Consider the following 54,783-nt stretch of genomic DNA (forward strand, 5'->3'; position numbering starts at 1 on the left):
AGGTACAGCCGATCAGGCATCCCCGCACGGCGGAAACCCATTGATGGATCTGGAGCAACAAGCCCCTCTGTTGAGGGGCTGCCCCGACAGGGGCGGGGAGAGGCCGGCAAGGGGAGGGGCCCGAACGTTGCGCAGCAACGTCTGGGGTGAAGCGCGCGCAGCGCACTTCGCATCTCCCGCCAGCGGCTTCTGCGAGGTACAACCGATCAGGCATCCCCCGCCAGATAACTGAAAAAGGCTGCCCGAAGGCAGCCTTTTTCAGTTATCTGGCGGAGAGAGGGGGATTGTCGGGTGCATCCATGCACCCGATCCCGGTGCGCGCTGCGCCCCGGGACCCGCCTTCGGCGGTCCGGTTCTGCTCCTGCAGAACCGTCGAACCCCGGCAGGGCTTCTCTCGCCCGATGCTCTCCGCCAGCCAAATAAAAAAGCCGCCCAGAGGGCGGCTTCTTCATTTGTCTGGCGGAGAGAGGGGGATTCGAACCCCCGAAGCGCGGTTTAGACGCTTACACACTTTCCAGGCGTGCTCCTTCAACCACTCGGACACCTCTCCGGATCCCTGCCATCGGCAAACGCCTCAGCAGGGGCGCAGATTCTAGCGGGCGGCGCGGCCGGACACAAGCACCCTGATCAGGGGCGCATCCAGCGGCATTGTTGGCGAGGGGGCTGGACAGGCATGGCACAATGGAACATCCGATGGAAAACGGTGGCCTGATGTCCTATCTCGTCCTTGCCCGCAAGTGGCGTCCGAAGCGTTTCGCCGAGCTGGTGGGCCAGGAACACGTGGTCCGTGCGCTCAGCAACGCGCTGGACAGCGGCCGGGTCCACCACGCGTTCCTGTTCACCGGCACCCGCGGCGTGGGCAAGACCACCATCGCGCGCATCTTCGCCAAGTCGCTGAACTGCGAGCAGGGCACCAGCGCCGACCCGTGCGGCCAGTGCGCGGCCTGCCTGGACATCGACGCCGGCCGCTACATCGACCTGCTGGAAATCGACGCCGCGTCCAACACCGGCGTGGACGATGTGCGCGAGGTGATCGAGAACGCGCAGTACATGCCCTCGCGCGGCAAGTACAAGGTCTACCTGATCGACGAAGTGCACATGCTGTCCAAGGCGGCGTTCAACGCGCTGCTGAAGACGCTGGAAGAACCGCCGGAGCACGTGAAGTTCCTGCTGGCCACCACCGATCCGCAGAAGCTGCCGGTCACCGTGCTCAGCCGCTGCCTGCAGTTCAACCTCAAGCGCCTGGATGAAGACCAGATCCAGGGCCAGATGACCCGCATCCTGGCGGCGGAAGCGATCGAGGCCGATGGAAGCGCCATCGTGCAGCTGGCCAAGGCCGCTGACGGCAGCCTGCGCGATGGCCTGTCACTGCTGGACCAGGCGATCGCCTATGCCGGCGGCGCGCTGCGTGAGGACGTGGTGCGCACCATGCTGGGTACCGTGGACCGCACCCAGGTGGCGGCGATGCTCGATGCGCTGGCCGACGGCGATGGCCCGCGCCTGCTGCAGGTGGTAGCCGCGCTGGCAGAGTTCTCGCCGGACTGGAGTGGTGTGCTGGAAGCGCTGGCCGAAGGGCTGCACCGCATCCAGGTGCAGCAGCTGGTGCCGGGCGCTGCCGCGGCGGAAGGCCTGGATGTCGCCGCATTCGCCGAGCGCCTGCGCCCGGAAGTGGTGCAGCTCTGGTACCAGATGGCCTTGAATGGCCGCCGCGACCTGCCGCTGGCACCCAGCCCGCGCGCGGGCTTTGAAATGGCCGTGCTGCGCATGCTGGCGTTCCGTCCGGCCGCAGCGGTACCGCCGGTGCCGAAGGCCGTCGACGGTGCGTTGGGCGGCACGCCGGGTGGCAACGCTGCCGGTGGTGGCGCCGGTACCGGTAGCCACGATGCGACGCCGGCCGCTGCTGCCGCTTCGGGCAGCCCGGCGGTAGCGGCGCAGGCCGCCGCGCCGGTGCAGGCCGCGCCGCGCGAACCTGAACCCGAGCCCGAACCCGAACCGGCCCCGCAACCGGAACCAGATCCGACGCCGGAGCCCGAGCCGGTTCCGGTGGAAGAGCCCGTGTCGCCGCCGCCGGTGAAGGCTGAGCCACAGGTGCCGGCGCCTGCCGTCACTGCAGAGGCAGGCGACGACCTGCCGCCGTGGGCCACTGACGAAGCCGAGGCGCGTGACGAGGCATTGGCGGCCGAGATGTCCGGCCCGGACGCCGCCATGGCTGCGCCCTGGCACGAACCGCCGGCTCCCGTCGCGGCTCCCAGCGAGCCTGCGCCGCCCGAGCGCCCGTTCCGCGCCGAAGGCATTGCCATTGCGCCGGCCGAACATGCCAAGCCGGCCCCGGCGCATGCCGCCGCGCCGCAGGAAGGTGTCAGCGAGCTGGCCACGGCCGAAGACTGGCTGGACCTGGTCGCCAACAGCGGCCTGAGCGGCCCCTCGCGGCAGCTGGCTGCCAACGCCGCCTTCATCAGCTGCCAGCACGGGACCTTGAAACTGGGCCTTTCGCCCGGATTTGAATACCTGCGCTCGGAGCGCGCGCTGGCTGCCCTGGGCGAGATGCTGCAGAAGGCCCTCGGCCAGGCGCCGAAGATCGTGGTCGAGACCGTGGAAACCGAACACGTTCCGGCCGAGACCCTGCATCAGCGGGCCGACCGCCAGCGTGGCGAGCGGCAGCAGGTGGCAGAGGCCGTTTTCATGGACGACCCGGAAGTGCAGGTGCTGATCCAGCAGCACGGTGCCCGGGTTGTTTCCGATTCCATCCGTTCTTTTGACGAGTAAGACACCATGCGCGGAAACATCGCCCAACTGATGCAGCAGGCCCAGAAGATGCAGGAAAACCTGCAGAAGGCCCAGGAAGAAATCGCCAAGATCGAAGTGACCGGCAGTGCCGGTGGCGGCATGGTCAGCGTGACCCTGACCGGCGCCAAGGAATGCCGCAAGGTGCGCATCGATCCGTCGCTGACCAGCGACCCGGAGATGCTGGAAGACCTGATCGCCGCCGCCTTCAACGACGCTTCGAACAAGATCGACGCCGAGTCGAAGTCGAAGATGGGTTCGGCCACCGCCGGCATGCAGCTGCCGCCGGGCATGAAGCTGCCGTTCTGATTGCCAGCGTGGCACCCGTGCAAGCGGGTGCCACAGAATCTGTAGCTGTCGAGCCTGCTCGACGCCATGAAAGCATGCCGCCGTGTCCGCACCCCTGCTTGAACAATTGATCGACGCACTGCGGGTGCTGCCTGGCGTGGGCCAGAAGACCGCACAGCGCATGGCGTACCACCTGCTCGAGCGCGAGCGCGAAGGTGGCCAGCGACTGGCCGAAGCCCTGGCGCTGGCGGTGGAGCGCATCGGCCACTGCGCGCAGTGCCGCGACTTCAGCGAAACCGAGCTGTGCCCGACCTGTGCCAACAGCAGCCGCGAGCGCAGCCAGCTGTGCGTGGTCGAATCGCCGGCCGACCGCCTGGCCATCGAAAACGCCACCGGCTTCCGCGGTGTCTACTTCGTGCTGCAGGGCCGGCTGTCGCCGCTCGATGGCATCGGCCCGCGCGAGCTGGGCCTGGAGCAGCTGGAGCAGCGTCTGGCCGAAGGTGAGGTGCAGGAGCTGATCATCGCCACCAGTGCCACCGTCGAAGGCGAAGCCACCGCGCACTACCTGGCGCAGCTGGCGCGCGCGCGCAAGGTGCAGCCCAGCCGGCTGGCACAGGGCCTGCCGCTCGGTGGCGAGCTTGAATACGTTGACCGTGGCACGCTGTCGCACGCGTTCGGAACGCGCAGCGAATTCCGCGATTGAGCGCCACCCGGGCATCGCCCGGCGCGGCCGGCCTACAATGCGGAAGACACTCCCGCCGAGGCCGACCATGAGCAACGAAACCCTCTTCAGCAAGATCATCCGTCGCGAGATCCCGGCCACCATCGTCTACGAGGACGACGAGGTGCTGGGCTTCAAGGACATCGCACCGCAGGCGCCGGTGCACGTACTGTTCATTCCGAAGAACGAGATCATCCCGACCCTGGACGACCTGCAGCCGTCGCAGGCGCACCTGATCGGGAAGCTTGCCCTGGCTGCCGCCGAATATGCGCGCCGCGAAGGGTTCGCGCAGGACGGCTACCGCATCGTGATGAACTGCCGCGAGGATGCCGGGCAGACCGTGTTCCACATCCACATGCACCTGCTGGCCGGTGCGCCGCTGGGGCATTTCGGTACGCCGGGGCGCTGAGCGCCCGGCATCCACCATTGCCCGCAGTGGATCCATGCGATGCGTGGATGAAAAAAGGCCGCCCGAAGGCGGCCTTTTTCGATCACGCATGGCCGGTGGCGATCACCACCAGCCCCAACGGCCGTAACCACCCCAGTACGGGCCATACGGGCCCGGGCCCCACGGGCCATAGGGGTAGGGCACCACATCGACCTGGCGCTGTTCCGGCCACAGGTAGATCACATCGGCCGACAGCTTCGGCAGGCGATAGTCGTACTCCCCGATGCGGGTGTTCTGGTAGCCGTCGATCTTGCCGATGAAGGTCACGTCGCGGCCGGCTTCAAACACGGCCGGGTCGTAGAAGCCGGCGCGGCAGGCAATGAAGCGGCCGTCGCTGGCGTCGGACGAGGTGGTGTTCGGGCGGCCACTGGCGTTGAGGGGGCGCGAGATCATCTGGAAGCAGGTCTCGCCCTGGCCGGGCTTGGTCTCGATGATGCGACCACCCCATCGGACCGGCGTGCCGACCTGCTGGGTGGCGACCGAGTCGCGCGGGGAGACCAGGCTGAACTGTCCCTGCAGCGGCTTGGGGGCCGTGGCGCAGGCCGACAGGGCCAGCGTGGCCACAGCGGTGAGGAGGAACTTGGTGTTCATGGGGAGGCTCCGGAAGTCGGGCGATGCCTGCGCAGGTCCCGCAATAATGAAGCGAGGTCAGTGCAAGTTCCAGCGTAACGCGCGTCGGCGAAACGCTGGCTGAGTGCCAGCAGGGCGGGGTCGGGGCGCACGGCGTGTACCCGTCGTGACCAGTCGCATGCCGTCTCGTGGGGTACGCGGGCCAGGCCAAGGCGCGCATAGCGCCGCCCCAGCCGGTGCCAGGCGCGCAGCAGCGGGTCGCGCTCGCGCTCGCCGCGGGCCAGCAGCCAGGCCATCCATGCCAATGCCAGCAGTGCGGCGACCACGAAGCCGGCCACCAGCTGCGCCGGCCCGAGATCATCCAGCCCGAACGGCCTGAGCAGCTGCTGCTGACGGCGTGCGTCGAAGGAAAGCACCAGGTCGTTCCAGCCACGGCGCAGCCAGTCACCCATCTGCCCCAGCTGCAGCCAGCGCTGCTGCAGCGGGGTGTCCGTGCCGGCCTGCAAGCGGTCGTCCAGCGTGTCCAGGATGCGTTCCGGTGCCACGGCCGCAGTCGGGTCCACCCGGACCCAGCCGCGCTGGGGCAGCCAGACTTCGGCCCAGGCGTGGGCGTCCATGCGCCGCACTACCCAGTAGTCCCCGATGCGGTTGCGGGTGCCACCTGCGAAGCCGGTCACCACCCGGGCCGGAATGCCGGCGTTGCGCATCAGCACCACGAAGGCCGAGCTGAAGTGCTGGCAGAAGCCGGCCTTGTAGTTGAACAGGAAATCGTCGACCGGATCGCGCCCGGCCACCGGGGTATCGAGCGTGTAGGAGAAGTCGCGGGTGATCCACTGCAGCGCTCGGCGGACGATGGCTTCGTCATCGTTGCCGGCCTCCTGCCGCCATTGCCGTGCCAGCTGGGCGGTGCGCGGATTGAAGCCGGGGGGAAGCTGCAGCGCGGCACGGCGCAGGTAGGGCGACAGATCGGTGTCGAACCGTTGCGGAGGCGCCGAATGCAACCGCCAGCGGCTGAGCGCGGACAGCGTGCGGTCGCTGCGCAGGCTCATGTCCGCATCGAAACTGCTGCCTTCCGGTGCGCGGCTGGGCAGGTCCAGGGCCACCAGCAGGCGACGGTCGGTGGGTTCGTAGTCGATCTGGTAGTCCCATCCCTGTGCGGCGGCTTTGACCACGGGGGCGGGGCGCCGGGCCGTCGCGCGATCGCGGCTCCAGCGGTGGCCATCGAAGGAAGTCAGCACCGGGCCGCGCCAATAGCGCTGCGCGGGCTCGGGCACCGCGCCGAAGAACTGCACGCGCAGCGCCGGGGTGTCGTCGGCCATCAGGTCCAGCCATTGGTCCGGCGCCATGCTGTCAGCCAGGCCGGGTGTACCCACCGCTCGTTCGGGTACGCCCCACAACGGCGTGGACAAGCGCGGGAACAGCCAGAAGCAGGCCAGTGCCAGCGGCAGGCCGATGCCAAGCAGGCGGCCGACGCCGCGCAGTTGACCGTGCAGTGGCAGGCGTGGGCTGCGGCCCTCGTCCTGGGCCAGGCGTTGCAGGGCCAGCAGTGCGGCAACCGCGGCCAGCGCAGCCAGTCCCGTGGTCAGCGGGCCCTGGTCGAGCAGGAAGGCCGCGAACGGCGAGAACAGCGCGAAACCGAGCAGGCTGCGCGCATCACGCAGGTTGCGCAGTTCGCTGGATTTGATGGCCAGCATCGCCGCCAGCAGCGCACAGCCGGTATCACGCCCCGGCCGCACCATGCCCATCTGCCAGACAATGGTGGCGAGCATGGCCAGCACCAGCAGCAGGCGCACCGGTATCGGCAGCACCCGCCGCCAGGAAAGCGCAGCGGTCAGCACGGCGGTGATCGCGATCACGACGGCCAGCACCGGCGGCAGCTGCAGCAGCAGTGGCAGCAGCGCCAGCGCTGCGCTGGCCAGGGTCCAGCTGCGGGCGTTGCGATCGAGCAGGACGGCAGGCTCAGTCATGGGGCATCAGCGCCAGTGCGCGCAGGCACAGGTGGTGGTGGCTGGCGCCCTGGCCGGGCCCGAACGGGGGATGGGCTGGAAGCAGCAGCGTGTAGCGCCGGCCTTCGCGCTCGGCCATGTCGACCCAGCGTGCCAACCGCGCGATGCGTGCTTCATGGCCCAGCGGCGCCAGCGTGCGCCAGTCCAGCACCACTTCGATGCCGATCGGCTTCTCGTATTCGCGTACCAGCAGGCTGTCGCGGCGTGCCGAGTGTTTCCAGGCAATGCTGCGCGGGGCGTCGCCGGCACGATAGGGGCGCAGCTGGTGCAGCTCTTCGCCACTGGCATGGGCGCGGGTGTGCAGTGGATCGCTGCCACTTTCCGGAAGGGGTGGTGCCAGTGCCTCGGCCAGTGGATAGACCAGCAGCGGCTGCTCCGGCCACACCCACGACCATGCCCGCACCAGCCCCAGCGGCTGCGTGCTGGACAGGCGGATGCGCGGCAGTTCCAGCCAGCCGCGGCGCTCGCTGGGGACATCCAGCTCCACTTCGCCGCGACCGTGTGCAGGCAGTGCGACCCACGCCTCGCTTGCGCCCAGCTGCAGGTGCAGCCCGTGGCGCGCGCGCGGGTCGCGCAACGACAGGTCCACGCGCAGGCGCAGGGGGTGCCCGGCCGGAACCGGCTCGGCGGAGATTGCATCGATCTGTATGCCGGACAGCTGCAGGTGCGCGGCAATGGCGCTGGCGATCGCTGCTGCGGCCAGCAATAGTGCCAGCAGCAGGGCCGGGTTGTTGTTGTAGTTCAATGCGCCCAGCAGCATCGCCGACAGCAGGGTGGCGACGAACAGGCCGAAGCGCGTCGGCAGTACATAGATGCGATGGCGATCCAGTCGCTGCGGCAGGGCTTCGGGCCTGCGTGGGCGTGCCAGCAGCTGCATGCGTGCCCAGCGTGTGGCCACCTTCAGTCCACCGCGACGGTCTGCAGGATCGCCCGCGCCAATGCCGGCCCGGAGCTGGATTCGGCCTCCGCCACCAGGCGATGGCCGGCCACTGCCACGAACAGGGTCTGCACGTCTTCGGGCACCACATGCCCGCGGCCGAGCAGTAGTGCATGCGCCCTGGCGGCACGCAGCAGGGCCAGCCCGGCGCGCGGTGACAGGCCCACGCGTACGCCGGCATGCTGGCGGCTGCGGGTCAACAGTGCCTGCACGTAGTCGATCAGCGCGTCGCTGGCGTGTACCTGGCCAACGGCTTCACGCAGCGCACGCACCTGGGTGTCATCCAGCTTCGGCACCGCGCGGGCGATTAGGTCGCGGCGATCGCTGCCACGCAGCAGCTCGCGCTCGGCCTGCACGCTCGGGTAGCCCATCGCCAGCCGCAGCAGGAAACGATCGAGCTGCGAATCCGGCAACGGGAAGGTGCCGGACAGGTCGACCGGGTTCTGCGTGGCGATCACGAAGAATGGATCGGGCAGTGGATGCGTCTGTCCATCCAGGGTGACCTGCTGCTCGGCCATCGCCTCCAGCAACGCACTCTGCGTGCGCGGCGGTGCGCGGTTGATCTCATCGGCCAGCAGCACGTGGGTGAACACCGGGCCGGGGTGGAACTGGAACTGGCGGCTGCCGGCCTCGTACACCGATACGCCCAGTACGTCCGCCGGCAACAGGTCGGAAGTGAACTGCACGCGCTGGAAGCTGAGGCCGAGGCTGCTGGCCAATGCATGCGCCAGCGTGGTCTTGCCCAGCCCGGGCAGATCTTCGATGAGCAGGTGGCCGCCGGAAAGCAGGGCGACAAAGGCCAGCCTGACTTCCGGCACCTTGCCCAGTACCAGTGCGTTCACCTGATCCTGTGCCTCCCGCAGGGCCTGGCGCAGTTGATCGGTTAGCATGCTGGGATTGGGGGACGAGGCTGGCATGATCGTCTCAGGTCTGGAATCCACTCGATTATCCATAGAGCAATGCAAGGCGAACAGCGCGCGCGGGCAATATTTCTCTGGTTATGGACGCTGATCACAGCGGCCAAGCTGGTGGTGGCTGCACGCCTGCCGCTGTTTGTCGATGAGGCGTTCTATTGGCAGGAAGGCCAGCACCTGGCCGCCGCCTATTCCGACCTGCCGGGGTTGACAGCATGGCTTGCACGCCTGGGCGTGGAAATCGGTGGCCATCACGTGCTCGCATTGCGCCTGCCGTTCCTGGCCATCGGTGCGTTGCTGCCGTTGCTGGTGGTGCGCATCGCCACGCGCTGGTTTGGCAACGTCGCAGGGTGGCAGGCGGGCAGCCTGACCCTGCTGATGCCGCTGTCGGCCACGCTGGGCCTGCTGGCCGTGCCGGATGTGCCGATGGCGCTTGCGGCGGTGATCTGCCTGCACGCCGGTGCGCGCCTGCTGCACAACGTGGATGCGTCGTCGGCGATGAAGCTGGCGCTGGGCCTGCTGATCGGTGCGCTCAGCCACTACCGTTTCATTGGCGTCATCGGTGTCGGCTTCATTGCGCTGCTGGCGCTGCCGCAGGGCCGCCGCATGCTGGCCGACCCGCGCGTATGGGTGGCGCTGGCGGTGGGTGTACTGGCCTGGCTGCCGTTGCTGGCGTGGAATGCGGACAACCATGATGCCGGCCTGAAGTTCCAGGTGGTCGAGCGCCACCCGTGGACGTTCGAGTGGGAAGGGCTGTGGTTCCTGGTGATCCAGCCGATGCTGGTGACGCCGATCCTGTGCATCGCGATGTGGAAGGTCGCCCTGGCGGGTACCCGCAGCGGTGGTGGTGTGCGGGTGCAATGGCGCTATTTCGGCCTGGTGGGCGGGGTGTCAACGCTGGGCATCTTCCTGCTGGGCTTCTTCACCGATGTCGAGCGGATCAGTTTCCATTGGCCGTTGCCGGGCTACCTGGCGCTGCTGGTGGCCGTGCCGGTGGTCCTCAACGGCTGGCCACGCTGGCTGCGCCGCACCGGCTGGTGGCTGGCAGCTGCAGGCACCGTACTGGCTTTCGGCTACTACCTGATGGCGTCCACGCCGGCGCTGCGCGAGCAGATGGCTGGCAGCAAGTACTACCCGCGCAACTTTGCCGGCTGGCAGCCGCTGGCCGTGGCGGTGCGCGACGAACTGCGGCAGATGCCGCCGGGCACGCGTGTGCTGGCGGGCAACTTCAAGGTCGGTGCCGAACTGGGCTTCCAGCTGGGCAACGGTGATATCGAGGTGTTGCCGCATCCGCTCAACGACAAGCATGGGCGGACCGCACAGCTGGCACAGTGGGGCCTGCTGCACGAAGGCCCGCGCAGTGCGCCGATGCTGCTGGTGCTGTCACCCAGCGACCAGCGCTACCGCGATCTGCTGGCGCGCTATCACGCCATCTGCGAGCAGGTGGGGCCGTTGCCGGCGCCGCGCGTGGTCAGCAGCGATCATGGTTTCCAGCGCTTCCTGCTGTTCCAGCTGCCGGTGCAGCGCGCGCAGGGGCCCTGCGTGACGCCGGCAATGGCCTGGCTGGATGCGCCGTCCAACGGTGAGAAGGTCTCCGGAACGCTCGCCATCAAGGGCTGGGCATTCAAGGATGGCGTGGGGTTGGCGCGCATCGAAGTGCTGGTCGATGGCCATTCGATTGGCGATGCGCGCTACGGGCGCATGTTCGACATCCGCCACACCTGGCCGGACAGCACCGATCCGCAACATCCGGCGGTGGGCTTCGACGCATCGCTGGATACCACCACGCTGGCGCCGGGGCGGCATTGGCTTGGCCTGCGCCTGCACGGCCGCGACGGCAGCGTGGAGGCGTGGCAGGAGCAGCCGTTCGAAGTTCGTTGAGGTCCCCTGGTCCTGTAGAGCCGAGCCGATGCTCGGCTGCTTCTGCTACAGATGGCGGGCAGCCTCGAAAAAACGGCCGAGCAAGGGCTCGGCTCCACCGTTCACGGCACCGCGAATCCAGCCCTGCGCAGCAGGCCGCACAGCGCGATCAGTGGCAGGCCGACCAGCGCGGTCGGGTCGCGGTTGTCGATTGCCTCGAACAGGCTGATGCCCAGGCCCTCGCACTTGAAGCTGCCGGCGCAGTCCAGCGGCTGCTCGGCGGCGACGTAGCGGATGATTTCCTGCGGGTCCAGCACGCGGAAGCGTACTTCGGTCAGATCCAGGGTGGCGAGGGATTCTCCATCCCGCCTGAGACTGATTGCCGTGTGAAAACGCACCGTCTGTCCGGACATTGCCGCCAGCTGCGCACAGGCCGCCTCGGCCGTGCCCGGCTTGCCCAGCGGCTGGCCGTTCAGGTCGGCCACCTGGTCCGAGCCGATCACCCAGGCGCCCGGATGGCGGGCGGCCACGTCGGCGGCCTTGGCGGCGGCCAGGCGCGTGGCCAGGGCCAGCGGGGTCTCGGCGCCCAGAGGGGTTTCATCCACGTCCGGGCGTGCGCAGTCGAAGGGCAGGCCCAGCCGTTCCAGCAGTTCGCGACGGTAGCGGGAGGTGGAGGCCAGGACCAGTGACATGTGACAATACCGGGGCAGGGCGCGGCAGTCTGGCCCCTCCACGGCGCCAGCGGCAAGTGCTGCAGGGCGGGCATTTGACAGCGGGCGGTGCGATCCTTAGTATTCAGCGGCTTATGTCCGCGAACGTGCCCGAAACGCTGGATGCCTGGCGGATGGTTGTAGCGCGAAGGCGCTTCGACGGTCAGGTCTCCCTGGCTGAATTGACCCGCCTGCAGGGGTTGGTCGCAGATACCGACGGCGAGTGTGTCTACTCGCTTGAATTCGGTCGCGACGACGTCTTGCGGGTATCCTATGTGGAACTGACCATCGACACCGCGCTGCCGCTGACCTGTCAGCGCAGCATGCAGCGATTCCTGTTGCCGGTGAAGGTGACCCAGAGGCTTGGCCTGATCCGCGACGAGGACGAGGAATCGTCCCTGCCGGAGGAATACGAGGCGTTGCTGGTGCCGGAAGACGGCCAGCTGCGTCCGCTGGATCTGGTCGAGGACGAATTGGTGCTGGCGGTGCCCGTGGTGCCGCTGTCGCCCGACGGTGAAGCAGTCGACAAGGACTGGGCACCGAGCGAAGAAGAAACGAAGAAGGCCAACCCGTTTGCGGCGTTGGCAGCACTGAAGAAACAATAGCAGCCGGATTGTCGTCGGCGGCTGCGGCGAAAGCGAAAGTGTGCTGGGCGCTGGCGTCCTGCGCGACGATACGACGAAGCAAATCGAACCGAGTTTGGAGCAATCCCATGGCTGTGCAGAAATCCCGTGTCACCCCGTCCCGCCGCGGCATGCGTCGTGCCCACGACGCCCTGAGCGCCAAGCAGCTGTCGACCGACCCGACCACCGGCGAAGTGCACCTGCGTCACCACATCACTGCCGACGGTTTCTACCGCGGCAAGAAGGTCATCCAGACCAAGACCTCGGCCGTCGAAGAAGATTGATGTGCCGGGAAGGCCGCTGCCTCCGGGCAGCGGCCTTTGCCTTCTTTCCCGGGCGTGCCGGTGATCGGCGGCCCGCGCAACAGGAAACATGATGAGCAAGCGGATCTATTCGAGGATCGCGGGCACCGGTAGCTATTTGCCGGAAAAAGTCCTGACCAACGCCGACCTGGAAAAAATGGTCGAAACCTCGGATGAGTGGATCCAGTCGCGCACCGGTATTCGTGAACGGCACATCGCGGCCGAAGGCGAAACCACCAGCGACCTTGGCTACAACGCCGCCCTGCGCGCGCTTGAAGCCGCAGGCATCGATGCCTCGCAGCTCGACATGATCGTGGTCGGCACGACCACCCCTGATCTCATTTTCCCGTCCACCGCGTGCCTGATCCAGGCCAAGCTCGGTGTGGCCGGGTGCCCCGCCTTCGACGTCAACGCAGCCTGTTCCGGCTTCGTATTCGCGCTGGGTGTGGCTGACAAGTTCATCCGCTCCGGCGACTGCAAGCACGTGCTGGTGATCGGCACCGAAACGCTGACCCGCATGGTCGACTGGAACGATCGCACCACCTGCGTGCTGTTCGGCGATGGCGCCGGCGCCGTCGTGCTCAAGGCCGACGAAGACACCGGCATCCTCAGCACCCACCTGCATGCCGATGGCAGCAAGAAGGAACTGCTGTGGAACCCGGTCGGCGTTTCGACCGGCTTCAAGGACGGCGCCAACGGTGGCGGCACCATCAACATGAAGGGCAACGACGTGTTCAAGTACGCCGTCAAGGCGCTGGACTCGGTCGTGGACGAGACCCTGGCCGCCAACGGCCTGGACAAGTCCGACCTGGACTGGCTGATCCCGCACCAGGCCAACCTGCGCATCATCGAAGCCACCGCCAAGCGGCTGGAGATGTCGATGGACCAGGTCGTGGTGACCGTCGACAAGCACGGCAACACCTCCTCCGGCTCGGTGCCGCTGGCGCTGGATGCCGCGGTGCGTTCGGGCAAGGTCGAGCGTGGCCAGTTGCTGCTGCTGGAGGCCTTCGGCGGCGGCTTCACCTGGGGTTCGGCCCTGCTGCGCTATTGATAGTGCAAGTTACGACAATGTGAAGTCTTGTCGTTACGGCCCCTCCGGGGCCGTAACGCGTTTAAGGAGGACCTGTCATGGTTGAGCCCATCGTCATCGAAGGGCAACGTGCCTGGCTGAAGCAGTACGGCAAGGGAAGCCGGGCAATGGCCCTGGGCCTGCTCAATTTTGTTGCGCGCCGTTTCCATCTGGATGCGCTGCGCCCGCCGCCGCACCGCGGTGGCGACGCCGCACGCGAAACCGAGGCCCGCCGCCTCGCGGAACTGCAGGCGCAGGGTGTGAACGTGCCGGACGTACTGGGCACCGGCCATGCCGCGCTGGTGATCGGCGACAACGGCAGCTCGTTCAATACCTGCCTGCGCGAAGCCGACGAAGCCGGTCGCGATCGGCTGGTGATGGCGGCGATGCTGGCCATTGCTGAAGCTCATGCCCGCGGCGCCTATTTCGGCCAGCCGTTGCCGCGCAACCTCACATGGGATGGCGAGAAGGTCGGCTTCATCGATTTCGAGGAAGATCCGCTGGAAGTGATGGATCTGTCCGAAGCGCAGGCCCGCGACTGGCTGATGTTCGGTTACGGCGTGGCCAAGTACTACGCCGACCGCCCCGGGCACCTGCAGGCGATGATGGCCGAGGCGATGGGTGACGTTCAGGCGCCGGTGCGCGAGCACGTGCATGCGGTCAGCGGCCGCCTGCGCAGCCTGGCCCGGGTCTGCATGAAGCTGGGCCGTTCGGCGCGCGCGCTGGCCCATTCCATCTTCATCGCCCACGGCGCCAGCACCGCCGGCGTGTTGATGCTGGTGGGCCTGTGCGTGGATTTCCTCGCCGACGGCGACCTGGACGTCCTGCAGCTGTTCTGCTGAGGCTGATAGGGGTCAGATCCCTTTTCCGCAGGAAAAGGGATCTGACCCCGTTGCGCTTGCCCGGCCATTCACCATACGCGTGCATACGCGCACGTACAGACGACACGGCATGTTCCCCCTTATCATGGCCCGCTTCGATTGCAACAAGCGGATGACCGCGTGACCGTATCCACCCTCGCTTTTGTCTTCCCCGGCCAGGGCTCGCAGTCTGTGGGCATGGTGGCCGAGCTGGCCGAACTGCACCCACAGGTGCGTGAAGCCTTCACCGAGGCATCCGATGGTGCCGGCGTCGACCTGTGGGCGCTGTCCCAGGGCGGCCCGGAGGAAATGCTCAACCGTACCGAATACACCCAGCCGGCCCTGCTGGCCGCGAGCATCGGCGTGTGGCGCGCCTGGAACGCCGTGGGCGGTCCGCGCCCGTCGGTATTGGCCGGCCACAGCCTGGGCGAGTACACCGCCCTGGTTGCCGCAGGCGCACTGAGCCTGCATGACGGTGCGCACCTGGTGCGCCTGCGCGGCCAGCTGATGCAGGAAGCCGCACCGGCCGGTGTCGGCGCCATGGCCGCCGTGCTCGGCGCTGAAGACCAGCTGGTGCTGGACGTCTGCGCCGAAGCGGCAGGCAGCCAGGTGGTGGTGCCGGCCAACTTCAATTCGCCGGGCCAGATCGTGATCGGTGGCGACGCCGACGCGGTCGACCGTGCGCTGGCGCTGCTGGCCGAGAAGGGCGTGCGCAAGGCGGTCAAGCTGGCCGTCAGCGTGCCCTCGCACACCCCGCTCATGCGCGAAGCCGCCAACCGCCTGGCCGAAGTGATGGCCGGCCTGTCCTGGCACGCGCCGCAGCTGCCGGTGGTGCAGAACGTCGACGCCCAGGTGCACAGCGGCATCGACGCGATCCGCACCGCGCTGGTCCAGCAGCTGTACCAGCCGGTACAGTGGACCGGGTGCGTGCAGGCGCTGGCTGCCCGTGGCGTCACCCGGATCGCCGAGTGCGGCCCGGGCAAGGTGCTGACCGGCCTGGTCAAGCGCATCGACAAGGCCATCGACGGCCGTTCGCTGGCCACGCCGGGCGACTTCGAAGCCGCCCGCGAGGCATGGTCGGCCTGATCCCCCCTGTTCCTGCCGACCGTACCGGTGGCCGCGGCAAGCGGCACGGGTGCGGCGGTCGCCCCAGCCTGAGGAAAACATCATGAGCAAGCCCCTGCAGGGTGAAATCGCACTGGTCACCGGCGCCAGCCGTGGCATCGGTGCCGCCATCGCCGATCTGCTGGCCGCCCAGGGCGCCACCGTCATCGGTACCGCCACCACTGAATCCGGCGCTGCCGCGATCGGCGAACGCCTGGCCGCCCACGGTGGTCACGGCCGCGCGCTGAACGTCACCGATGCCGCCGCGCTGGACAGCGTGCTCGATGGCATCGCCAAGGAATTCGGCCCGATCTCGATCCTGGTCAACAATGCCGGCATCACCCGCGACAACCTGCTCATGCGCATGAAGGACGAGGACTGGGCGTCGATCATCGACACCAACCTGACCAGCGTGTTCCGCACCAGCAAGGCGGTGATGCGCGGCATGATGAAGGCGCGCAAGGGCCGCATCATCAACATCGCATCGGTGGTGGGCGTGACCGGCAATGCCGGCCAAGCCAACTACGCCGCGGCCAAGGCGGGCATCATCGGCTTCAGCAAGTCGCTGGCCAAGGAAATCGGTTCGCGCGGCGTCACCGTCAATGTTGTCGCACCTGGCTTCATCGACACCGACATGACCAAGGCGTTGCCGGAAGAAGCGCGCACCGCGCTGATCAATGACATCGCCCTCGAACGCCTGGGGTCGCCGGAAGACATCGCCCATGCGGTGGCCTTCCTGGCCAGCCCGGCTGCCGGTTACATCACCGGCGAAACCCTCCATGTGAACGGCGGCATGTACATGCCGTAAGCAAGGGGCGCAGGGATTGCGCCGCAAGTGGTTGATCTGCGGAGGTTTTTGCTGCAATGCAAGGCCGCGCCGGTTTCCACTACACTATCCCACGGCCATCGCCTTTGATGGCGACCACTTTTGAACCACAACTCCATCTGGAGCGAGATCCCATGAGCACCATCGAAGAACGCGTCAAGAAAATCGTCGTCGAACAGCTTGGCGTCAAGGAAGAAGAAGTCACCAACAGCGCATCGTTCGTCGATGACCTGGGCGCTGACTCGCTGGACACCGTCGAGCTGGTGATGGCCCTGGAAGAAGAATTCGAGTGCGAGATCCCGGACGAAGAAGCCGAGAAGATCAGCACCGTGCAGGCCGCCATCGACTACATCAAGGCCCACGTCAAGGCCTGATGTCAGACGGCAGTGCGCGCGCGGGCCCACGCTCGCCGCGCACCGCACCCCATGGGGCCGCAGTTGCGGCCCCGTGTGTTTGAGCATCACACCGAAGCAAACCGAGTTGCCCGTTGAAATCAGCCGGGTCAGGAGAATCAGCAATGAAGCGTCGCGTCGTCGTAACCGGCCTGGGTATCGTCTCGCCGTTGGGCAATGATCTGGCCAGCAGCTGGGAAGGCATCACCCACGGTCGTTCGGGCATCGGTCCGCTGACCAACGTTGCGGATGCCTATCTGGATCGGTTCACCACCAAGATTGCCGGTGAGGTCAAGGGATTCGACATCACCGCCGACAATGAACTGTTCGGCAAGTTCCGGGTCAGCGGCAAGGATGCCAAGAAGATGGACCCGTTCATCCATTACGGCCTCGGTGCCTCGTTCATGGCCCTGCACGACTCGGGCCTGGAGATCACCGACGCCAATGCCGAGCGCATCGGCGCCATCGTCGGCGCCGGCATCGGCGGCCTGCTCGGTATCGAAGAGCAGACCATCGAGTTCCACGAGGGCAAGAAGATCTCGCCCTTCTACGTGCCCAAGACCATCATCAACATGCTGCCGGGCCAGCTGAGCATCATCACCGGCCTGAAGGGCCCGTCGTTCTCGGCGGTGTCGGCCTGCGCGACCTCGAACCATTCGATCGGTACCGCGATGCGCATGATCCAGTACGGCGACGCCGACGTGATGGTGGTTGGCGGTGCCGAACGTGGCTCGTCGCCGACCGCACTGGGTGGCTTCTGCGCGATGAAGGCCATGAGTACCCGCAACGACGCCCCGGAACAGGCCTCCCGCCCATGGGACAAGGACCGTGACGGCTTCGTGCTGGGCGACGGCGCCGGCATCCTGATCCTGGAAGAGTACGAGCACGCCAAGGCGCGTGGCGCGAAGATCTACTGTGAACTGGCCGGCTTCGGCGCAAGCTCCGACGCGTACCACATGACCGCACCGAGCGAGAACGGCGAAGGCGCCGCGCGCTGCATGGCCATGGCTATGAAGGACGCGGGCGTGAGCCCGGAACAGGTGGGCTACCTCAACGCGCACGGTACCTCCACGCCGCTGGGCGACCTGGGCGAGACCATGGCGATGAAGACCGCCTTCGGCGACCACGCCTACAAGATGATGGTCAGCTCCACCAAGTCGATGACCGGCCACCTGCTGGGTGCTGCCGGCGGCGTGGAAGCGATCTTCTCGGTGATGGCACTGCAGGACAACGTCATCCCGCCGACCATCAACCTGCAGCAGCCGGGCGAAGGCTGCGACCTGGACTACGTGCCCAACGAAGCGCGCCAGGCCAAGGTCGACGTGGTGATGTCCAATGGCTTCGGCTTCGGCGGCACCAACGGCACGCTGGTCTTCAAGCGCGTCTGACCGAGTTGTAGCGTCGGGCCATGCTCGACGCCGCGTTCTACGGAGCCGCCGCAAGGCGGCTTCCGTGCATCTGAACCCCCGAACTGGCCGCCATGACCCACGCACCGCTGATCCACCCGCTGCCGCACCCGATCGATCTGCTGGCCCTGCAGCAGCATGACCCGGCGCGCTTCCCGCTGCTGATGGAATCCACTGCCTCGGGCACCGCGCAGGGCCGCTGGAGCCTGCTGCTGGCCACGCAGGGCGACTGCCTGCGGCTGGATGCCGATGGCCAGGTGCGCGACCAGCACGACGCGGTGCACGCCGGCAGCTTCCTGCAGGTGCTGGACCGTGCCTGGCAGCGCGAACGCCTGCTGCATGACGGCAGCCGCAGCCTGCCGTTCCGCGGCGGCTGGGCGTTGATGCTCGATTACGAAGTGGCCAGCCAGATCGAACCGGTGCTGCCGGCGCGTGCGCGCGAGGACGGCCGCCCGACCGCGCTGGCGCTGCGCTGCCCGGCCGCGGTGCTGCATGACCATCACAACGGCGCCAGCTTCGTCATCGCCGAGGCCGGCGAGCAGGCGTTGCTGGATGCGCTGGTGGCACTGGCCTCGGCCGCGCTGCCCGAGGCCGGGCAGGGCTGGCAGCCGCCGCAGGCGGTGGGCGAGGATGCGCCGCAGCGCTTCACCGACGGCGTGCGCCGGGTGATCGAGTACCTGCGTGCCGGCGACGTGTTCCAGGTGAACCTGTCGCGGCGCTGGAGCGCGCAGTTTGCCGCGCCGGTCAGCCCGCAGGCGCTGTACGCGCAGCTGCGCCGCGCCAACCCGGCACCGTTCGCCGGCCTGTTCAGCGCGCACGGCCGCCATGTGGTCAGTTCCTCGCCGGAGCGGCTGGTGTCGGTGCATGCCGGCCACGCGCAGACCCGTCCGATTGCCGGCACGCGTCCGCGCTTCGAGGGGGACGATGATGCCGCGCGCATCCAGGAGCTGGTCGGCCACCCCAAGGAGCGCGCCGAGCACGTGATGCTGATCGACCTGGAGCGCAACGACCTGGGCCGCATCTGCATGCCCGGTACCGTGGTGGTCGACGAGCTGATGACCGTGGAGAGCTACGCGCATGTGCACCACATCGTCAGCAACGTCAGCGGCCACCTGCGCCCCGATGTGACCCCGGGCGAGGTGATCGCCGCGACCTTCCCGGGCGGCACCATCACCGGCTGCCCCAAGGTGCGCTGCATGCAGATCATCAGCGAGCTGGAGCAGGTGCCGCGTGGTGCCTACACCGGCGCGTTCGGCTGGCTTAACCGCGATGGCGACCTGGACCTGAACATCCTGATCCGCACCGCCGAAGTGGACGGCCACCAGGTCAGCTTCCGCACCGGCGCCGGCATCGTGGTCGATTCGGACCCGGACAAGGAACTGGACGAGACCCGCGCCAAGGCCCGCGGCCTGCTGCGCGCGCTCGGCCAGCAGGGCTGATCCGGTCGGGGTCGGATCCCTTGCGCACCGCGCGAGGGCTCTGACCCCCGCAGTCATGCCGCCGGGCGTTCATCCACGCATGGCGTGGATCTACTGATCGACCGTTGGCCGGCACGCAGGCGCCACCCCGGTCATGACCCCAATCCACCGGCACGGTATCCTGCACGACGGAATCGAGTTCAGAGGTAGTCCATGGCGGGAGCCAAGCGCGGGTGTCTGTTCGTGGTAACGCTGGTGGTGGTGCTGGCTGCCGTCGTGGCGGGCGCGGGCGCGTGGTTCTTCTACCAGCAGACCCGGTTCGCCGACGCCCCGATCACCCCGACCGCCGAGAGCGTGGTCATCGCCAGCGGCGATGGCATGAACAGCGTGCTGCGCAAGCTGCGCGACGCCGGCGTGGACGAGGGCCAGGACACCCAGTGGCAACTGCTGGCGCGCCAGCTCGATGCGGCCGGCAAGCTGAAGGTGGGCGAGTACGCCCTCAGTGGCGAGCTGACCCCGCGCGAGCTGTTGCTGCGCATGCGCGCCGGCAAGGTGCTGCAGCACCGCGTCACCATTGTCGAGGGCTGGAACATCCGCCAGCTGCGTGCCGCACTCAAGCGCGCCGAGCCGCTGCTGCACACCACCGACAACCTGGATGACGCCGCGTTGATGCAGCGCCTTGGCTTCGGTGGCCAGCACCCGGAAGGCCGCTTCCTGCCGGAGACCTACGTTTACCAGCGCGGCGACAGTGATCTGGACGTGCTCAAGCGCGCCCACGCCGCAATGGAAAAGGCGCTGGACGAAGCCTGGGAAAGCCGCGCGCCGGACCTGCCGATCAACACGCCCTACGAACTGCTGACGCTGGCGTCGATCATCGAGAAGGAAACCGCGCTGGCCAGCGAGCGCCCGCAGATCGCCGGCGTGTTTATGCGCCGCCTGAAGATCGGCATGCGCCTGCAGACCGACCCGACCGTGATCTACGGCATCGGTGCCGCGTATGACGGCAACATCCGCCGCCGCGACCTGACCACCGATACGCCGTACAACACCTATACCCGTGCCGGCCTGACCCCGACCCCGATCGCCATGCCCAGTCGCGACGCGCTGATGGCCGCGGCGCAGCCGGCCGCCGGTGATGCGCTGTACTTCGTTGCCGTGGGCGACGGCAGCGGCGCGCACGTGTTCTCGCCCAGCCTGGACCAGCACAACGCCGCCGTAGCCCGCTACCTGCAGCAGCTGCGCCAGCAACGTACCCAGGAGACCCCGGCGCAATGAGTCCCGCGCTGCTTCGCCACCCGCGTTTCGTCAGCCTGGAAGGCGGCGAGGGCGCAGGCAAGACCACCGCCATCAATGCCATCCGTGACTGCCTGCGCCGCCACGGCCACGAGGTGGTACTGACCCGCGAGCCGGGCGGTACGCCGCTGGCCGAGCGCATCCGCGGCCTGGTGCTGAAGCCCGATGCCGAGATCGCCGCCGAACCGCTCAGCGCCGAAGCCGAGCTGCTGCTGGTATTCGCCGCGCGCGCGCAGCATGTGCGCCAGGTGATCCGGCCGGCGCTGCAGCGCGGTGCCTACGTGCTGAGCGACCGCTTCACCGATTCCAGCTACGCCTACCAGGGCGGTGGCCGCGGGCTTGACCCGCAGTGGATTGCCGACCTGGAGCGCCGCGCGGTCGGCCTGCTGCCAGGGCTGACCCTACTGCTGGACGTGGACGTGGCCGTCGGCCGCGCGCGCGCCAACGGCCGTGACCTGTGGCCGGACCGCATCGAGAGCGAGCAGGACGATTTCTTCCAGCGCGTGCGCGCCGTGTTCCGCAGCCGCGCACAGCAGGACCCGCAGCGCTTCGCGCTGATCGACGCCGGCCAGGTGCAGGAACGCGTGGCCGCCGATGTGGTCGCACATGTCGAGCGTTGGCTGCAGGACGGGGAGGGCGCATGAGCACGTTTTCGCCGTGGCAGCAGCGCGCGTTCGACCAGACCGTGGCCGCGCTCGACGCCGGTCGCCTCGGTCATGGCCTGCTGATCTGCGGCCCGGCCGGGCTGGGCAAGCGCGAGGTGGCGCTGGCGCTGGCCGACCACGTGCTGGCGCAGGGTGATGCAACGCACGCCACGCGCACGCGCCAGCTGATCGCCGCAGGCACCCATCCGGACCTGCAGCTGGTCAGCTTCATTCCGAACAAGAGCGGCGACAAGCTGCGTACCGAGATCGTCATCGAGCAGGTGCGCGAGATCACCGACAAGCTGGCGCTGACCCCGCAGTACGGCGTGGCGCAGGTGGTGATCGTCGATCCGGCCGATGCGATCAACCGTTCGGCCGCCAACGCGCTGCTGAAGACGCTGGAGGAGCCGCAGCCCGGCCGCTACCTGTGGCTGATCAGCAGCGATCCGGCACGCCTGCCGCAGACCATCCGCAGCCGTTGCCAGCGCCTGGAATTCAAGCTGCCGCCGCAGCACGAAGCACTGGCCTGGCTGCAGCAGCTGGGCCACAGTGAAGCATCGGCGCGCGAAGCGCTGGAGGCCGCCCGCGGCCATCCCGGCCAGGCCGACAACTGGCTGCGCGAAGACGGCCTGAGCCTGCGCCGCGAAGTCGGTCGAGATCTGGAACAGCTGGCCGCCGGCAAGACCGGCGCGGTGGAGCTGGCGCAGAAGTGGTGTGGTGATGACAACGCGGCGCTGCGCCTGCGCTTCGCTGCCGACCTGGCGCTGGCCCAGGCCAGCACCGATGCCTTGACCACGCCGGAGCGATTGCACAAGCTTGCAGCCTGGTTCGATGCGGCCAACCGCACCCGCGACCTGCTGCGCACCACGGTGCGTGCAGACCTTGCGGTGGTCGAGTTGCTGCTGGCCTGGAACAAGGTGAACGAGCGGCCTGCCGCAAGGGGAAATCGATGAGTGCCAGCAACGCCCGCCAGGGCATCCTGTCCCTGGCTGTGAAGGACAAAGCCGCGCTGTACAGCGCGTACATGCCGTTCGTGAAGAATGGCGGCATCTTCGTGCCCACGCCCAAGCGCTACTTCCTGGGCGACGAGGTGTTCCTGCTGCTGACGCTGCCCGATTCCAGCGAGCGCCTGCCGGTGGCCGGCAAGGTGATCTGGGTGACCCCGGCCGGCGCGCAGGGCAACCGCACCGCCGGCATCGGGGTGCAGCTGGCCGACGGTGCCGAAGGCGAGGGCGTGCGCCACAAGATCGAGACCCTGCTGGCCGGGCTGACCGGTTCGGACAAACCGACCCATACGATGTGATTCCGGTAGCGCCGGGCCATGCTGGCTGCGTGCCCCGAAACGCCCGTGAACCCGCTGTTCTGTAGAGCCGAGCCATGCTCGGCTGCGCACCCCGAAAACACCCGTGAACACGACTGTGAAAAACTGTTGACGGCCTCTGAAAAGCCCCTATAATGAGCGGCTCAGCAACACACCGGGCGGTTAGCTCAGCGGTAGAGCATTGCCTTCACACGGCAAGGGTCACAGGTTCGATCCCTGTACCGCCCACCAAATAGTAGACCTGACTTTTCAGGTGTTATGAAGAAGCCGGCTTTCAGCCGGCTTTTTCGTATGCGCAGAGTAAGTGCATGGAGGTCGTGTCGGCTCCAAGTAACCGGTGACTCGCCGTCAGATGGATATGGGACTCTACTAGCTTACCCTGGCCCGCTTTGACTTTTTCCCTAGCGAAAAGGCTTGTGCGTACATAGTCAAGCAGGTCTCTGCGTTCGATTACCCGCTCCACTATCACCTGTACGCTTTCGTACTCGAAACCCTTCGTGAACTCCACTATCCGTGTCCTTGCAAGTCGATGGTCGAAGTTCGAGGACGTCTGGATGACCGATTTTAGGTTCAGCGCTTTTCGATTCTCATTCGATTGTTGAGCGCAGCCCGACTTCAGAGGCCGATCATCGCCGATTGCGATACCGTCGTCGCTTTACTAGCTCAAATGCAGATATGGCAGCAAAGAAAACTGCATACGCCGCCCACAATCTGAATGATGCGCGAAAGGGATGCGGATTTCCTGATTGAATCGCAATGAAGTAGAGGGCGCCAAGAACGAGAATGCCCCCGGCTTGGTATGCGAGAAAGCCACGTAGTACTGGATTCACTTCTTCTTCTCCATCGTCTTTTGTGCCGCATCTACGGCGGCTCCGGCGGTGCTCTGCCCTAGCTGTGATGCTCCCGCTTGTGTGATCGACTGACGAGGAATTGCGACTCCTGTTGATGCGGTGGTGGAGGCGATGTTCGGGGCGCCGGGAGATGCGGAGCTGCTCAGCCTATTCAGAGCGCCTTTGGCGGCTGGTCCCGCGAAGTCGCCTGCTGCAGCTGCAACACCGGAACCTGCCAGACCACCAACAGCGCCTCCGGTCGCTGCCGTGAGCACTCCACCAGCGGAAATCGGCTCTCCCTTGAGGGCGCTCTCTGCGGCGGCACCGGCGCCGCCAGTGACGAAATTCGCCGCTGCTTGAATGGCAACGGCTCGGCCGACAGAAATCACTCCAGACTCCACGGCTGCGACAGCGATACCGCCCACGCCGCCTGAGACCGAACCCACCCCTGCTGCTATCAATGCCTGCGTCTGATCGATTGGTTTATCCGGATTCATCAGCTTCTGGATGGCAATATTGGACAGGCCCCCCGCTATCGCGCCATAGATGAATGGCAGGGCTGGATTTCGCCCATCTGGATCAGTGAATTTGTACGGATTCCCGTTGGCATACCGATAGCGATTGAACTGGCCTACAGGCTGGTCATACGCTGAGACCGGGTCCACTGAGAGGAAGACTCCCAGCTCCGGATCCATGTATCGCTGTTGCATGTAGCTCAAGCCCGTAGTCGAGTCGCTCACATGCCCTGTGTATCCGGGTCCGTCGGTGACCTGTCCTCCTACCAGGGTCCCATAGGGCTCGTAGTCATAACGCTTTATCACGTTGCCGTTGGCGTCGCTCTCAGCAACAAGGGAGCCAAGGGCGTCGGTATGAATGTAGGTAACCGTCTCCGGACCTTCAGCGTTCGCGGATGGAGGCAGGCCAAGCCCAATTGGCAGCGCAATGTGTAGCCAAGTACTTGCTGCAACCAGTGTTCGGAGACGAACTCCAACCCTTGATGCGCAGGCGGATTCATCGCCAGCGTTCCTTTTGAATGTATGCATCCTTTCTTTCCCCGAAAGCGCTGTCCAAGATGACTTGACTAGGCAGTATGACCGTGGCGTTCGTGCACCGATCCGAGTGGATCATATACCGCAATGGCCGCCTTCGCTGGGTAGAAGAGCCGCGTCCATCCCTGTGCCACCTACCATGTTGCAGAACAAAAAGGGCCTCCAGCAATGGGCCATCTTTGCTGCGCGTGCATCAGCCAGGTCTTCCTGCCGCGAATCCCATGGCATGGCCTAGCCCATCCTGTGCAGCGCGCGCGATCTGGCGTGCGGCAACGATCAATCCGTCCCGATGGAAGTCACCGAGTTGATCCTGCGGATCGCCATCCAGGCGCGCACGTTCGGCGGCATGCAGTAGATCCAGTACGGCATTCAAAGCGGCCAGCGAGCGGTCGAGCGAGCCGAAGCCTGTGGCGCTGAGTGTCTGCGGGGTACATGCGCGCCCGGCTTGGTCATCACCGGCGCGGATGGCATCGAGGCAGGAAAGGAACGTTGGGCGCGAAGGCGGCAGCAGTCGCTCCGCTAGAGCGCATTCGATCTCACGCGCAAGGTCTTCGGGCACGTCGGCTGCGACGTCGCCGATAAGCGCGTGCAGGCGGGGATGGATGGCGGTTCGGTTGGTCATGGCGAAACCCTCACTGGCGTAGGGCCACCTTCTGGAGTGAAGGTGGCGGACGGTGCGGGTTGGCGTGCCAAGGCAAACAAGCTTCAAGGGAGAAGAACGCCTGGCGGATCTTGCGATCCCCACGCACCGCCCGCCATTGAGGGCAGTCGGTGCATTCTCTCAACTGCGATTTCTCTCGCAGTCCTTGAAGCCTGTTCGTTTATTCGAGACGCCAATCCCGGCCAAGGCGTCTTGCCTCGGCGCGGCGATCTTCAAGCCGGGCCATCACATCAGTCTGTAAGGAAAGTTCTCAACTGGCCCTAGGCAGGCCAGACGTTTTCCGATGTGTGCCGTCGGACACCTGCGAGTAGTGCGGCCCATCACTGATGGCGCACATCGCCGCCCCTGCCGACCGTGCACGAGACGACTCCAGAGCGGCGCCGCCACGGCAATCGCGTCACCCTGCGCGGCGAGGCGGGACCATGCCACGCATGGAGCCAGAGGGTTCCATCCCTGCGCTGTCCCGCCGCCCCGGGCAGGCGTAGTCTCAGCCCGTTGCCGTGCCCATCCACTCTGGAGTGCCACCATGCCGCTCGCCCGCATCGATCTTCGCAAAGGTAAATCCGCCGACTACCTGCAACGCGTCGGCGAAACCATCTACCAGGCCATGCGCGCGGTGGGGGTGCCGGAAAATGATCGCTTCCAGATCTTCCAGGAACACGCGCCCGGCACGCTGATCCACGACCCCGGCTACCTGGGCGTGGATCGCACCGACGACTTCATCTGCATCCAGATCACCTGGAACGAAGGGCGCACGCTGGAGCAGAAGAAGGCGTTGTACCTGGGCATTGCCGATGGCCTGCATGCGGCGGTGGGTATCCGCCGCGAGGATGTGTTCATCAACCTGGTGGAGGTGAAGAAGGAGAACTGGTCGTTTGGCAATGGGCAGGCGCAGTACGTGAGTTGATGCGGGAACGGTGCCTGCGCCTCACGCGGTTTGGTCAGGCCATGCGCGGCGACGCCTGCTGTTGTGCCTGTTGCTCGTCCTGCGCCAGCCGGCTTGCGTCGCGGGATTGCTGCTGCACGTTGACCTGCTGATACAGCGTGTCCGCGTCGCCCTGCTGCGTATCGAGCAGGGACAGGCGCTGGCGATTGGCGGCAGGGTCCGGCGAGGCGGTGTCGCCGCTGCGATGCAGGAATACGTAGCCGGGTGCCTCGGCGGTGCTGTTTGAACTGAATGCCACCTGCAGCGTGTCCTTTTCGCTGAAGCCGGCCTGCACCGCCGCGTGGGTCAGATGGCCGGCCAGTCGTTCGTGCTCCTGTCCGGGGGGCAGTCCCTGCTGTTCGCTGGCCTGGGCGAGTGCGGTACGCACTTTCTGGTCCAAGGCATGAAGGCTGTGCCCCGGTGCGCGCGCGTCCGCAGCCAGACGCTCGCCCAAGGGGCCATCAATACCATCGGTTTCGCTGAGCAGACGCTGCTTCAAGCTGCGCTCGGGCAGGGGATGGGTGGTGGTGCGGTTGAGTTCGCTGTTGGGGAAGGGCGGTTCAATGCTGTCCACGCCATGGATGTTGCGCAGGGGGCGATAACCGTCCTTGCCCTGTGACTGGACGCCCAGCGGAATGCGGACGTCTGGCAGCAATTGGCCGACGGGGCCGCCGATGCTGTTCACGTCCAGGCTGTGCTTGCGCTGGATGCCGGCATGATTCAATGCGTCCCAGGTGAAGTCCACGCAGTTGTGACGCACGTCGGCGTAGTGCTTGCTGAAGCCGTGCGCCACTGGATCGTCGCCGAACGCCTTGAGCTTGTTGTACTGGGCTTCGGTGATTTCGATGGTACGGACATGGGCGGGGTCCTTATAGACTTTCACGTCGTCTCTGACGATGCGCCCGGGACCATTCATGCTGCCATGCTCGACGGGTGCGAAGCCGAAACTCTGCGCCGCTTTACCTGGAGCGTGCAGAACGTAGAACATGTGGCCAGGCCCGGAAGTATCAGGAGTGCCATCGGGCGTCAGCTGCTGCTTTCCCGAATCGGGATCGAGCAGTGGGGTGCCGGGTGCGGCAATGACAATGTCCAGGCTGTAGCGGGGCTTGTTCATGGAAACCCCTTCGTTCCTTCGAATGAATGGTGTCACTTCCCTGCAGGACGCGAGGCGTGCACGACTAGCCTTGCCGAATAGTCTTGCAGTCCTGATATGGCATGGACCGTTTGAATCTGCAGCCGGTATCTGCTGTCGAGCTCCAGCGGCAGCGCTGTCACGTTCAGGAGGTAGCTGCCGTCGCTGCCTGATGCGAGCGAGGCATAGCGCCAGCTCTCAGAGTGGTGCCACGAGGGGAGCGGCTCAACACCGTTGCGCGCGCGTGCCTGATAGCTGTCCTGTGTTGCAATCTCCTGCCAGGTAGTACCTTCCCGACGCTGCAGGGATACTTCGAATGGGATGTTGATACTTGCTATATCGGGCGTGCCCGTTGTAGCTGGACTTCGCCGCTGCAGTTCCAGTTCCACCGCATAAGTGCGGTAGCTGGCAAAATTGCGCGCCGTGGTTTCGAACTCGAACTGCACCTGCTGGCCCGGCGTGTCCACGGCGATGGGCTGTGAGAGTTCCAGCGGCTCTGGCGGTGGGGGCGGCCCCTTGTCGGCACAGGCGGCAAGCAACGCGGTCAGGCCGAGCAGGCTGATGCGCAGCCGGTGTGTGATGCGAGTGGTCATGCGGATCCCTCTGGCTCCTTGCCGTGGCCATCTGAACCCTAACGTTGGCGAGGCGGGGCCTGCAAGCGTAGGGACCGCGGTGCGGTGCATTCACATGTCGCCGCTGGAGGCGAGCCCCTGCGTCACCGTGTCGCAGGGGCCAAACCCTGAACGGGGTCCAAGGTTGGCTATGGCCCCGTAGAATGGCGGCGTGCGCCATTCTGTTCTCCACCGCCGGTTCCAGGCCCTGGCATGGCTTGCCATGCTGCTGGTGCTGCTCGCCCCGCTGGTGAGCCGCTGGCTGGCGCATGGTCACGTGGCTGCCGCTGCGCCGGTGGCGGCCATGGACCACGCAATGCACGCAGAGCACGCGCTGCACGCGATGGAAGGGCACCACGACCATCACGCAATGGCCATGCCGCACGGCGGGGCCACGAAGAAGCCGCCCGCCGATCCACATGCCGATCATGAGATGGGTGTGGACTGCGATTACTGCCTGATCGCTGCACGGCTGATCACCCTGCTGGTGGCGGCCGTGCTGCTGTTGGCGCCGATGGCACCGGTGTGCCGCGCACTGCGCGGCGCGGTGCGGGCGTTGCCGCGACAGATCAGCGGCACGTTGGGCGCGCGTGGGCCGCCGGCCTTGATGGCCGCCTGAGCCGCACGCGCGCTGTATTGAACGTTCTTCCATGAGGTTGCCGGCCACGGCCGGTGCCCGCACGCGCGTGTCTGTCCCTTTTTGATTGCTGCCCTGCCATTGCGGGGTGGCCTTGCATGCCGTGAAAAAATGAAAACGAACCCCAACCCCGCGCGTCTGCGCCGGGCGACGCTGCCTGTACTGTGCGCGTTGCTCCTGCACACCGCCCACGTACTTGCCGCTGACGCGGCCCCACCGACCACGCTGGATACGGTGCGGGTGGTCGATACCCGCAGCGGTGAACTGTCGTCCACCGCCAGCGCGGGCTCTGCGTTGGGCCTGAGCGTGTTGCAGACACCGGCCAGCCTGACGGTAATTTCGCGCGAGCAGCTGGAGCAGCGCGGCGACAGCAACCTCAACGATGCGATCAGCCGGGCGGGTGCGATCAGTGCCATGCCGCATCCGGGCAATGGCCTGAGTGCGCTGTCCAGCCGCGGCTTCACCGACGGTGCCTCGGTGATGCGGCTGTACGATGGGCTGCGCCAGTACGGCGGCGTGGGCATCACGTTCCCGTTCGATACCTGGTCGATCGAGCGCATCGAAGTGCTGCGCGGCCCGGCCTCGGTCATCCATGGCGACGGTGCGATCGGCGGTGTCATCAACATCGTGCCGAAGAAGCCCACGCGTGGGGCGATCGAGAACGAGATCAGCGTGACCGTGGGCAGCGAGGACACCGCGCGGCTGGGCTTCGGCAGTGGTGGCGCGCTGACGCCCGAGCTGGCCTACCGGCTGGATGTGAGCGGCAACTACAGCGGTGGCTGGGTTGATCGTGGACGCAACAGCGACGCGACATTCTCCGGTGCGTTGCTGTGGCAGCCACGTGCGGACCTGCAGCTGATGCTCACCCATGCGCAGGGCTACCAGAAACCCATGCGCTACTTCGGCACGCCGCTGGTCGAGGGCCGCCAGCTGGAGGCGCTGCGCCACCGCAACTACAACGTGGACGACAGCGAGATCCGCTTCCGCGACCGCTGGACCCAGCTCGACGCGCTGTGGACACCGAACGCGAACGTGGAATGGCGAACCCGCGTCTACCAGATCGACAGCCAGCGTGATTGGCGCAATGCCGAGGCCTATGTCTACAACCGCGCTACCGGCTTGATCGATCGCTCGGGCAATACCGAGATCACCCACAACCAGGACCAGACCGGACTGACCTCGACGCTGCGTGTGCAGGGAACGGCGGGTGGCCTGCAGAACAACTTCGCGGTGGGCCTGGACGCCAACCGCGCGCACTTCAAGCACACCAACAACACCTATGCCGGCAGCTCGGGCCCGGTCGATCCGTTCGATCCGGTGCCGGGGCAGTTCGCCAGCGACGCGCCGAACCTGCCGCGCTACCGCAACCGTGCCGAGCAGTACGCGCTGTTCGTGGAAGACCGGCTGGCGCTGAGCGAGCGCTGGTCGGTGCTGGGTGGCCTGCGCCACGACCGCGCGCGCATTGATCGCACCGATCTGATCAGCGGCCAGAACGCGTTCTCGAAGACCTACAGCAGCACAGGCTGGCGTGCGGGTACGGTACTCGCGCTGCAGCCGACGCTGAGCCTGTATGCGCAGTATTCGCAGGCGGCGGACCCGGTCAGTGGCCTGCTGATGATCAGCCCGGCCAACGGCGCCTTTGACCTGGCCAAGGGCCGGCAGATCGAGGTTGGCCTGAAGCAGGCCTTCGACGGTGGCGAGTGGACGCTGGCGGCGTATCGCATCCGCAAGACCGGGCTGCTCAGCCGCGATCCGCTGGTGCCGGATCGCCGGGTGCAGGTGGGCGCGCAGACCTCGCGCGGTATTGAAGCGTCGTTGAACTGGAACTTCGCGCCGCGCTGGTCGCTCGATGCCAACGCGACGGTGCTGAAGGCCGAATTCGAGGACTTCCTGGAAACCACGGGTTCGCCGCCGATGCTGGTGTCGCGCGACGGCAACGTGCCGCCGAACGTGGCCGAGCGCTTGGCCAGTATGTGGTTGAGCTGGCAGTTCGCACCGGATTGGAGTGCGGCGGGGGGCGTGCGTTATGTCGGCAAGCGCTACGCCGACAACGCCAATACGCTGGAACTGCCCGGCTACAGCACCACCGACCTGGCACTGACCTGGCAGGCGGCACCGCGCACTCAGCTGTCCGCGCGGTTGTTCAACGTGTTCGACAAGGCGTACTACGCCACCGCGTACTACACCAGTACGCAGTGGTTGCTGGGTGCGGACCGGCGCGTCGAATTCACCGTCGACCATCGCTTCTGAGGGCGCTGGCGATGACGATGCGTTCCACCGCCAAGCGCTGGACCTACCTGGTGCATCGCTGGCTGGGCATCGGCGGATGCCTGCTGATGCTGCTGTGGTTCGTCAGCGGCATGGTGATGCTGTTCATTGGTTACCCGAAGCTGACGCCCGGCGAGCGGCTGGCGGCGTTGCCGGTGCTGGGTGAGGCCCGCGACCTGCAGGGGCTGTCGGTACTGCCGGCTGCCGTGCAGGCCGAGCCGGAGGCTGTGGCGTTGACCACGCTGCGTGGCGAGGCGGCGTATGTGGTGCGCAGTGGCAGCAACGTGGGCGCCTGGTCTGCCGTGACCGGCCAGGCGCTGCTGCCGGTGTCGGCACAGCGCGCCGAAGCATCCGCTGCACAGTTCGCGGGCGGCCAGGCCTTCGTGGGTGCGATGCGCGTGAACGAGGACCGTTGGACGCATTCGCGTGCACTGGACGTGCATCGACCGCTGTATCGCGTCGAGGTGGGCGGCGCGCAGCCGGGTGACCTGTATGTGTCCTCGCGTACTGGCGAAGTGGTGCTGGACGCCCCGCATGTGCAGCAGCGCTGGAACTATGTGGGCGCCTGGCTGCACTGGCTGTACTTCCTGCGCATGCAGTCGGTCGACCCGGTGTGGACGTGGGTGGTGATCGTGCTGTCCGCACTGTGCACGGTGGCGGCGATCAGCGGCATCGTGGTGGGCGTATGGCGCTGGCGTTTCCGTGGGCACTATCGTTCCGGTGCGAAGACGCCGTACGTGGAGTCGTGGATGCGCTGGCACCATCTGATCGGATTGTGTGCTGCGGCCTTCGTGTTCACCTGGATTTTCAGCGGCCTGATGTCGATGAATCCATTGGGCGTCTTCAGCAGCACGCGCGAGGCGATCGACAGCGGACGCTATCGGGGCGGCGCGGTGGCGGTGGATGGCGTGTTGTGTGAGCCGGCAAAGCTCCTGGCGGTGGCCGATGCCGAGCGCTTCCGGCCGGTGGAGATCCAGTGGCGACGGATCGGTGGTGAACTGTTTGCGGTGCTGCTGGATGGGCAGGGTGATACTCGCATCGTGTCCGAAGGTGAAGGGCATCTTCGGGGGATGAAGCTGCTGCCCGCCGCGTGGTTGCAGCAGAAGGAACGCGCGTTGTCCGCTGCGCCCATGCAGGGTTTCATGGTGCAGCATGCAGCGGACGCCTACTTCTATCCGCGTGCGCCCGAGGCCATGAACGGCGCAGCAGTACGCCGCTTCCCGGTGGCGTTGGTCGACTTTGGCGATGCCGAGGCGACGCGCATCTATCTCGATCTGGCGACCGGCGATCCGTTGCTGACGATGGGGCATCGTGAGCGGGTGGGGCGCTGGCTGTTCTACTTCCTGCATAGCTGGGACCTGCCGGCGATGCTGCGCCAGGAAGGTGCCCGGTTGGCGGTGTTGCTGCTGCTGAGCGCTGCCGGCACCGCGTTGTGTGCCACGGCGACGGTGATCGGCTATCGGCGATTGCGGATGAAGCTGCGGCGCAGGCGGCGCTGATGCCCTGGGCTACACCCGCAGCCAACGCGTGGACATCGCCACCAGCAACAAGGCCGTGGCCACGCCGATGAATGCAGCGATCAGGCCGAAGTGGTTGGCGGCAAAACCGATCAGTGCCGGGCCAGCAAGGATGCCGGCAAAGCCCAGCGTGGAAACGGCGGTGATGGCCAGCGCGCCGGGCATGCGGGTCTGGTGGCCAGCCAGCGAGAACAGCGCCGGTGCGATGTTGGCGCAGCCGAGACCGACCAGCACATAGCCGAGCAGTGATGCCTGCCACGGCGTGACCAGGGTCAGCACCAGCACGCCCGCGGCGGCAAGCAACGCGCCGAACACGATCGCGCGCTGGCGGCCCACGCGTGCCACCAGCGCATCGCCGAACAGGCGTGCGACGGTCATGGTCAGGGTGAAGGTCACATAGCCGATGCCGGCAAGGCTGGCATCGACGCGACGCACATCGCTGAGAAACACTGCGCTCCAGTCGAGCATCGCGCCTTCGCCGAGGAAGGCGACGAACGCCAGCACGCCGATGAACAGCACGATGCCATGCGGCAGGGCCAGCATCGGTGTGTCATGCGGCATGCGTTCGCTGTGCCAGTACGACGCCGACAACAGCATCACCAGCAGCATGGCGCAGACGCCGATCAGCACGGATGCCAAGGGCGGCAGCTGTGCGGACAGCAGCACGGTCATGGTGGCCGCGCCGAGGAAGCCGCCGATGCTGAAGAAGGCATGGAAGCCAGACATCATCACGCGCCGTGCTTCGCGCTCGACGATGACGGCCTGTACGTTCATCGTGCAGTCCATCGCGCCCACGGCGGCGCCGAACACGAACAGGACCAGCCCGAGTGTCCAGGCCGAACCGGCCAGCGCCAGGCCGGGCACGGTCAGGCAGATCAGCAGGCTGCTGGCCACCATCACCCGCCGGCAACCGAGGCGCGCGGCCAGCACGCCGGACAACGGCATCGCCAGCAGCGAACCGGCACCGAGGCAGAGCAGCACCAGCCCCAGCGTGACGTCGTTGATCCCGGTGCGTGCCTTTGCGAACGGCACCAGGGTGGCCCACAGCGCGGTGGCGAAGCCGGGAATGAAGAACGCAGCGCGGGTCGCGTGCTGTTCGGCACGCGCGCGGTTGGCAACGGACATGAGCGGTACGGTCAGGGGGGAGTGGGGTGTACCGCGATGCCTGCGGCGCGGAAGCGTGCCGCCAATGCGGGCGGTGCGGTGGTGGTCAGCACCAGGTCGTCGATCTCGTCGAGGCTGGCAATCTGCCAGTTGCCGCGTGCACCCAGCTTTTCAGTCGTGGCGGCGACGATGACACGGCTGCTGCAGGCCACCATCGCGCGCTTCAGCGTGGCTTCTTCCGCATCCATTGCCCACACGCCGGTGTCGCCGTCCACCGCGCAGGGGCCGGGCAGGTACACATCGGCGCGCAGGCGCTGCACCTGGGCCAGTGCTTCGGCGCCGACCGCGCCGCCACCGCTGGCCAGGCGCCCGCCGATCAGCTGCACCGAGGTGCCTTCAAGCAGGCTGGCGGCCGTGGCGATCTGTGGCGCGTTGGTGATCACCGTCAAGCCGAGGGCGGCCGGCAACTGCTGGGCGATCACCAGGTTGGTTGAACCGGCGTCGAGCAGTACGACCTGGCCGGGTTGCAGCAACGCGCAGACGCGGGCGGCCAGCTCGGCCTTGTCGCCGCGGTCGCGGGTCAGCCGCTCGCGCAGCGGGCGTTCCTTGGGCGGTGGCAGCACGGCGCCACCGTAGACGCGCTGGCACAGGCCCTGCGCGGCCAGCTCGCGCAGGTCGCGGCGGATCGAATCTTCGGACACGGCATAGCGGCGCGCCAGCTCGGCGGCAACCACGCGGCCCTGCTGGCGCAGTTCCTCCAGAATCTGCCGGGTGCGCTGGGCGGGGAGGGGGCTGGGATCGGAGCTCATGCTGCAAGTCTGCACGTTCGTGCATTAACGTGCAACAACGTGCATGCTGCGTTTGGGCGGGGCACAGGGCGGCTGGACTGCCGGTGAATCCGCCCGCGCCCACGTCTATGGATCGCCCTCGCGGCCCGGCATGATGGCGGGGCACCTGGCATGGAATCCCTGATGTCCCCCACCGTTCACCGCAAGCTGCGCATCGGCGCGGACCAGTACACCGGCCAGAAAGTGGTCGACCAGCAGTTCCATGAGTGCGATTTTTCCGGTGCCGACCTGACCGCCACCGAGTTCATCAACTGCAGCTTCTACGATGCCGACAGCCGCAGCGGCTGCCGCTTCAATGGCGCCACATTGAAGGAGGCCATCTTCCGCAGCTGCGACATCAGCATGTGCCACTTCAACTTCATCAAGGCGCTGGGCCTGGAGATCAGCGAGTGCCGCGCGCAGGGTGCGGATTTCAGCAACGCCAGCTTCATGAACCAGATCACCACGCGCAGCTGGTTCTGCAGCGCCTTCATCAAGAAGTCGAACCTGCGCTATGCCAATTTCTCGCGGGTCACGCTGGAGAAATGCGAACTGTGGGAGAACCGCTGGGACGGTGCAAACGTCAGCGGCGCCAGCTTTGCCGGCTCGGACCTGTCCGGTGGCCAGTTCGAGGGAATCGACTGGAACAGCGCCAACTTCACCGACTGCGACCTGACCAATTCCGATCTGGGCGAGCTGGACCTGCGCAGCACCAACCTGCGTGGCGCCACGCTGGATGTCCAGCAGGTGGCGCTGTTGATGCAGCGCATCGGCATCACCGTGGTGCCGTAGGCATCAGCCGGCGTACGCCACCCAGCCCTTGAAGCTGAAGCCTGCATAGAACAGCTCCACATCGTCGAAGCCGGCCTCCTGCAGCAGCGTCACTTCCTGTTCGGGGGCCAGCAGCGGCAGCCGCTCGGCAATGGCGTCGATCGCGCGCTGTGCATCGGCGTGGGCAACGCCGGAGGCTTCGGCGAACGCGGCGTAGCGCTGCAACCAGCGCAGCTTGCCGGCCGGATCCTGCGGCACGCTGTGGTGGGCCACCACCAGCGGCGCGCCGGGCTGCAGGCGCCTGTGCAGCTCCCGCAGCGTGTGCAGGCGCTGCGCGGCGTCGAGGAAGTGCAGGGTCAGCAGGCAGCTGGCACCATCGAAGCGCACGTCGGGGGCATCGTCGATGTAGCCTTCCAGCAACTGCACGCGCGACATCAGCGGGCCCAGTGTCTGTTCGGCCAGGGCCAGCATCGGTGCAGCCGGGTCCACGCCCAGCAGCTGCCAGCCCGGCTGCGCCTCGGCAAATGCCTTCAGCTCCAGCCCGCCACCGGCGCCCAGCACCAGCACGCGGCCCTGCGCAGGAACGTGTTCGGCCAGCAGCAGGCGACTCATCTGCTGCAACGCGAGGAAGCCCGGCACCTGGCGCAGCGGGCCCTCGGCATAGCGGGCAACGGCCTGCGGATCGGAGAACGAAGACATGCGTGCATTCCTGCAACAGGGACATACCACTGTACCGTGGCATGCAAGTGCCTTTGCCGCGGGTCGCTCCTGCCTGCGCGGACCGGCTTGCATCCAGCTCAGCGCAACGCCCGCGCCAGCACCTGCCAGATCCTCGGGTCCTGGCACTGCGAGACGTTGAAGCGCAGATAGTCGGCCGCGCGCTGCGACTGGCTGAACGCGTTGCCCGGCGCCAGCACGATGCCCTCGCGCAGGCATTGCCGCGCCAGTGCGGCGGCGTCGCGGCCGTCGGGCAGCTGGCACCACAGGAACAGGCCGGCTTCCGGCTGCAGCCACGGCGTGATGCCCAGCGCCTGCAGTTTCCGCAGTGTGTGCCGGCGTGCATCGGCCAGGCGCGAACGTATCGACTGCATGTGGCGGCGGTAACCGCTATCGGTCAGCGCGATGTGCATCAACTGCGCGGCCAGATGGCCGCCGCCAAAGCTGGTCGCCAGCTTCAGGTCGGTCAGTGCTTCTATCCAGTCGTGGCGCGCAGCGATGTAGCCGCAGCGCGACGCTGCCGACAGCGTCTTGGAGAAACTGCCGACGTGGATCACCCGTGACAGTCCATCGAGCGCGGCCAGCCGCGGTGCCGGCTGCAGTTCGAAGTCGGCGAAGATGTCGTCCTCGACGATGATCAACTCGCTGCGTTCGGCCAGGCCCAGCAGGCGGTGCGCGGTGTTGGCCGAAAGCACCGCGCCGGTCGGGTTGTGCAGGCCGGAATTGGTGATGTACAGCCGCGGCGAATGCGCCTGCAGGGCTTGCGCGAACGCCTCCAGGTCCGGGCCGCTGTGCGTGTACGGCACGCCGATGGCCTGCACCTGGTGCGCCTTGAGCAGCGCGTGGTAATTGAAGTAGCTCGGGTCATCGACCAGCACGCAGTCGCCGGGCTTGAGCAGGAAACGGCAGAGCAGATCGACTGCGTGCGTACCGGATTCGGTCAGCAGGATCTGCTCCATCGGTGCATCGATGCCAAGCGTGGCGCTGCGCCTTTGCAGCAGCTGGCGCAACGCGGGCAGCCCGAGCGGACCGGCGTAGTCCACCAGTTGCATGGCATCGGCACGCGCCAGCCGGCGCAGGCCGCGGCGCACGCCATCGTGATACAGCCAGTCACTGGGCATCCAGCCGCACCCTGGCTTGAGATCGCCCGCGGGCGTTTCCAGCGATTGCCGTGATACCCACAGCGGATCCACCGCGCGATCCAGCCGCGGCTCCATTTCAGCCAGCGCCAGCGGTGCGGCCGGGCCACTGACGTAGAAGCCCGAGCCTGCGCGCGCACTGATCAGGCCTTCGGCCGCCAGGCGCTCGTAGGCCTCGACCACGGTGGAGACTGAAACCCCCATGGTCGCCGCCTGCGCACGTACCGAAGGCAGGCGGGAGCCGGGGCCATCCACCCGTGCACTGATGCGGGTGCGGACGGTCTGGATGACCGATTCGATGCGGGTGAGCGGGCGCGGCATGGTGGAACCGTAGTGGAAGTGTGGGCAGTACAGTTACTTGCGGCTGTACTGGATTGTAGCTGGGGTCGTTCCGCGCCGGATGCTTCCATACAGGTGCAGCCGGGCATCGTCCGGCACCTTCAGGAGTACAGGCGTGGAACGGTCGGCGAGTGGTTGGATCAATGGCTTCATCGGTGTGGTGATCTTCGCCGGCTCATTGCCGGCCACCCGCCTGGCGGTGCTGCAGCTGGATGCCGGGTTCGTCACCGCTGCACGCGCCACCATCGCCGCGGTGCTCGGTCTGGGGCTGCTGCTTCTGCTGCGCCAGCCATGGCCGCGGCGCGGCGACCTGCCGGGGCTGGTGGTGGTCAGCCTCGGCGTTGTGGTCGGCTTCCCGCTGCTGACCGCGCTCGCGCTGCGTCACGCGTCGTCGGCGCACACCATCGTGTTCCTTGGCCTGCTGCCGTTGAGTACAGCGGTGTTCGGCGTGCTGCGCGGTGGCGATCGGCCGCGCCCGGCGTTCTGGCTGTTCTCGTTGCTGGGCAGTGCCTGCGTGGTCGGCTATGCCGCGCGCAACGGAATCGAAGCCTCGTTGCAGGCCGACCTGCTGATGCTGGCGGCGATCGTGGTGTGCGGGCTGGGCTACGCGGAAGGTGGTCGGCTCGCCCGTCATCTGGGCGGCTGGCAGGTGATCAGCTGGGCACTGCTGCTGGCGTTGCCGGTGATGCTGCCGCTGACGGTGCTGATGCGCCCGGCCTCGTTCACTGCGGTCGGTGCCTCGGCGTGGTGGGCACTGGGCTACGTGGCAGTGTTCAGCATGCTGATCGGCTTCCTGTTCTGGTACCGCGGGCTGGCCCAGGGCGGCATTGCTGCCGTCGGCCAGCTGCAGCTGCTGCAGCCGTTCTTCGGCCTGGCCCTGGCCGCGCTGCTGCTGCACGAATCGGTCAGCCTCAGCATGGTGCTGGTGACTCTGGTCGCGGTGATCTGCGTCGCCGGCGCGCGCCGCTTCAGCCGCTAGGAAAAAGGGGACGGAGGGGATTAAGTCGTTTCAGGCACAGCAGGACCAATTACGACTTAATCCCCTCCGTCCCCTTTTCCGGGGTGCTGCGGAAAAGGTGCGCAACGGCGTAGTCGATGAACACCCGCAAGCGTGCACTGGGATGGCGCCCGCCGGGCCACAGCAGCGAGAACTGCCCCTGATGCGTGGGCAGTGTGGGCAGCACCTGTTGCAGGCGGCCATCGGCCAGCGCGTCAGCGGCGAGGAAGTCAGGCATCCAGGCCAGGCCCATGCATCCGATCGCAGCGGCCAGCACGGCTTCCATGTTGTTGCAGGTCATCGCCGTGGGAAGGCGCGCCCCGGCGTCACCTTCGATGCCGGGCAGCTGCCACGGATGCAGCTTTCCGGTGGTGGGGTAACGGAAGCGCAGCGCGGTATGCATGCGCAGGTCGCCCACATCGCCGGGCGTTCCATGCATCTGCAGATAGCCCGGCGCCGCACAGAGGATGAAACGAAAACCCCCCAGCCGCCGTGCGGTCAGGCTGGAATCGGCCAGTTCGCCACTGCGTATCACTGCATCCAGGCCTTCGCTGACCACATCGACGATGCGGTCGTTGAAGTCCAGTTCCAGCTGCACCTGCGGATAGCGTTGCTGGAAGCCGGGCAGCACCGGCAGCAGGAAGCGGTAGCCGATGGTAGGCAGGCCGATGCGCAGCAGTCCGCTGGGGGCGTGCTGTCGCTGCGCCAGGTCCGCCTGCGCTTCGGAAAGCTCATCCAGCGCACGCCGGCAGCGTTGCAGCAGCAGTTCGCCTTCGTCGGTGAGATGCACGCGGCGGGTGGTGCGCTGGAACAGGCGCGTGCCGAGTTCCTGTTCAAGCCGGGCGATGCGCTTGCCGACGGCCGAGGCTGACAGGCCGAGTACGCGGGCGGCACCGACAATGCTGCCGGCCTCCGCGGTGCGGACGAAGGCGAGCAGGGCGGAGATGGAGTCCATGCTTGGATGATTGCGGAACATCTGGCCGCAATCAACATCCACCAAGCCTGTTTTTCTGGAATAGCGGCCTGTCCATCATCAATGCCCCTGATGGATGGAGGCCCGCATGGCCCCGGATTCGATGCTCCCTGTACCTGTCCGCGCGCAGCAGCGCTGGGCGCTGCTTGCGGTCTGCCTGGCCGCGCTGGCGTTGCCGTTGTCCTTCTCTGCCGGTGCAGTCGCGGTGCCGGCGCTGGCCCGTTCCGCGGCGGCATCGCCCACCGCGCTGGCCTGGGTGACCAACGCCTTCATGCTCACCTTCGGCAGTCTGTTGCTCGCTGCGGGCGGCTTGGCCGATCGATATGGCCGTCGGCGGCTGTTCCTGCTGGGCACGGCGGGCTTCACCACCGCCACCGCCGCCGTCTGCCTTGCTCGCACGCTGCTATGGCTGGATCTGGCGCGCGGGTTGCAGGGCGTTGCCGCGGCGGCGGCGCTGGCATCCGGCACGGCGCTGCTGGCACAGGCCTGGCAGGGGCCGGCGCGTGCCCGTGTCTTCGCCCTGCTGGGCACCACGTTCGGCATGGGGCTGGCGCTGGGGCCCCTGCTCGCGGGCCTGCTGCTGCAGACATTGGGATGGCGCAGCGTGTTCGCCGCGGGCGGTGTGCTCACGTTGGTGGCCTTCGGCCTGGGGGCACGCGCGTTGCCTGAAAGTCATGGCGAGCGCCGACCGCTGGATATCGGCGGCATGCTGAGTTTCAGCCTGACGCTGGCGGCGTTGACCCTGGCGCTGCTGTGGCTGGGCGAGTTCGGCCTGCATGCCGCGCGCGTGCGGCTGGCGCTGCTGGTGACGCTGCTGTTGGGCGGGGTGTTCGTCTTCATCGAACGGCGGCACCCCTCACCGTTGCTGGACCTCTCACTGTTCTCGCAACCGGCGTTCCTCGGTGTCCAGCTGCTGCCGGTGGCGACCTGCTTCGGCTACGTGGTGCTGCTGGTCGCGTTACCTCTGCAACTGCTGGGCGTGCATGGCCAGAGCGCGACGCTGGTGGGATTGCAGATGCTGGCGCTGTCCGCGCCGATGCTGGTCCTGCCGATGCTGGCCGCGCGTTGGGCGGACCGCGTAGGAAGTGCGCGGTTGTGCACGCTGGGTCTGCTGGTGTGCGCCGCCGGCCTGTACCTGTTGTCGCGGCAGGCGTCGCACCCGTCGCCCGCGCAGTGGGTGCCGCTGCTGATGCTGGTCGGCGCAGGCACGGCTTTGCCGTGGGGGCTGATGGATGGACTGTCGGTGAGCGTGGTACCGGTGCAACGTGCCGGCATGGCCGCAGGCATATTCGGAACCGTGCGGGTGGCCGGCGAAGGCATCGCGTTGGCCGCAGTCACTGCCTTGCTTGCGCTGCTGATCGGCCATCAGCTGCAGGGCGCGTCGCCGGCATCGCTGGTGCGTGCCGGTGCCTATCTGACCACGGGGGCGCGGGAACAGGCGCAGGCACTGCTACCGACGATGAGCCGCATGCAGCTGCAGCACGCCAGTAGTGAGGCGCTGGCGACACTGCTGCGTGTACTGGCGCTGCTGACCGCCGCCTGTGCCGCCGTGTTGCGCCTGTTGCTGCGGAAACGCACAGGTGCCTTGGTCGGGGACATGGTGTAGCAGGCTCATCGCCGCCTCCGCCGTCATCCCGCTGTCGTGTCCCGCTCACGCCGCCTATGCCCACCCGGGCCTAGTGTTGATCGTCCCCGTCCCCCACGGAGACCCGCCATGTGGCTGCTCGACCATCTCTGGCCCAGCCGTCGACCCCTTCCTCCCCCGGTCGAGGACGCGCCACAGGCACCGTCACGCCGGCCCTGGCTGAAACGCCCGGCGCGGGCCGGGCGCAGCGGCATGGCGCCCTGGCAGAAGGTGGCCACGCCACCGCGGCGCACGCGCCACTAGCCGGTGCGGTCTGATGGGTGGTTGACCCCATCGCTGACCGGGATCACCCCCAGCGCGAACGGGTCGATGCCCTCCAGGCAGGCCACGTTGTAGCCGTACTGGTCGGGGTTGGAGCGGCGCCGGTGATGGGTGTAGATGCCGCACACCCCGCAGAAGTAGTGCTCGGCCACATGGGTGTTGAACTGGTACTTCTGCAGGTGATGCTGCCCGCGCACCACCTGCAGGCCCTGGCGGGGGACGCTGGCGGCGATGGCACCCCGGCGCCGGCACATCGAGCAGTCGCAGCGGCGCGGGTCGACGATGCCGTCCGGGAGGTCCAGCAACAGCTCGACCGTGCCGCAGTGGCAGGTGGCGCGGTGCTGGGGTTGGACCGGAACGCCGGCTACGGAAGTGATGCCCATCGTTGCTCCTGTGAGGTGAACCTGGCCGCATGGACCGCCGCAGACGGTGCGCCGCGGTCCCTGAACGGGCCGTAGATGCCACGGTGAACCCGCTTGTGGCTAACTATGCGGCTTCGGGACCGCGACAGGATGCCAGTGAGAGCCGCAGGACGTTGGATGACGGGAAGTGCCATGGCGCTGGCAGCGTTGTGGGTGACCGGGCTGCTGGCCTATCAGATGCCGGGGCCGGGCTGGCTGGCCAATGGCATTGCGGTGCTGTGGCTGCTGGTTGCGCTGTGGGCGTCGTGGCAGGTCGCGCGTGGCCGTGGCCATCGTCGCCTGGGCATGGCGTTCGGCGCGTCGCTGGCGCTGGCCGGCCTGTGGTGGCTGCTGCTCACCCCGCGCCAGGACCGCGTCTGGGCCGATGACGTGGCCCAGCGCCTGCACGTGGTGTCCTTCGACGGGCGCCACGTGGTGCTCGACAACGTGCGTGATTTCACCTGGCGCAGCGAGACCGACTACGACGCGCACTGGGTGCGCCGCGCGTACGACCTGGACCAACTCCGCTCGGCCGATCTGGTGCTGTCGTACTGGATGGGCCCGGCGATCGCCCACACCCTGATCTCGTTCGGTTTCGAGGATGGGCGCCACGTGGTGTTCTCGCTGGAGATCCGCAAGGAACGCGGCGAATCGTTCTCGGCGCTGGGCGGCTTCTTCCGCAAATTCGAGATGACCCTGGTGGCCGCGGAGGAGACCGACATCATCCGCACCCGCACCAACGCGCGTGGCGAGGATGTCTACCTGTACCGCCTGCACGGCATGGACCAGGCGCAACTGAAGCAACTGTTCGCCGCGTACATCGCGCAGGCGCGCGAACTGGATGCGAAGCCGGGCTTCTACAACACGCTCACCAGCAACTGCACCACCATCGTCTTCGATCTGGCCCGCCACATCGCGCCGCGCCTGCCGCTGGACTACCGCCTGCTGCTGTCCGGCTACCTGGCCGAATACGCACAGGAGGTCGGCGCGCTCACGCCGGGCGTGCCTTATGCCGAACTGCATGACAAGGGCCGCATCACCCAGCGTGCGCTGGACCTGGGCAGCGGCGACCACTTCTCCACCGTGATCCGCCAGGGCGTGCCTGGCACCGAGCAGGACCCGCAGTAATGACCCGACTCTTCCTGATCCGCTGGCAGCGCGCGCTGCCGGTGTTGTTCGCCGCCTTCCTGCTGCTGGGCAGCAGCGGCTGCGCGATGGTGACTGTCAAGCAGGTGAAGTCCAGCGATTCGCTGGTGAACAAGCGCGCCGATGTGCTCAACACCGGCAAGCTCAGCCCGGCCGCGCGCGAGACGCTCAGCGCGGCGGGCCTGGATGAGTCGCAGTGCGAGAAGGACTTCCTGGTCTGCCGCAGCACGTTGTTGATGACCGATGACCTCAACGTCGAGCAGCGGCTGTCGGCGTTGTCCGAACTGTGGGTGAAGGCCGCGCTGGCGCTGACGCCGAAGAAGACCGCCGCCGGCGATCCGCCGATGAGCGACGCGGCGCTGGATGCCTGGCTGGAAGCCGCGCGCTATGCCTATGCCTACCTGTTCTACAGCGGCCGCTCGCCGTCCGACCGCGCCTTCGAGGACCGGCAGACGCAGGTGCGCGACTACTACAACTACGCCGCCGAGAAGGCGGCGGTGGTGCTGTTCGTGCGCGCGCGTGCAGCGGCACTGGCCGGCGAGGACTATACGAAGCCGATCTCGGTCGGCAGCTGGTCGCTGGCCTCCAACTACCAGCAGTTGAACCTGAAGAGCATTCCGGCGCAGCTGGTGCCGGCCGGCACGGTCAGCTTCGTCGGCCTGCGCAGCACCTATCGCCGCGATGGCTTCGGTGCCGAGCTGGTGATGGTGATGGACCCGCCCAAGCTGGTCGCGCCGGTGATCGCGGGCGATGGGCCGAAGGCGGAAACAGCGGCGGATGATGCCGACGACGAGCGCCGTGGCCGCCGCCATCGGCATGACGATTCGGTGCCGGAATTCAGCGAGATGTCCTCGATCAACGTCACCGCGCTGCTGCGTTTCGAAGGCAGCAGCCTGGAAGACGTGATGCGCACGCGCCGGGTTGAACTGGACGCCTATTCGCCGGAGGCCACTGAACGCATCACCCTGCACGGCGAACAGGTGCCGCTGGCCGGCAATTTCACCGCTGCCTACGGCCTGTGGCTGGCGCAGAGTGGCTTCGCCCGGCAGTCACTGCGCACCCTGTTCGGCATGAGTGAGGGCATCGGCGAACCGCACATCTACCTGATGCAGCCCTGGGACCCGAACCGCCGCATCATCTTCATGCTGCACGGCCTGGCCAGCAGCCCGGAAGCCTGGGTGAACCTGGCCAACGAGATCATGGGCGACCCCGAGCTGCGCCAGCAGTTCCAGGTGTGGCAGGTCTACTACCCGACCAATGCACCGATCGCGCTGAACCGCTACGAGATCGCCAACGCGTTCAATGACACGCTCAAGCACTTCGACCCCAACGGCAGCACACGCGCATCGAAGGACATGGTCTATATCGGCCACAGCATGGGCGGCGTGCTCGCGCGGCTGTTGGTGAGCGACTCGGGTGATGTGCTGTGGGATGACCTGCTGGCCAACTATGACCTGAAGGGCGAGCGGCTGAAGCGCGTGCAGGCCAAGCTGGGGCCACTGCTGCATTTCAAGGCGCAGCCGAACGTGGAACGCGCGATCTTCATCGCCGCGCCGCACCAGGGCACGGATATCGCAGGCAACAAGGTCGGGCGGCTGATCGGGCGCCTGGTACGCCTGCCGCTGACCATTCTCGGCAAGTTCGAGGACGTGTTCATGGCGCTGGCACAGGCCGAGCAGCAGGTCGACGGCACCGCCAAGCCGAAGATTCCCAACAGCATCGACAACCTCAAGGCCAGCGATCCGTTCGTGAAGGCCGCCGCACAGCTGCCGATCGAAGCGGGCCTGAAGTACCACTCGATCATCGCCCAGCGCAAGCCGGAGCTGCCGGTGGAGAAGTCCGATGACGGGCTGGTGCCGTACTGGAGCGCGCATCTGCCGGGCGCGCTGTCGGAGAAGGTGATCATTTCCGGCCACAGCGTGCAGGAGACCCCGCAGGCCGTGCTGGAAGTGCGCCGCATCCTGCATCGGGATATCGATGATGTGGGAGCCGGTACACGGTAATGCCGGCCTCTGGCCGTCGCCATCATCGGATTCCCGCGTGCGCGGAGGTTGCCGGCCAGCGGCCGGCACTACCGGAATCCGGCGGCGCTACACCCGCCGCGCGATCACTGCGGCCAGCACCGCCAGACCGAAGGTGATGGCCAGGCACAGCAGGTAGCCGGTGTGCGGCGCGCTTTCCACGAACATGGCGAACAACGCGCCGGACACGGCCAGCGCGGTGGTCACCGACAACGCCTCGCTCAGCTGTAGCGCCGAGGTATTGGCACCCTGCTCATGCGGTGCTGACAGCGACAGGGTCAGCACCGACAGGCTGGCGTAGATCATGCCCATGCCGAAGCCGGTCACGGCCCAGCCGACCAGCGCGACCGGCAGCGGCATCGGGTTGAACAGCACCGACAGCGTTGCGGCGATGCCGAACGTCATCATCACCGTGCCAACGCGCAGCAGCTGCTGGCGTGACCAGCCACGCTGCTGGTGGCCCTGCAGCCATGAACCGGCGAACCAGCCCAGCGCACCGAGGCTGAGCACGGCGCCTGCCCAGCTGGGCGAGAGCCCGCGTTCGCGCTGCAGCAGCAGGGGCAGATAGGCCTCGCAGGCGAAGAACGCCGCTGCAGCAATGCCGCGCAACGCGATCACGCTGGGCAGGCCGCGGCGCAGGATCAGGGTTCCGGCCGGCAGCAGCCGATGCACGCAGAACAGCAGCGCCAGCATCGCCACGCCGATGCAGAGCAGGGCGGCCATGCCCTGTTGCTGGCCGCCGACGTAGAGCAGTAGTGCGGCCAGTGAGGCGCCAGAGGCCCAGCGCACCACGTTGCTGCGTTCGCCATCGTTGCAGACCGCAACGGGAGGTTGCATGCGCGCCAGTGCCGGGCGCAGCAGCAGTGCGGCCGGTATCGCCAGCAGTGGCACTGCCAGGAATACCCAGCGCCAGCCCAGGTGCTGCACCATCAGGCCACTCAACGCCGGGCCGACCATCGAGGGCACCACCCAGCCTGCGGAGAACGCCGCGAACACCTTCGGTCGCAGGTGCTCGGGGTAGCTGCGGCCGACCATCACGTAGAGCGAGACCGAAATCGCGCCCGCGCCCAGGCCCTGCATCAGGCGCCCGGCCACCAGCATGCCCATGCGCGTCGCAAAGCCGGCCAGCAGCAGGCCCAGCACGAAGCAGCCCAGGCCGTACCAGAGTGGCCGCGCGGGGCCGTGGCGATCGGCCCAGCGCCCGGCCAGGGTCATGCCGATCACACTGGTGGCCAGGGTGCCGCCAAAGGCCAGCGCGTACAGGCGCAGTCCATCGAGTGCTTCGGCCACGGTGGGCATCGCGGCCGCGACGGCCAGTGCTTCGAAGGCGTGCAGCGCGACCAGTGCGACCATGCCGATGGTCGTGGCGCGGTAGCGCGCGGACAGGATCGAGCTGTCAGCCGGCAGGTGGGTGTCGGCGGGAGAGAGGGTCGGGGTCATACGGGTCAGGTGCAGGCCGCGCTTGTCAACGGGCGGCGAAGATAGCAGCATGCCACCTCAACTGTAGTTGAGGTCAAGCAATGGCATCCCAGGAACTCAGCGTTGGCGAGGTCTCCCAGCGCAGTGGCGTGGCCGTTTCCGCACTGCATTTCTACGAGCGCAAGGGGCTGATCAGCAGCCTGCGCACCTCGGGCAACCAACGTCGTTACAGCCGGGACGTGCTGCGCCGGTTGGCGGTGATCCGCGTGGCGCAGCGGGTGGGCATGCCGCTGGAAGCAGTCGGCCGTGCCTTCGAAAGCCTGCCTGACGGACGCGCACCGACCAAAGCGGATTGGGCCAGGCTGTCCGCGCGCTGGCGCACCGAGCTGGAAGAGCGCATCCACATGCTGCAGCTGCTGCGCGACGAACTGACCGGCTGCATCGGTTGTGGCTGCCTGTCGCTGCAGCACTGCCGCCTGGCCAATCCCGGCGACGTCCTCGGCGAACGCGGCGACGGCCCGATGCGCTGGGAGTGAGCGACAAAAAGGGGACGGAGGGGATTATGTCGTTTGTGCACTTGCGACTTAATCCCCTCCGTCCCCTTTTTCTTACCAGACCGTGATCGTCTCGCCGCTCTGGATGCCTTCCACCGCGCGCTGGAAGGCCAGTGCCGCGCGCTGTGCGCTTACCGCCTCGAAGCCCGGGAAGTAGGGGCCGTAGGCGGCCATCGATTCGATCAGTACGTTCGGGCTGACCACGTTGATGCGCAGGCCGCGCGGCAGCAGCTCCAGTGCGGCTGCGCGCACGAAGCCTTCCAGTGCGGCATTCACCGAGGTGGCGTTGACGCCGTCGCGGATCGGTTGTGCGCTGACGATGCCGCTGGTCAGGGTGATCGAGCCGCCGCTGTTGAGATGATGCTGCGCGGCCAGTGCCAGCCTCACCTGGCCCAGCAGTTTGTCCTGCAGGCCGAGGTTGAACTGCGCCGGCGTCATCTGCTGCAGCGGGCCGAAGTGCAGCTTGCCGGCGGTGGAAATCACCGCATCGACCGGGCCGGTACGTGCGAACAGTTCGGCGACGCTGGCGTCATCGGTCAGGTCCACGCGCAGTTCGCCGCTGCTGCGGCCGGCGGCGAGAATCTGATGCTGTTGGCCGAGCTGGCGGGCGACTGCCTGGCCGAGGGTGCCGCTGGCACCAACGAGGAGGATCTTCATGGCCGTTCCTTGCGTAAGGGAGTGAGCGCAGTCTGCGCCCTCACAATGGGGTTAGGTAAGCGGCGTATGATTCGCAGATTCCTAACTAAGGATTAGTAATGGATACCCTTCGATGCATGCAGGCCTTCGTTGCCGTGGCCGAGCGTGGCAGCTTCGCCGGCGCCGCCGAACAGCTGCAGGTCTCGGCGGTGATGGTGGGCAAGTACATCCAGCAGCTGGAGGCGCATCTGGGTGCCGCGCTGCTGCAACGGAACACCCGCCGCCAGCGCCTGACCGAAGCCGGCAGCGCCTATCTGGCCGGCTGCCGGCAAGTGCTGGAGCAGGTGCAGCAGGCCGAGGCCGATGTGGCCGGTCTGCAGGTACAGCCGCGTGGCCTGCTGCGGGTCAGTGCGCCGACCACCTGGGGCAGCTGCGTGCTGGCGCCGCAGCTGGCCGGCCTGCTGCGCGCGCAGCCGCAGTTGAACATCGAACTGGATCTGAGCAACCGCCGTGTGGACCTGATCGAGGACGGCTTCGACGTGGCGATCCGGGTCGGGCCGTTGCCATCACAGGAGGTGGTGGCGCGGCCGCTGCCGCCGTATGCGATGAGCCTGTGCGCGGCGCCGTCTTACCTGCGCAGGCGCGGCACGCCACGCACGCCGGCGGACCTGCAGGGGCATGATTGCCTGAGCCATCTTGCCTGGCGTGGTGGCCATGGCTGGCAGTTGGCCAACGGTGAACAGGTGGATTGGGAGGCGCGGCTGACCTGCAACGACGGGTTCGCGCTGCGCGAAGCCGCCGTGGCCGGGGCCGGGTTGGTGTTGCAGCCCACCGCGCTGTTGGCGGGGGAGATCGCAGCAGGGCGCCTGAAGCCGCTGCTGCGCGACTACCTGCCCGAACCGCGACCGATGCATCTGATCTACCTGCCGGATCGACGGCCGCGCCCGCGGCTGCAGTGCTTCGTGGATTTCGTCATGGCCACATTTGGGCAATGAGCATCCACGCCATGCGTGGATGATGGTAGGTGCCGACCGTTGGTCGGCACACATCGGGATCAATCATTCGCCGCAGACAATTCCTGCCCGCGCACCTGCGCAGCACGCAGCGCGTTGTCCACCAGCACTTCGAAACCACCGGCCTGGAAGCTCTCGATCGCGGCCTGGGTGGTGCCGTTCGGCGAGGTCACACGGCGGCGAAGCTCGGCCGGGCTTTCGCCGGCTTCATCGAGCATGCGCGAAGCGCCCAGCAGGGTCTGCACCACCAGCGTGCGCGCGGCGTCGGCCGGCAGGCCCTGGGCAATGCCCGCCGCTTCCATCGCTTCGGCCAGCAGGAACACGTAGGCCGGCCCGCTGCCGGACACGGCAGTGACCGAATCCATCAGCGCCTCGCGCTCGATCCACACGGTACGGCCGGCACTGGCCAATACCTGTTCGGCCTGCGAGCGCTGCTGTGCATCCACCGACGGCGTGGCATACAGGCCGGTCACGCCGGCGCCGAGCAGGGCCGGCGTGTTGGGCATTGCACGCACCACCGGCAGATTGCTACCCAGCCAGCGTTCCAGCTGCGCGCTGGTGATGCCGGCGGCGATCGACACCACCAGTGGCCGGCTTGCCTGGGCCAGTGCCTGCAGCGACTGGCAGACCTCGCGCAGCACCTGTGGCTTCACCGCCAGCAGCCAGGTGCGGCCCTGTGCGGCGGCATCGGCGGCATTGTCGTGCACCTGCACGCCGAAATCGGTGGCCAGCGACTCGCGCAGTGCTGCAACCGGTTCGGCCACGTGGATGTGTGCGGCGGGCACGCCCTGGCGGATCAGGCCGGCGATCAGGCTGCGCGCCATGTTGCCGCCGCCGATGAAGGTAATGGAATCAGCTGTCATGAAACTCTCCTTGCAAGATCAGGCCGGGCGAGGACGCGCGCCGAACAGGGCGGTGCCGATGCGCACCAAAGTGGCGCCCTCGGCGATGGCGTCGGCGTAGTCGCTGCTCATGCCCATCGACAGCGTGTCGACCTGCGCGTGCTGGGCGGCCAGCGACTGGAAAAGTGTGCGCATGCGCACGAACGCATCCCGACGGCGTTCCGCCTCGGGCCATGGCGCGGGAATCGCCATCATGCCACGCAGGCGCAGGGTGGGCTCGGCGGCAATCGAAGCGGCCAGCACCTCGACATCCTCCGGCGCACAGCCGTGCTTGCTGGATTCATCGTCGATGTTGACCTGGATCAGCACATTCAGCGGACCACGCGCTGCCGGGCGATGGCGCGCCAGCGCCGTCACCAGCTTGGGCCGGTCCACGCTCTGCACCCAATCGAAGTGGGTGGCCACGGCCTCGGCCTTGTTCGACTGCAGGTGGCCGATCAGGTGCCACTCCAGCGCCAGGTGCTGCAGCGCCTGCATCTTGGCCAGCGCTTCCTGCACATAGTTCTCGCCGAAGGCCTGCTGGCCCTGCGCGGCCAGCGCGGCCACGGCCTCGGCCGGTTGGGTCTTGGAAACGGCCAGCAGGCGCGGATCGGGCCGGCCGGCCGCCTCGGCGGCGGCATGCAGGTTGCTCAGGATCTGGGGCAGGGGAGTGGCCACGTAACGCGTTCCGTTGAATCAGGAGGCTATACTGCCGCCCGGGGAAAGATCCTTCCAGTCGAAGCCGTTATTGGGGAGTAGCCGCTCATGGATATCGCCGAACTGCTGGCGTTTTCCGTAAAGAACAAAGCGTCCGACCTGCACCTGTCCGCAGGCCTGCCGCCGATGATCCGCGTGGACGGCGACGTTCGCCGGATCAACATCCCGGCCCTGGACCACAAGCAGGTCCATGCGCTGGTGTACGACATCATGTCCGACAAGCAGCGCCGCGATTACGAGGAATTCCTCGAAGTGGACTTCTCCTTCGAGATCCCGTCGCTGGCGCGCTTCCGTGTGAACGCGTTCAACCAGAACCGTGGCGCCGGTGCGGTGTTCCGTACCATTCCGTCCGAGGTGCTCACCCTCGAGGACCTGGCCTGCCCGCCGCTGTTCCGCGAGGTGATCCAGCAACCGCAGGGCCTGATCCTGGTGACCGGTCCCACCGGTTCGGGCAAGTCGACCACGCTGGCGGCGATGATCGACTACATCAACAAGAACGAATACGGCCACATCCTCACCGTCGAGGATCCGATCGAATTCGTGCACACCTCGCAGAAGTGCCTGATCAACCAGCGCGAAGTGCACCGCGATACGCATGGCTTCAACGAAGCGCTGCGCTCGGCACTGCGTGAGGACCCGGACATCATCCTGGTGGGCGAACTTCGCGACCTGGAAACCATCCGCCTGGCACTGACCGCCGCGGAAACCGGCCACCTGGTGTTCGGAACCCTGCACACCAGCTCGGCGGCCAAGACCATCGACCGCATCATCGACGTGTTCCCGGCCGGCGAAAAGCCGATGGTGCGTTCGATGCTGTCCGAGTCGCTGCGTGCGGTGATCTCGCAGGCGCTGCTGAAGAAGGTTGGCGGCGGTCGTACCGCAGCGTGGGAAATCATGGTCGGCACCCCGGCCATCCGCAACCTGATCCGCGAAGACAAGGTGGCGCAGATGTACTCGGCCATCCAGACCGGCCAGCAGTACGGCATGATGACCCTGGACCAGCACCTGCAGGACCTGGTCAAGCGCAGCCTGATCACCCGCAACCAGGCCCGCGAGTACGCCAAGGACAAGCGCCTGTTCGAGTAAGGCGGGACAACCACGGGCGGCGTGCACCAGTGCGGCGCCGTCCCCGTGCCGTTTCCTCCACCGACCGTTTCCTGGTAAATGCCCTCTTGGGAGCCCGCCGTGAACAGCACCGCGACCACCATCGATTTCACTTCGTTCCTCAAGCTGATGGCGCACCAGCGCGCCTCGGACCTGTTCATCACGGCCGGCATGCCGCCGGCGATGAAGGTCAACGGCAAGATCTCGCCGATCACCCAGACCCCGCTCACGCCGCAGCAGAGCCGCGACCTGGTCCTCAACGTGATGACCCCGGCGCAGCGCGAGGAATTCGAGAAGACGCACGAATGCAACTTCGCCATCGGCCTGTCCGGCGTCGGCCGCTTCCGCGTCAGCTGCTTCTACCAGCGCAACCAGGTCGGCATGGTGCTGCGTCGCATCGAGACGCGCATTCCGACCGTGGAAGAACTGAGCCTGCCGCCGATCATCAAGACGCTGGCGATGACCAAGCGCGGCATCATCCTGTTCGTCGGCGCCACCGGTACCGGTAAATCGACCTCGCTGGCAGCGATGATCGGTTACCGCAACCAGAACTCGACCGGCCACATCATCACCATCGAAGACCCGATCGAGTTCGTGCACAAGCACGAGGGCTGCATCATCACCCAGCGCGAGGTCGGCATCGATACCGACAGCTGGGAAGCCGCGCTGAAGAACACCCTGCGCCAGGCGCCGGACGTGATCATGATCGGCGAGGTGCGTACCCGCGAAGGCATGGATCACGCCATCGCGTTCGCCGAAACCGGCCACCTGGTGCTGTGCACCCTGCATGCGAACAACGCCAACCAGGCGATGGACCGCATCGTCAACTTCTTCCCGGAAGACCGCCGCAACCAGCTGCTGATGGACCTGTCGCTGAATCTCAAGGGCGTGGTCGCGCAACAGCTGGTGCCATCGCCCGATGGCCGCTCGCGCAAGGTGGCGATGGAGATCCTGCTGGGCACGCCGCTGGTGCAGGACTACATCCGCGACGGCGAGATCCACAAGCTGAAGGAAGTGATGAAGGACTCGGTCCAGCTTGGCATGAAGACCTTCGACCAGAGCCTGTTCGAGCTGTACCAGGCCGGCGAGATCAGCTACGAGGACGCGCTGCGCTACGCCGATTCGCAGAACGAGGTGCGCCTGCGCATCAAGCTCAGCCAGGGCGGCGACGCACGTACCCTGTCGCAGGGGCTGGACGGCGTGGAGATCTCGGAGATCCGTTGACCTGGCCGGTATCGGTCGTGGCTGGATTGATGAATTCCGGTCATGACCGACTGCGGCCGGGCTGGCTCAATCCAGCGCCACGACAGGCGTATCGTCATCACTCCCCCTCTGGAGCACGACGATGCAGACACGCGAACTGGGCCGCAGTGGCCTGAAGGTTTCCGCCCTCGGCCTGGGCTGCATGGGCCTGACCCATGCCTACGGTCAGCCGGTGGAGCAGGGCCAGGGCATCGCCCTGCTGCAGGCCGCCGTCGAGCGCGGCGTGACCTTCTTCGACACCGCCGAGGTGTATGGTCCGTACACCAACGAAGACCTGCTCGGCCGCGCGCTGGCGCCCTACCGCGACAGGCTGGTGATTGCCACCAAGTTCGGATTCAAGGGCGCGCGCACCGATGACGGCCTGGACAGCCGTCCCGAGAATATCCGTGCCGTTGCCGAAGCCAGCCTCAAGCGCCTGCGCACCGACCATATCGACCTGTTCTACCAGCACCGCGTCGACCCGAACGTGCCGATCGAGGATGTGGCTGGCACCGTGCGCGACCTGATCGCCGAAGGCAAGGTCGGCCACTTCGGGCTGTCCGAGGCGAGCGCTGCCACCGTGCGTCGCGCGCATGCGGTGCAGCCGGTTGCCGCCGTGCAGAGTGAGTACTCGCTGTGGTGGCGCGAACCGGAGCGCGAACTGCTGCCGACGCTGCAGGAACTGGGCATCGGCTTCGTGCCATTCAGCCCGCTTGGCCGCGGCTTCCTCACCGGCACGATCAACGCCGACACTACCTTCGATGCCAACGATTTCCGCAACAGCGTTCCGCGTTTCGAAGTGGAGGCGCGCCGCGCCAACCAGGCGCTGGTGGATCGCATCAGTACGATTGCCGCAGCACGGGGCGCGACGCCGGCGCAGGTGGCGCTGGCCTGGCTGCTGGCACAGGCGCCGTGGATCGTGCCGATCCCAGGCACCACCAAGATCCATCGCCTGGAAGAAAACCTGGGCGCGGCCGACCTGCAGCTGGCACCGGAGGAGCTGCAACGCATCGCACAGGCGCTGGACGAAGTGTCGATCGTCGGCGAGCGCTACAACGCGCAGCGCGCCGCCCAGGCCAAGGGCTGATCACCAGCTGGGTGCGGACCGTTGGTGGGTGCGCACCGTTGGTCCGCACGCCTTGCCCCTCACCCCAGCGGCCCGCGCAGCGCATCAAGCACCGTGCGCATCGCCACGGTGACGTGGCGGCGCGACGGGTAGTACGCGTAGTAGCCATCGAAGTGCGGGCACCAGTCGTCCAGCACCGACTGCAGGCGGCCATCGTCCAGCATCGGCTGCACCTGGTCTTCCGGCAGCCAGGCCAGTCCGCTGCCGGCCAGCGCAGCGGCGCGGGTCATGCCCATGGTGTTGAACGTCCATTGCCCGCCAACGCGCACACTCAGTTCGTTGCCATCCTGGCCGAAATCCCACGGCATCAGTCCCCCATGCGTAGGCAGGCGCAGGGTCACGCAGTTGTGCTTGGCCAGGTCGTCCGGATGCTGCGGCACCACGTGCTGGCGGAAGTAGCTGGGTGCACCGACCACGCGCATGCGCAGCGGCGGGCTGATCGGCACCGCGACCATGTCGCGCGCCAGGCGCTCGCCGAGGCGGATGCCGATGTCGTAGCGCTCGGCGACGATGTCGGCCAGGCCGTAGTCGGTGGTCAGTTCCACCTTCAGGTCCGGATAACGCTGCAACAACGGCGCCAGCCGCGGCCAGGCGATGTACTCGGCGGCATGGCCGGTGGCGTTGATGCGGATGGTGCCGGCCGGGCGTTCGCGGTACTCGGCCAGCGCGGCCAGCCCGTCCTCGATCTCGGCCAGGCGTGGGCCCAGGGTGTCGAGCAGGCGGGCACCGGCTTCGGTGGTCGATACGCTGCGGGTGGTACGGGTCAGCAGGCGCACGCCCAGGCGCTGTTCCAGGCCGCGCATGGCATGGCTGAGCGCGGACTGGGACACGCCCAGCTGGGCGGCGGCCCGGGTGAAGCTGCCCTCGCGGGCAACGTGGACGAAGGCCTGCAGGTCGTTGAGGTTTTCGCGGGGCATGCTGGAATGATACGGCCGGGCTGCGCCCGGCACCTGCCGAAGCAACGTCAACGGCCACGTCAACTTCAAAAACTGGCTATCCGTGAGATGGCGGGGTGGGCCCGGTTGAGGGGGACGCCGTAAACCCATCCATGGGGGCTTGGTCGCGGCATCCATGCCGCTCACACCCCCTCAACCGGACCCACCCCGCCTTCGACAGTTGGCTGCGGCCTGTCGGGCGAGGCGGGGTCGGACGTTTGGGTGTGTCGATTTCTGCGTCTGTGGTTCGTCGAATGAATGACTTCAACGGGAGCTGCACATGAGCACTGACACCAAGCCGAAAGGCCCGGCCTCGTATTTCCCCTCCATCGAGAAGACCTACGGGCAGCCGGTGGCGCACTGGTTCGGGTTGCTGGCCGGGAAGAAGGGCCTGAAACACATGGAACTGGTCAGCTTCCTGAAGAGTGAACATGGCTTGGGCCATGGCCATGCCAACGCACTGGTGGCTCACCATCTCGCCGGCAAGGGCTGAGCAGCGCCGAGCCCGGGGCAGTGCGAGGCGCATTCAGCTGAACGATTTCATCTGCAACTGTCATGCAGATCGTGTTTAATACCGCTCCCCACCTGCTGTTCCCCCACCGCATGTCCCTTCCTTCCCATGGCCCCGCGCCGTGCGACGACGCTGACGGCCACCTGGTCACCGCCGGTCCGCTGACCCCGCCGCCCGA

53 protein-coding genes, 2 tRNA genes and 1 pseudogene (1 of these 56 only partly in view) are annotated in these 54,783 nt (G+C 67.0%); 35 read left to right on the forward strand and 21 right to left on the reverse strand.

The annotated features are described in order from the left end of the window. Nucleotides 1-457: 457 nt before the first annotated feature. Nucleotides 458-550: transfer RNA gene (locus AC5P7I_RS05090), tRNA-Ser, on the reverse strand. Nucleotides 551-693: 143 nt separating this feature from the next. Here AC5P7I_RS05090 and dnaX point away from each other — a divergent pair. The 4 genes from dnaX (at nt 694) to AC5P7I_RS05110 (ending at nt 4,202) form a co-directional block, all read left to right on the forward strand. Next, the gene (gene dnaX, locus AC5P7I_RS05095; RefSeq protein WP_262088342.1) at nt 694-2,766 is read left to right on the forward strand and encodes a DNA polymerase III subunit gamma/tau; all 2,073 of its coding nucleotides are present in this window, start codon (nt 694-696) and stop codon (nt 2,764-2,766) included. Nucleotides 2,767-2,772: 6 nt separating this feature from the next. Next, nucleotides 2,773-3,093, forward strand: a complete 321-nt coding sequence (locus tag AC5P7I_RS05100; protein WP_005408298.1) for a YbaB/EbfC family nucleoid-associated protein — start codon at nt 2,773-2,775, stop codon at nt 3,091-3,093. 82 nt (nt 3,094-3,175) lie between these two features. Next, nucleotides 3,176-3,775, forward strand: a complete 600-nt coding sequence (gene recR / locus AC5P7I_RS05105; protein WP_049441038.1) for a recombination mediator RecR — start codon at nt 3,176-3,178, stop codon at nt 3,773-3,775. A gap of 67 nt (nt 3,776-3,842) precedes the next feature. Next, the gene (locus AC5P7I_RS05110) at nt 3,843-4,202 is read left to right on the forward strand and encodes a histidine triad nucleotide-binding protein (protein ID WP_014646179.1); all 360 of its coding nucleotides are present in this window, start codon (nt 3,843-3,845) and stop codon (nt 4,200-4,202) included. A 102-nt stretch (nt 4,203-4,304) separates the two neighbouring features. On the opposite strand, the gene AC5P7I_RS05115 is transcribed toward AC5P7I_RS05110, so the two are convergent. Genes AC5P7I_RS05115 through AC5P7I_RS05130 form a run of 4 tightly spaced genes read right to left on the reverse strand, consistent with a single transcriptional unit; the run spans nt 4,305 to nt 8,671 of the window. Further along, nucleotides 4,305-4,832, reverse strand: coding sequence for a Slp family lipoprotein (locus AC5P7I_RS05115; protein ID WP_014036182.1), 528 nt, complete (start codon nt 4,830-4,832; stop codon nt 4,305-4,307). After that, nucleotides 4,829-6,778 (reverse strand): transglutaminase TgpA family protein, encoded by a 1,950-nt coding sequence (locus AC5P7I_RS05120; protein ID WP_262088343.1) that lies wholly within the window; start codon nt 6,776-6,778, stop codon nt 4,829-4,831. The genes AC5P7I_RS05115 and AC5P7I_RS05120 overlap by 4 nt, the downstream gene beginning before the upstream one ends. Then, nucleotides 6,771-7,694 (reverse strand): DUF58 domain-containing protein, encoded by a 924-nt coding sequence (locus AC5P7I_RS05125; RefSeq protein WP_049441032.1) that lies wholly within the window; start codon nt 7,692-7,694, stop codon nt 6,771-6,773. Before AC5P7I_RS05125 ends, AC5P7I_RS05120 begins: the two co-directional genes overlap by 8 nt. Nucleotides 7,695-7,717: 23 nt before the next feature. Then, entirely contained in the window at nt 7,718-8,671 is a 954-nt protein-coding gene (locus tag AC5P7I_RS05130) for an AAA family ATPase (RefSeq protein ID WP_032958559.1), read from the reverse strand. 42 nt (nt 8,672-8,713) lie between these two features. Here AC5P7I_RS05130 and AC5P7I_RS05135 point away from each other — a divergent pair, with 42 nt between their 5' ends. After that, nucleotides 8,714-10,549 (forward strand): glycosyltransferase family 39 protein, encoded by a 1,836-nt coding sequence (locus tag AC5P7I_RS05135; RefSeq protein ID WP_046429196.1) that lies wholly within the window; start codon nt 8,714-8,716, stop codon nt 10,547-10,549. A gap of 101 nt (nt 10,550-10,650) precedes the next feature. Here the strand turns inward: AC5P7I_RS05135 and AC5P7I_RS05140 are convergent, their stop codons facing one another. Then, nucleotides 10,651-11,220 carry a Maf family protein gene (locus AC5P7I_RS05140; protein ID WP_197574232.1) on the reverse strand — a complete coding sequence of 190 codons (570 nt, stop codon included), beginning with the start codon at nt 11,218-11,220 and terminating at the stop codon, nt 10,651-10,653. 113 nt (nt 11,221-11,333) lie between these two features. On the opposite strand from AC5P7I_RS05140, the gene AC5P7I_RS05145 reads away from it, so the two are divergent. From AC5P7I_RS05145 to AC5P7I_RS05210, 14 genes are all read left to right on the forward strand, one after another. Continuing rightward, nucleotides 11,334-11,843: a YceD family protein gene (locus AC5P7I_RS05145; RefSeq protein WP_049404889.1), complete on the forward strand. Its 510-nt coding sequence runs from the start codon at nt 11,334-11,336 to the stop codon at nt 11,841-11,843. 107 nt (nt 11,844-11,950) lie between these two features. Further along, on the forward strand, nt 11,951-12,145 hold the full coding sequence (rpmF, locus tag AC5P7I_RS05150; RefSeq protein ID WP_004154640.1) for a 50S ribosomal protein L32: 195 nt from the start codon (nt 11,951-11,953) through the stop codon (nt 12,143-12,145). Nucleotides 12,146-12,236: 91 nt separating this feature from the next. Beyond that, nucleotides 12,237-13,214, forward strand: coding sequence for a beta-ketoacyl-ACP synthase III (locus tag AC5P7I_RS05155; RefSeq protein WP_014646186.1), 978 nt, complete (start codon nt 12,237-12,239; stop codon nt 13,212-13,214). Between the two features lie 77 nt (nt 13,215-13,291). Continuing rightward, the gene (locus AC5P7I_RS05160; protein WP_014646187.1) at nt 13,292-14,074 is read left to right on the forward strand and encodes a BUD32 family EKC/KEOPS complex subunit; all 783 of its coding nucleotides are present in this window, start codon (nt 13,292-13,294) and stop codon (nt 14,072-14,074) included. A 159-nt stretch (nt 14,075-14,233) separates the two neighbouring features. Beyond that, a complete protein-coding gene (gene fabD, locus AC5P7I_RS05165) occupies nt 14,234-15,178 on the forward strand; it encodes an ACP S-malonyltransferase (protein ID WP_032958546.1) in 945 nt (314 codons plus the stop codon). 82 nt (nt 15,179-15,260) lie between these two features. Further along, nucleotides 15,261-16,004, forward strand: a complete 744-nt coding sequence (gene fabG / locus AC5P7I_RS05170; protein WP_005408312.1) for a 3-oxoacyl-ACP reductase FabG — start codon at nt 15,261-15,263, stop codon at nt 16,002-16,004. Nucleotides 16,005-16,156: 152 nt separating this feature from the next. Continuing rightward, on the forward strand, nt 16,157-16,396 hold the full coding sequence (gene acpP, locus AC5P7I_RS05175) for an acyl carrier protein (protein WP_005415509.1): 240 nt from the start codon (nt 16,157-16,159) through the stop codon (nt 16,394-16,396). A gap of 143 nt (nt 16,397-16,539) precedes the next feature. Beyond that, entirely contained in the window at nt 16,540-17,802 is a 1,263-nt protein-coding gene (gene fabF, locus AC5P7I_RS05180; protein ID WP_134808562.1) for a beta-ketoacyl-ACP synthase II, read from the forward strand. A 92-nt stretch (nt 17,803-17,894) separates the two neighbouring features. Beyond that, nucleotides 17,895-19,259, forward strand: coding sequence for an aminodeoxychorismate synthase component I (locus AC5P7I_RS05185; RefSeq protein WP_262088344.1), 1,365 nt, complete (start codon nt 17,895-17,897; stop codon nt 19,257-19,259). A gap of 192 nt (nt 19,260-19,451) precedes the next feature. Next, nucleotides 19,452-20,513: an endolytic transglycosylase MltG gene (gene mltG, locus AC5P7I_RS05190; protein ID WP_046429210.1), complete on the forward strand. Its 1,062-nt coding sequence runs from the start codon at nt 19,452-19,454 to the stop codon at nt 20,511-20,513. Further along, the gene (tmk, locus tag AC5P7I_RS05195) at nt 20,510-21,175 is read left to right on the forward strand and encodes a dTMP kinase (RefSeq protein ID WP_046429213.1); all 666 of its coding nucleotides are present in this window, start codon (nt 20,510-20,512) and stop codon (nt 21,173-21,175) included. Before mltG ends, tmk begins: the two co-directional genes overlap by 4 nt. Next, nucleotides 21,172-22,128 carry a DNA polymerase III subunit delta' gene (locus AC5P7I_RS05200; protein ID WP_046429215.1) on the forward strand — a complete coding sequence of 319 codons (957 nt, stop codon included), beginning with the start codon at nt 21,172-21,174 and terminating at the stop codon, nt 22,126-22,128. The genes tmk and AC5P7I_RS05200 overlap by 4 nt, the downstream gene beginning before the upstream one ends. After that, nucleotides 22,125-22,478: a PilZ domain-containing protein gene (locus AC5P7I_RS05205; RefSeq protein ID WP_005412452.1), complete on the forward strand. Its 354-nt coding sequence runs from the start codon at nt 22,125-22,127 to the stop codon at nt 22,476-22,478. Before AC5P7I_RS05200 ends, AC5P7I_RS05205 begins: the two co-directional genes overlap by 4 nt. A gap of 174 nt (nt 22,479-22,652) precedes the next feature. Then, a tRNA-Val gene (locus tag AC5P7I_RS05210) sits at nt 22,653-22,727 on the forward strand. A gap of 595 nt (nt 22,728-23,322) precedes the next feature. Here the strand turns inward: AC5P7I_RS05210 and AC5P7I_RS05215 are convergent. Both AC5P7I_RS05215 and AC5P7I_RS05220 read right to left on the reverse strand, forming a co-directional pair. Continuing rightward, nucleotides 23,323-24,369, reverse strand: a complete 1,047-nt coding sequence (locus AC5P7I_RS05215) for an RHS repeat-associated core domain-containing protein (RefSeq protein WP_080052965.1) — start codon at nt 24,367-24,369, stop codon at nt 23,323-23,325. Between the two features lie 199 nt (nt 24,370-24,568). Further along, the gene (locus tag AC5P7I_RS05220) at nt 24,569-24,997 is read right to left on the reverse strand and encodes a hypothetical protein (RefSeq protein ID WP_014646194.1); all 429 of its coding nucleotides are present in this window, start codon (nt 24,995-24,997) and stop codon (nt 24,569-24,571) included. A 565-nt stretch (nt 24,998-25,562) separates the two neighbouring features. Between AC5P7I_RS05220 and AC5P7I_RS05225 the strand changes: the two genes are divergently transcribed. Continuing rightward, a complete protein-coding gene (locus AC5P7I_RS05225) occupies nt 25,563-25,943 on the forward strand; it encodes a tautomerase family protein (protein WP_014646195.1) in 381 nt (126 codons plus the stop codon). Nucleotides 25,944-25,977: 34 nt separating this feature from the next. Here AC5P7I_RS05225 and AC5P7I_RS05230 read toward each other — a convergent pair whose 3' ends face one another. Both AC5P7I_RS05230 and AC5P7I_RS05235 read right to left on the reverse strand, forming a co-directional pair. Next, nucleotides 25,978-27,075, reverse strand: coding sequence for an XVIPCD domain-containing protein (locus AC5P7I_RS05230; protein ID WP_014646196.1), 1,098 nt, complete (start codon nt 27,073-27,075; stop codon nt 25,978-25,980). A 32-nt stretch (nt 27,076-27,107) separates the two neighbouring features. Then, a complete protein-coding gene (locus tag AC5P7I_RS05235) occupies nt 27,108-27,686 on the reverse strand; it encodes a hypothetical protein (protein ID WP_032958533.1) in 579 nt (192 codons plus the stop codon). 241 nt (nt 27,687-27,927) lie between these two features. Between AC5P7I_RS05235 and AC5P7I_RS05240 the strand changes: the two genes are divergently transcribed. The 3 genes from AC5P7I_RS05240 to AC5P7I_RS05250 all read left to right on the forward strand — a co-directional run bounded on the left by AC5P7I_RS05240 (nt 27,928) and on the right by AC5P7I_RS05250 (nt 32,108). Then, nucleotides 27,928-28,323, forward strand: coding sequence for a DUF2946 family protein (locus tag AC5P7I_RS05240; RefSeq protein WP_164077255.1), 396 nt, complete (start codon nt 27,928-27,930; stop codon nt 28,321-28,323). Nucleotides 28,324-28,452: 129 nt separating this feature from the next. After that, nucleotides 28,453-30,591, forward strand: coding sequence for a TonB-dependent receptor (locus AC5P7I_RS05245; protein WP_262088345.1), 2,139 nt, complete (start codon nt 28,453-28,455; stop codon nt 30,589-30,591). Nucleotides 30,592-30,602: 11 nt separating this feature from the next. Beyond that, entirely contained in the window at nt 30,603-32,108 is a 1,506-nt protein-coding gene (locus tag AC5P7I_RS05250) for a PepSY domain-containing protein (RefSeq protein ID WP_262088346.1), read from the forward strand. Nucleotides 32,109-32,117: 9 nt separating this feature from the next. On the opposite strand, the gene AC5P7I_RS05255 is transcribed toward AC5P7I_RS05250, so the two are convergent. Both AC5P7I_RS05255 and AC5P7I_RS05260 read right to left on the reverse strand, forming a co-directional pair. Beyond that, nucleotides 32,118-33,251, reverse strand: coding sequence for an MFS transporter (locus tag AC5P7I_RS05255; protein WP_262088347.1), 1,134 nt, complete (start codon nt 33,249-33,251; stop codon nt 32,118-32,120). Nucleotides 33,252-33,262: 11 nt separating this feature from the next. Continuing rightward, nucleotides 33,263-34,039, reverse strand: a complete 777-nt coding sequence (locus AC5P7I_RS05260) for a DeoR/GlpR family DNA-binding transcription regulator (RefSeq protein ID WP_019659483.1) — start codon at nt 34,037-34,039, stop codon at nt 33,263-33,265. A 162-nt stretch (nt 34,040-34,201) separates the two neighbouring features. Here AC5P7I_RS05260 and smqnr point away from each other — a divergent pair, with 162 nt between their 5' ends. Further along, nucleotides 34,202-34,849 (forward strand): SmQnr family pentapeptide repeat protein, encoded by a 648-nt coding sequence (gene smqnr / locus AC5P7I_RS05265; protein ID WP_262088348.1) that lies wholly within the window; start codon nt 34,202-34,204, stop codon nt 34,847-34,849. A gap of 3 nt (nt 34,850-34,852) precedes the next feature. Here smqnr and AC5P7I_RS05270 read toward each other — a convergent pair whose 3' ends face one another. Continuing rightward, a complete protein-coding gene (locus AC5P7I_RS05270) occupies nt 34,853-35,527 on the reverse strand; it encodes a class I SAM-dependent methyltransferase (RefSeq protein WP_134808565.1) in 675 nt (224 codons plus the stop codon). 98 nt (nt 35,528-35,625) lie between these two features. Next, entirely contained in the window at nt 35,626-37,005 is a 1,380-nt protein-coding gene (locus AC5P7I_RS05275; RefSeq protein ID WP_069117551.1) for an aminotransferase-like domain-containing protein, read from the reverse strand. Nucleotides 37,006-37,138: 133 nt separating this feature from the next. On the opposite strand from AC5P7I_RS05275, the gene AC5P7I_RS05280 reads away from it, so the two are divergent. Then, complete coding sequence (locus AC5P7I_RS05280; protein WP_032958514.1) at nt 37,139-38,002, forward strand: DMT family transporter; 864 nt, start codon at nt 37,139-37,141, stop codon at nt 38,000-38,002. A gap of 49 nt (nt 38,003-38,051) precedes the next feature. Here the strand turns inward: AC5P7I_RS05280 and AC5P7I_RS05285 are convergent, their stop codons facing one another. After that, nucleotides 38,052-38,975: a LysR family transcriptional regulator gene (locus AC5P7I_RS05285; RefSeq protein WP_058979452.1), complete on the reverse strand. Its 924-nt coding sequence runs from the start codon at nt 38,973-38,975 to the stop codon at nt 38,052-38,054. A gap of 106 nt (nt 38,976-39,081) precedes the next feature. Between AC5P7I_RS05285 and AC5P7I_RS05290 the strand changes: the two genes are divergently transcribed. After that, nucleotides 39,082-40,599 carry an MFS transporter gene (locus tag AC5P7I_RS05290; RefSeq protein WP_262088349.1) on the forward strand — a complete coding sequence of 506 codons (1,518 nt, stop codon included), beginning with the start codon at nt 39,082-39,084 and terminating at the stop codon, nt 40,597-40,599. Between the two features lie 278 nt (nt 40,600-40,877). Here AC5P7I_RS05290 and AC5P7I_RS05295 read toward each other — a convergent pair whose 3' ends face one another. Then, nucleotides 40,878-41,282, reverse strand: coding sequence for a GFA family protein (locus tag AC5P7I_RS05295; protein ID WP_014646209.1), 405 nt, complete (start codon nt 41,280-41,282; stop codon nt 40,878-40,880). Between the two features lie 171 nt (nt 41,283-41,453). Between AC5P7I_RS05295 and AC5P7I_RS05300 the strand changes: the two genes are divergently transcribed. Both AC5P7I_RS05300 and AC5P7I_RS05305 read left to right on the forward strand, forming a co-directional pair. Continuing rightward, nucleotides 41,454-42,428, forward strand: coding sequence for an Lnb N-terminal periplasmic domain-containing protein (locus AC5P7I_RS05300; protein WP_014646210.1), 975 nt, complete (start codon nt 41,454-41,456; stop codon nt 42,426-42,428). After that, the gene (locus AC5P7I_RS05305) at nt 42,428-44,449 is read left to right on the forward strand and encodes an esterase/lipase family protein (RefSeq protein ID WP_014646211.1); all 2,022 of its coding nucleotides are present in this window, start codon (nt 42,428-42,430) and stop codon (nt 44,447-44,449) included. The genes AC5P7I_RS05300 and AC5P7I_RS05305 overlap by 1 nt, the downstream gene beginning before the upstream one ends. 87 nt (nt 44,450-44,536) lie before the next feature. On the opposite strand, the gene AC5P7I_RS05310 is transcribed toward AC5P7I_RS05305, so the two are convergent. Continuing rightward, the gene (locus AC5P7I_RS05310) at nt 44,537-45,958 is read right to left on the reverse strand and encodes an MFS transporter (protein ID WP_014646212.1); all 1,422 of its coding nucleotides are present in this window, start codon (nt 45,956-45,958) and stop codon (nt 44,537-44,539) included. Between the two features lie 29 nt (nt 45,959-45,987). Here AC5P7I_RS05310 and soxR point away from each other — a divergent pair, with 29 nt between their 5' ends. Next, nucleotides 45,988-46,422 carry a redox-sensitive transcriptional activator SoxR gene (gene soxR, locus AC5P7I_RS05315; protein WP_021202603.1) on the forward strand — a complete coding sequence of 145 codons (435 nt, stop codon included), beginning with the start codon at nt 45,988-45,990 and terminating at the stop codon, nt 46,420-46,422. Nucleotides 46,423-46,494: 72 nt separating this feature from the next. On the opposite strand, the pseudogene AC5P7I_RS05320 reads toward soxR, so the two are convergent. After that, nucleotides 46,495-47,124: pseudogene (locus tag AC5P7I_RS05320) on the reverse strand (short chain dehydrogenase); the annotation flags it as partial. A 71-nt stretch (nt 47,125-47,195) separates the two neighbouring features. Between AC5P7I_RS05320 and AC5P7I_RS05325 the strand changes: the two are divergent. Then, nucleotides 47,196-48,071 carry a LysR family transcriptional regulator gene (locus AC5P7I_RS05325; protein WP_262088350.1) on the forward strand — a complete coding sequence of 292 codons (876 nt, stop codon included), beginning with the start codon at nt 47,196-47,198 and terminating at the stop codon, nt 48,069-48,071. Nucleotides 48,072-48,130: 59 nt separating this feature from the next. Here AC5P7I_RS05325 and proC read toward each other — a convergent pair whose 3' ends face one another. Together proC and AC5P7I_RS05335 are read right to left on the reverse strand one after the other, a co-directional pair. Next, nucleotides 48,131-48,952: a pyrroline-5-carboxylate reductase gene (gene proC, locus AC5P7I_RS05330; protein ID WP_049440998.1), complete on the reverse strand. Its 822-nt coding sequence runs from the start codon at nt 48,950-48,952 to the stop codon at nt 48,131-48,133. A gap of 18 nt (nt 48,953-48,970) precedes the next feature. Continuing rightward, nucleotides 48,971-49,648, reverse strand: coding sequence for a YggS family pyridoxal phosphate-dependent enzyme (locus AC5P7I_RS05335; protein ID WP_262088351.1), 678 nt, complete (start codon nt 49,646-49,648; stop codon nt 48,971-48,973). A gap of 87 nt (nt 49,649-49,735) precedes the next feature. On the opposite strand from AC5P7I_RS05335, the gene AC5P7I_RS05340 reads away from it, so the two are divergent. The 3 genes from AC5P7I_RS05340 (at nt 49,736) to AC5P7I_RS05350 (ending at nt 53,120) form a co-directional block, all read left to right on the forward strand. Further along, complete coding sequence (locus tag AC5P7I_RS05340) at nt 49,736-50,773, forward strand: type IV pilus twitching motility protein PilT (protein ID WP_004147099.1); 1,038 nt, start codon at nt 49,736-49,738, stop codon at nt 50,771-50,773. Between the two features lie 78 nt (nt 50,774-50,851). Then, on the forward strand, nt 50,852-52,015 hold the full coding sequence (locus tag AC5P7I_RS05345; protein ID WP_042358565.1) for a PilT/PilU family type 4a pilus ATPase: 1,164 nt from the start codon (nt 50,852-50,854) through the stop codon (nt 52,013-52,015). Between the two features lie 121 nt (nt 52,016-52,136). Then, entirely contained in the window at nt 52,137-53,120 is a 984-nt protein-coding gene (locus AC5P7I_RS05350; protein WP_049405029.1) for an aldo/keto reductase, read from the forward strand. 59 nt (nt 53,121-53,179) lie between these two features. Here AC5P7I_RS05350 and AC5P7I_RS05355 read toward each other — a convergent pair whose 3' ends face one another. Next, nucleotides 53,180-54,076: a LysR family transcriptional regulator gene (locus tag AC5P7I_RS05355; RefSeq protein WP_014646219.1), complete on the reverse strand. Its 897-nt coding sequence runs from the start codon at nt 54,074-54,076 to the stop codon at nt 53,180-53,182. A gap of 298 nt (nt 54,077-54,374) precedes the next feature. On the opposite strand from AC5P7I_RS05355, the gene AC5P7I_RS05360 reads away from it, so the two are divergent. Together AC5P7I_RS05360 and AC5P7I_RS05365 are read left to right on the forward strand one after the other, a co-directional pair. Continuing rightward, entirely contained in the window at nt 54,375-54,587 is a 213-nt protein-coding gene (locus AC5P7I_RS05360; RefSeq protein ID WP_014646220.1) for a DUF4287 domain-containing protein, read from the forward strand. A gap of 110 nt (nt 54,588-54,697) precedes the next feature. Beyond that, a protein-coding gene (locus AC5P7I_RS05365) for a YitT family protein (protein WP_014036228.1) crosses the window boundary here: on the forward strand, nt 54,698-54,783 show its 5' end (the start). Its footprint extends 622 nt past the window's final position; only the first 86 of its 708 coding nucleotides appear in the window; it begins with the start codon at nt 54,698-54,700; the stop codon falls past the right edge of the window.

The sequence above is a fragment of the Stenotrophomonas sp. YJH_SMC_138 genome, assembly GCF_059369855.1.

What these genes read in the sequence shown, in the direction of transcription:
- AC5P7I_RS05240 (WP_164077255.1), top strand. Translation starts at nt 27,928, where the DNA reads ATGCTGCTGGTGCTGCTCGCCCCGCTGGTGAGCCGCTGGCTGGCGCAT.
- AC5P7I_RS05215 (WP_080052965.1), bottom strand. Translation starts at nt 24,369, where the DNA reads ATGCATACATTCAAAAGGAACGCTGGCGATGAATCCGCCTGCGCATCA.
- AC5P7I_RS05235 (WP_032958533.1), bottom strand. Translation starts at nt 27,686, where the DNA reads ATGACCACTCGCATCACACACCGGCTGCGCATCAGCCTGCTCGGCCTG.
- fabF (WP_134808562.1), top strand. Translation starts at nt 16,540, where the DNA reads ATGAAGCGTCGCGTCGTCGTAACCGGCCTGGGTATCGTCTCGCCGTTG.
- AC5P7I_RS05225 (WP_014646195.1), top strand. Translation starts at nt 25,563, where the DNA reads ATGCCGCTCGCCCGCATCGATCTTCGCAAAGGTAAATCCGCCGACTAC.
- fabG (WP_005408312.1), top strand. Translation starts at nt 15,261, where the DNA reads ATGAGCAAGCCCCTGCAGGGTGAAATCGCACTGGTCACCGGCGCCAGC.
- AC5P7I_RS05340 (WP_004147099.1), top strand. Translation starts at nt 49,736, where the DNA reads ATGGATATCGCCGAACTGCTGGCGTTTTCCGTAAAGAACAAAGCGTCC.
- AC5P7I_RS05300 (WP_014646210.1), top strand. Translation starts at nt 41,454, where the DNA reads ATGGCGCTGGCAGCGTTGTGGGTGACCGGGCTGCTGGCCTATCAGATG.
- AC5P7I_RS05290 (WP_262088349.1), top strand. Translation starts at nt 39,082, where the DNA reads ATGGCCCCGGATTCGATGCTCCCTGTACCTGTCCGCGCGCAGCAGCGC.
- AC5P7I_RS05185 (WP_262088344.1), top strand. Translation starts at nt 17,895, where the DNA reads ATGACCCACGCACCGCTGATCCACCCGCTGCCGCACCCGATCGATCTG.
- AC5P7I_RS05345 (WP_042358565.1), top strand. Translation starts at nt 50,852, where the DNA reads ATGCCCTCTTGGGAGCCCGCCGTGAACAGCACCGCGACCACCATCGAT.
- AC5P7I_RS05145 (WP_049404889.1), top strand. Translation starts at nt 11,334, where the DNA reads ATGTCCGCGAACGTGCCCGAAACGCTGGATGCCTGGCGGATGGTTGTA.
- AC5P7I_RS05360 (WP_014646220.1), top strand. Translation starts at nt 54,375, where the DNA reads ATGAGCACTGACACCAAGCCGAAAGGCCCGGCCTCGTATTTCCCCTCC.
- AC5P7I_RS05110 (WP_014646179.1), top strand. Translation starts at nt 3,843, where the DNA reads ATGAGCAACGAAACCCTCTTCAGCAAGATCATCCGTCGCGAGATCCCG.
- AC5P7I_RS05305 (WP_014646211.1), top strand. Translation starts at nt 42,428, where the DNA reads ATGACCCGACTCTTCCTGATCCGCTGGCAGCGCGCGCTGCCGGTGTTG.
- AC5P7I_RS05295 (WP_014646209.1), bottom strand. Translation starts at nt 41,282, where the DNA reads ATGGGCATCACTTCCGTAGCCGGCGTTCCGGTCCAACCCCAGCACCGC.
- AC5P7I_RS05260 (WP_019659483.1), bottom strand. Translation starts at nt 34,039, where the DNA reads ATGAGCTCCGATCCCAGCCCCCTCCCCGCCCAGCGCACCCGGCAGATT.
- AC5P7I_RS05220 (WP_014646194.1), bottom strand. Translation starts at nt 24,997, where the DNA reads ATGACCAACCGAACCGCCATCCATCCCCGCCTGCACGCGCTTATCGGC.
- tmk (WP_046429213.1), top strand. Translation starts at nt 20,510, where the DNA reads ATGAGTCCCGCGCTGCTTCGCCACCCGCGTTTCGTCAGCCTGGAAGGC.
- AC5P7I_RS05255 (WP_262088347.1), bottom strand. Translation starts at nt 33,251, where the DNA reads ATGTCCGTTGCCAACCGCGCGCGTGCCGAACAGCACGCGACCCGCGCT.
- AC5P7I_RS05200 (WP_046429215.1), top strand. Translation starts at nt 21,172, where the DNA reads ATGAGCACGTTTTCGCCGTGGCAGCAGCGCGCGTTCGACCAGACCGTG.
- AC5P7I_RS05115 (WP_014036182.1), bottom strand. Translation starts at nt 4,832, where the DNA reads ATGAACACCAAGTTCCTCCTCACCGCTGTGGCCACGCTGGCCCTGTCG.
- AC5P7I_RS05120 (WP_262088343.1), bottom strand. Translation starts at nt 6,778, where the DNA reads ATGACTGAGCCTGCCGTCCTGCTCGATCGCAACGCCCGCAGCTGGACC.
- AC5P7I_RS05140 (WP_197574232.1), bottom strand. Translation starts at nt 11,220, where the DNA reads ATGTCACTGGTCCTGGCCTCCACCTCCCGCTACCGTCGCGAACTGCTG.
- AC5P7I_RS05230 (WP_014646196.1), bottom strand. Translation starts at nt 27,075, where the DNA reads ATGAACAAGCCCCGCTACAGCCTGGACATTGTCATTGCCGCACCCGGC.
- AC5P7I_RS05245 (WP_262088345.1), top strand. Translation starts at nt 28,453, where the DNA reads ATGAAAACGAACCCCAACCCCGCGCGTCTGCGCCGGGCGACGCTGCCT.
- AC5P7I_RS05270 (WP_134808565.1), bottom strand. Translation starts at nt 35,527, where the DNA reads ATGTCTTCGTTCTCCGATCCGCAGGCCGTTGCCCGCTATGCCGAGGGC.
- acpP (WP_005415509.1), top strand. Translation starts at nt 16,157, where the DNA reads ATGAGCACCATCGAAGAACGCGTCAAGAAAATCGTCGTCGAACAGCTT.
- AC5P7I_RS05130 (WP_032958559.1), bottom strand. Translation starts at nt 8,671, where the DNA reads ATGCCAGCCTCGTCCCCCAATCCCAGCATGCTAACCGATCAACTGCGC.
- dnaX (WP_262088342.1), top strand. Translation starts at nt 694, where the DNA reads ATGGAAAACGGTGGCCTGATGTCCTATCTCGTCCTTGCCCGCAAGTGG.
- AC5P7I_RS05310 (WP_014646212.1), bottom strand. Translation starts at nt 45,958, where the DNA reads ATGCTGCTATCTTCGCCGCCCGTTGACAAGCGCGGCCTGCACCTGACC.
- AC5P7I_RS05160 (WP_014646187.1), top strand. Translation starts at nt 13,292, where the DNA reads ATGGTTGAGCCCATCGTCATCGAAGGGCAACGTGCCTGGCTGAAGCAG.
- smqnr (WP_262088348.1), top strand. Translation starts at nt 34,202, where the DNA reads ATGTCCCCCACCGTTCACCGCAAGCTGCGCATCGGCGCGGACCAGTAC.
- AC5P7I_RS05250 (WP_262088346.1), top strand. Translation starts at nt 30,603, where the DNA reads ATGACGATGCGTTCCACCGCCAAGCGCTGGACCTACCTGGTGCATCGC.
- rpmF (WP_004154640.1), top strand. Translation starts at nt 11,951, where the DNA reads ATGGCTGTGCAGAAATCCCGTGTCACCCCGTCCCGCCGCGGCATGCGT.
- AC5P7I_RS05155 (WP_014646186.1), top strand. Translation starts at nt 12,237, where the DNA reads ATGAGCAAGCGGATCTATTCGAGGATCGCGGGCACCGGTAGCTATTTG.
- AC5P7I_RS05350 (WP_049405029.1), top strand. Translation starts at nt 52,137, where the DNA reads ATGCAGACACGCGAACTGGGCCGCAGTGGCCTGAAGGTTTCCGCCCTC.
- AC5P7I_RS05205 (WP_005412452.1), top strand. Translation starts at nt 22,125, where the DNA reads ATGAGTGCCAGCAACGCCCGCCAGGGCATCCTGTCCCTGGCTGTGAAG.
- mltG (WP_046429210.1), top strand. Translation starts at nt 19,452, where the DNA reads ATGGCGGGAGCCAAGCGCGGGTGTCTGTTCGTGGTAACGCTGGTGGTG.
- AC5P7I_RS05125 (WP_049441032.1), bottom strand. Translation starts at nt 7,694, where the DNA reads ATGCAGCTGCTGGCACGCCCACGCAGGCCCGAAGCCCTGCCGCAGCGA.
- AC5P7I_RS05355 (WP_014646219.1), bottom strand. Translation starts at nt 54,076, where the DNA reads ATGCCCCGCGAAAACCTCAACGACCTGCAGGCCTTCGTCCACGTTGCC.
- AC5P7I_RS05285 (WP_058979452.1), bottom strand. Translation starts at nt 38,975, where the DNA reads ATGGACTCCATCTCCGCCCTGCTCGCCTTCGTCCGCACCGCGGAGGCC.
- AC5P7I_RS05325 (WP_262088350.1), top strand. Translation starts at nt 47,196, where the DNA reads ATGGATACCCTTCGATGCATGCAGGCCTTCGTTGCCGTGGCCGAGCGT.
- AC5P7I_RS05275 (WP_069117551.1), bottom strand. Translation starts at nt 37,005, where the DNA reads ATGCCGCGCCCGCTCACCCGCATCGAATCGGTCATCCAGACCGTCCGC.
- AC5P7I_RS05135 (WP_046429196.1), top strand. Translation starts at nt 8,714, where the DNA reads ATGCAAGGCGAACAGCGCGCGCGGGCAATATTTCTCTGGTTATGGACG.
- AC5P7I_RS05100 (WP_005408298.1), top strand. Translation starts at nt 2,773, where the DNA reads ATGCGCGGAAACATCGCCCAACTGATGCAGCAGGCCCAGAAGATGCAG.
- soxR (WP_021202603.1), top strand. Translation starts at nt 45,988, where the DNA reads ATGGCATCCCAGGAACTCAGCGTTGGCGAGGTCTCCCAGCGCAGTGGC.
- proC (WP_049440998.1), bottom strand. Translation starts at nt 48,952, where the DNA reads ATGACAGCTGATTCCATTACCTTCATCGGCGGCGGCAACATGGCGCGC.